A 57,671-nucleotide genomic window follows, 5' to 3' on the forward strand; every position below is an offset into this window, starting at 1 on the left:
GTCATTCTCGCAGCGGACGGGCGCGCGGACGTGATCGTGAAGCGGGAAACGCTCGAAGACATCGTGAAGAACGACGTGATACCGGAGCGACTTGGTTAGCGGGTAGAGATATTGTTCCAGAACATGCCGAATCCGCAGACTATGCTGATGATGGCGATCGCCTTTCTGACGGCGCTGACCGTTCACGAGTACGCTCACGCGCGGGCGGCCCTCGCCGAAGGGGACGACACGGCCAAGGTCGCCGGGCGAATCTCGCTCAATCCCCTTGATCACCTCGACCCGTTCGGCGCGATCATGTTTGCCCTCATGATGATGAACGGCTTTGGGATCGCCTGGGGCAAGCCGGTACCTGTCAACCCGTACCGATTCAGGAGCCCGCGATGGGGCAATCTGCGGGTCTCACTGTGGGGGCCGCTCTCGAACATCCTGTTCGCCTGCGCTCTGGCCCTGCTGTTCAGGTTCATAGTCGCCGGCCGCTTCGGCCTGAACTACGTTCCGCTGATCCTGACCTGCATCTCGATGAACCTCGTGCTGGCGATGTTCAACCTGCTACCCGTTCCGCCACTGGACGGCTCAAAGGTGCTCGCCAGCCTGCTGCCGTACGAGACCGCACGGCGGTATGAGGAGGCAATGGGCAAGTACGGCTTCCTCATACTGATCGGCCTGCTCCTCACGGGTGTCATCAGCATCATACTCGGGCCACCGAGGCGGTTTCTGTTCGGATTGCTCACCGGAATACCTTTCTGAGCGCTGTGCGGGAAGGAAAATCACCCCCGGGGTCGCGAACCTCTCATTTGGTCGGTCGGCCGATTCGAAGCGGTGAGCATACACGCCGATCATCCAATACGATATGTCCATCCAATCCGCGCCGCAACCCGGATACACGATAAAGCTTCCTGCGTTCGAGGGACCCCTCGACCTGCTTCTGCACCTCATCCGCGAGCACAAGGTTGATATCTACGACATCCCGATCGCGGAGGTCACTGAGCAGTACCTGCGTTACCTGCAACTCATGGAGTCGCTCGATTTGAATGTTGCCGGCGAGTTCTTCGTCATGGCGGCGACTCTGCTGGAGATCAAGTCGCGGCTGCTGCTGCCGATCGAGAAGAGCGAAGATGATGGCGAGGACGGCATTGACCCGCGTGCCGAGCTGGTCGAGCGACTGTTGGAGTACGAGCGATTCAAGAACGCCGCCGAGTCGCTCAAGGGATTCGAGGACAACCGCCGTCAGGTCTACTGGCGCATCACTGACGAACTATCCGGCTACGATGCGCCGGTGATCCCTCTGAACGTGGAAGCAATGGACCTCATCTATGCGCTCCAGCAGATGCTGGCGGAGGTCGGAGAAGGCAAGGAAGAGGTCACAAGCCTTCAACGCGAGAAGATAACTCTGAGGATGAAGATGAGCGAGATCTGGCGGCACGTGCGGGCGAACCCGGAGGGCATCAGCTTCCGAGGACTCTTCGTCTCGCCGCCGACCCGCCTGGAGGTCGTCATCACCTTCTTGGCGGTGCTCGAACTCCTGCGGCTGAGAAAGATACGCCTGAAGCAGAAGCACGCCCTGGGCGAGATCAGCATCCAACCGACGCCTGAGGAACATGAGCGAGGAAAGTAGCATACCGATCGAGAAACTGAAGGCCGTGCTGGAGTGCATGCTGTTCGTGTCTCCCCAGCCGCTGACGGTCGAGCACGTCGCCGAGTCGCTTCAGATGGACGAGGGCACCGTGGACCGGGCAATCCATGAACTGCGCCTCGACTACGGCGGGCGCGGACTGCAGATCGCCCGGATCGCAGGCGGCTACCAGATGTGTACACGTCCCGAGTATGCCGAGCACGTGTCCAGGCTGCTGAAGCCGGAGCGAATCAGGCTATCGCGGGCGGCGCTGGAGACGTCGGCAATAATCGCTTACCGGCAGCCGATAACCCAGCCGGAGATCGAGGCGATCCGCGGCGTCAATTCCGACGGGGTCGTGAAGACCCTGATGGAGCGCAATCTCATCCGGCAGATCGGCAGGAAGGAGTCACCCGGACGGCCGATGCTCTACTCGACGACCGAGGAGTTCTTGAACCACTTCGGCCTGAGCGATCTCTCGCAACTGCCCGAACTGGAGGATGTAGTACTGCCTGAACAACCGAGAAGCGAAGACACACCAGCGGAAGCCCCGGAGGCGGAGGAGGCGGCATTATCAGAACAACCAAGTTGCTGACGATCTGCCTGTTCATGGCGATCCTGCCGCCGACTCGCGCGGCCGCCGCCCCGGCACCCCCGACGGTCACCGCCGCCGCCGCGATCCTAGTTGACTCGACCACGGGTACGATCCTGTACGAGAAGGCATGTCACGCGCGGCGCCCGCCGGCAAGCACCACCAAGATCATGACGGCAATACTGGCCCTCGAGCGCGGAAACCTCGACGATGTGGTGACTGCGTCCGAGAGGGCGTCGAAAACTCAGTTCGGCTCACTGCACGTCAAGCCGGGAGAGAAGTTCACGCTCAGAGACCTGCTCTACGCGCTGCTGATGCGCTCGGCGAACGATGCCGCAGTCTGCATCGCGGAACATATCGCCGGGAGCGAGGAAGCATTCGTGGCGATGATGAACGAGAAGGCGGAGGCAATCGGCGCCAAGGATACGCACTTCGTCAACCCGCACGGCCTTCACGCGGAGGGCCACTACTCGACGGCCTACGACCTCGCCCTGATGGCGCGATACGCGGCGGCGATCCCGCAGTTCAACGAGATGGTCTGCACGAAGAATCACAGGATCACGCGGTCGATCAGCACGCTCGACGTTACCCTGCGGAACACCGGCAGACTGCTCTGGAGATTTGACGGCGCCGACGGGATCAAGACCGGATATACCAAACAGGCGGGCCATTGTTTTGTGGGATCGGCAACGAGGGAGGGCTGGCGGCTCATAGCGGTCGTCCTGAAGAGCGGCAGCTGTCTCGATGACACGTGCGCCCTGCTGGACTACGGGTTCAAGCATCACAAACTGGTCTGCTTCGCGCGCGAGGGACTGGTGGCGACGCGGATGCCGGTGCGCGGCGGAGTCGAGACCGCCGTGGATCTGGTGGCCGCCCAAAGCCTTGGAAAGGTCGTCCGGGCAGGCGACAGTGTGAAGATCAAACGCGAACTCGACGGGCAGAGGGCCACGGCCCCTCTCGCGGAAGGCGAGAGGGTCTGCATGCTGACGGGCTACGTCAACGACGTCCGGGTCGGTTCGGTGCCGCTCGTAGCCGCCTGCACCGTGGATCGGACGTTCGCCTACTCCGCATGGATCTGGACGAGAAACCTGGTTGTCGTCTCGGCAATACTTCTCGCGGTGTACTTGAGCTATGGAACAGCGGTTGCAGAAGCTTCTCGCCGCCGCAGGCGTCGCCTCTCGACGGGAGGCTGAGGAGATTATAGGAGCGGGACGCGTCGCGGTGGACGGCCGGGTGATCACCGAACTCGGAGCCAAGGCCGATCCTGAGGAGTCGGTCATCACCGTTGACGGTAGGCCCGTCAACCTGCGCCCGGAGAAGGTCTACATCCTCCTCAACAAGCCGCGCGGCTATACGAGCACGACCCGCGACCCGCACGCCCGACACGTGGTGACTGATCTCGTCAGGAGCATCGAAACCCCGATCTACCCGGTCGGCCGTCTCGACGTGGACACCGAGGGTCTGCTCATCCTCACGAACGACGGGGATTTCACCTATAAGATGACCCATCCGAGCCATCAAGTGCCGAAGACATACCGCGCCGAGGTGCGGGGCCTAGTGGCCGAGCAGACCGCCAACCACCTCGCAACCGGAATCGTGCTCGATGACGGCATCACCGCGCCAGCGGAAGTGCGAATCGTCAGCGCGAACAACGTGAAGGGGACGAGCGTGATCGAGGTGACGATCCACGAGGGCCGGAAGCGTCAGGTGCGCCGGATGCTCGACACAGTCGGCCATCCCGTGATACGATTGACCAGGACGAAGATCGGCGAACTGAAGGCCGGAAGTCTTCTGCCGGGCGAATGGCGTCTGCTGAAGCCCGCCGAGGTCAGGGCGCTGACGGACTCGGCATCGTAGTCTACAACGGACGGTCTCGGAGACCCTGATGAAACGACTGGCTATCACACTGCTGGCCCTGCTCGTGCTCCCCTGCGCCGCCGGGGTGGCGAAGTACCCGACGACTATCAAGGACTGCCGGGGCAAGGCGGTCAATATCGTCCGCGAGCCGAAGCGGATCGTGTCAATCGCACCGAGTTGCACGGAGATTCTCTTCGCACTCGGCCTTGAGAAACGGGTTGTGGGTGTGACTAGGTTCTGCAACTACCCCGAGGCCGCGAGGAAGAAGCCGCGGATCGGCGACATCAGGACGAGCGTCGAGAAGGTAATCTCGCTCAAGCCGGACCTCGTGCTGGCCCACGGATTTCTGAACGAGGAGGCGATCCGCTCGCTCGAGAAGCACGGCATCGTGGTGGCGGCCTTCGATCCCAAGACCCTCGACGAGGCAATGCGCGACATCAGGACCATCGGCCTCATCACCAATCGGGAGAAGCAGGCGTCACGGATCGTCACGAGTATGAAATCCACGATAGCGCTGGTCAAGAAGAAGGCGGCAGTTATCAAGTCCAGGCCTAAGGTACTCGTAGCGGTACAGGGGGAGCCTCTGTGGGCGGCGGGACCGAGAACCTTCGTGGACGAGATGGTCCGTCTGGCGGGCGGGACCAACCTGGCATCGGACGCCAAGCCAGGCTTCAACCAGTTCTCCACCGAGGCCGCGGTCTGGCGCAAGCCGGACATCGTAATCTACACAACGCCGACCGACCGACAGATCTTCTCCAAGGGGCTGTGGGCAAGGACGAACGCGGCCAGGAAGAAGCGGGTTCACGAGGTCAACCCGGACCTTCTGGTCAGACCGGGCCCGCGACTCACTGACGGCCTGAAGGCTGTCGCAAGGCTGATCCATCCCGATGTATTCGCCAAACTCTGAGACGCCGCCCAACCCTCGGGTCAGATCGAACCTGACCGCAAGGCTGATCAGAGCATCGGCGGTTCTGACGGCACTGCTCGTCGCCGCCATGGTGCTGAGCGCCGGTCTGGGCGCGGTGACGGTGACCATCTCGGATGTGGCGCAGGTCACGCTCAAGCACATCCCCGGCCTGGACGGCATGTGCCGGCAGTCGCTCCCCGAGGACGTGGATATGATCGTGTGGCAGCTCCATATCCCGAGGGTGCTGCTGGCGGCGCTCGTTGGGATGTCACTAGCGGTAGCGGGAGCTGCCCTCCAGGGATTGCTGCTGAATCCGCTGGCCGATCCGTACATGATCGGCGTCTCGTCCGGAGCGGCGGTCGGTGCGGGAATCGGCGTGATCCTGGGGGTTCAGGGCTGGATGTTGGGATTCGGCATCCCGGTACTGGCGTTCGCCTTCGCGCTGATCACAGTGAGCGCCGTGTACGGCCTTGCGATGAGGGCGGGGAAGGTATCGGTGCTCTCATTCCTGCTGTCGGGAGTGGTGGTCGGTGCGTTCATGTGGGCGGTACTTACCTTCCTGATGACATTCGCCAGCGAGAACCTCGAGACGATCGTATTCTGGACGATGGGCAGCTTCGCGGGATCGGATCCGTGGGGGCGAGTGCTGGTCGTGCTGCCTTTTGGGCTAGTCGGATCGCTTGTCGTGTACGCCTACGCACGCGACCTGAACCTCTTCGCTCTGGGAGAGGAGTCGGCAAGGCACCTGGGGATCGAGACCGAATCGCTCAAGAGAAGGCTGATCGCGGCGACGGCGCTCCTTACGGCTGCGGCGGTGTCGGTGAGCGGCACTATAGGCTTCGTCGGGCTGATGGTGCCGCACATCACGCGCAGGATAGTGGGACCAGACCACCGAATACTGCTCCCGTGCTCCGGCCTTCTGGGCGCACTGCTCATGATCGCGGCAGACACGGTGGCTCGGACGGCGATGGCTCCGGGGGAGATCCCGGTCGGAATCATCACCGCCCTTCTGGGCGCGCCGTTTTTCCTTTACCTCCTGAGGAAGGCAGGATAGCTTCGGGCCGGTCGGACGATTCGTACCTGTCCGATTCTCGACTTCGGATTGGATATGCGAAAACCGACAAACTGGATAGCCGCCATACTGATCATCGCCGCCGTCGTATACCTGCTGATGCCGAGACCGCCTTCCGTGCAGGTCGCAGAGATCGTGCGCGGAGACCTGGTGGCCGAACTCTCGACTACCGGCGTAGTGGAGTCGGACCTGGTGGATATCGCGCCGAGGATGGTCGGGCGGATAGTTTCTCTCATGGTCAGGGAGGGAGACACCGTTTCGGCCGGTCAGGTGATCGCGCGGCTCGAGAGCGACGACCTCGACGCGCAGGTTGACCAAGCGCGCGCCGCGGTATCGGCAACAGAGGCCGACCTCGAACGCTCAAGGTCCGCTTTATCCGCCCAGCGCAACCAGAGTGCCGCTTCAATTAAGCGGGCAGAGGCCGGAATCAGCACCGCCGAGTCACAGCTTGCCGACCTACTGAAGGGCGCGCGCCCCCAGGAGATCGAGCAGGCGGAGGAGAGTGCCGCTGCGGCGAGAGCACAGATGGCCAAGGCCGGTCTGGACCTGGAACGCGCAGACAGACTGCTGTCTGATGGAGCCATTGCCCCTCAGCAGAGAGACACGGCAAAGACCGCTGCCGATACGGCGAGCGCCGCCTACCGCGCCGCCGAAGCGCAGCTCGCACTGGTGAAAGAAGGACCCCGGCCCGATACCGTCAAGACGGCAGAGGCTCAGGTGGCATCCGCGCGGGCCGCTCTGCGCGAAGCTGAAGCTTCGCGGGACTTAGTGCGGATGGCAGAGCGACAGGTGGAGACCGCCGAAGCGCAGGTCGCCCGAGCAGCGGCCGGACTGAGGGCCGCTCAGTCGCAGACCGAGTACGCCGCCGTCCGCAGCCCGTTCAACGGGGTGATCGCGCGAAAGCACATGGAGGCGGGCGAGGTCGCAGGCCCGCAGGCACCGATCTTCACTATCTCGCCGATCCGAAAGACCTGGGTTACGGCAGAGGTGGACCAGGAGGACGTCGCGGCGTTGTTTGTCGGACAGGCAGTGTCGATCAGCACCGACTCATACCCGGGGCGCGCCGCGAAGGGCCGAGTCGTCCAGATCTCGCCGATCGCGGAACCGAAGGCCGTCGGGCGTATCAGGGCCAAGATCGTGCGGGCACGGATCGAGGTCGAGTCAGGAGAGTTGCCGCTGAGACCCGGAATGGAGGTTGATATCAGCGGCAAGAGGCGCATTGGAGAGGACGTCGTTCTAGTGCCGAACGAGGCGCTCGTGCAGATCGGCGAGCGTCAGCAGGTCTGCCGCATATGCGAGGGGCGCGTCCGATACCGCTTCGTCACGACAGGCCTATCGAACTACGAGCACACGGTTGTGCTGAGCGGCCTCGAGCCGGGAGACATCGTAACCGTCTCGATGCCCGACCGCATGGAGAACGGGCAGAGGGTCAGGATCGAGAGGGCCTCGGTTGAGTCACCCTGAATCCTCTGAGTTGATCCGTCTTGATCAGGCAGAGAAGACCTACCTCATGGGCGCGGTGTCGGTGCCGGCCCTACACCCCGCCGACCTCACCGTACGACGCGGGGAGTTCGTCGTGATGTTGGGCCCGAGCGGCTCGGGCAAGACGACGCTACTGAACCTGATCGGTGGCATTGACCGCCCCACGTCCGGTCGGGTCCTCTTCAAGGGACGCGACATTACCCACATGAGCGAGGACGAGATCACCGAGTACCGCCGCACGAGCGTGGGCTTCGTCTTTCAGTTCTTCAACCTGATTTCGACCCTCACCGCGCGGGAGAACGTCGAGTTCGTCTCGGAGTTGGTCGACAGTCCGGCCAACGTGATGGAGGTGCTGGCGGAAGTCGGCCTCGGAGAGCGAGGTGACCACTTCCCGTCCGAGCTGTCCGGCGGCGAACAGCAGAGGGTCGCGATCGCCCGGGCTCTCGTGAAGAATCCCACCCTGCTTCTTGCCGACGAGCCTACCGGCAACCTCGACTACGAGACCGCCAAGCTGATTCTGAAGCTGATGAGGAATGTGAATCGGGCGAGGGGCATCACGGTCGTGCTGGTGACGCACAACGCGGCGATCGGCGAAGTCGCCGACCGGATTGTAAAGCTTCACAGCGGCGAGATCGTCTCCGTCGAGGAGAACGCCGAGCCGCTCGATCCCGGGGACCTGAGGTGGTAAGCTTCCGATCATGACCCGAAAGATCAACCTCAAACTGGTACGCGATGTCCGTTTCTCGCCGTGGCTTTTCGCGGGCGTGCTTCTGATGGTTGCGTCGGGGGTCGCGCTCTGGGACGCCACCTACCTCTCGTACCTCAACCTCGGCAAGTCGTATGAGCGCTCCTATGAGCGGCTCCACATGGCAGACTTCACTGTTGACATGCAGTCGGCCCCGGAGCAGGTCGTCGGCCGCGTGCTTCGCATCCCCGGCGTAATGCAGACCGAGGGACGGTACATCGAGGACCTGGAGGTCGAGCAGAAGAACATCGATCCGAAGCGCATCACCGGGCGGATCACCTCGATCCCAGACAAGAAGCCGCCCAGTCTGAACCAACTCCTGCTCATCCGCGGCAACATGCCATCGGCCGGGAACAAGCGTGAGCTCCTGCTGGAATCCGGGTTCGCCAAGCGAAACAACTACCGGCCCGGCGACTTCATCTACCCCGTGGTCAACGGCGACCAGGTACGGTTCCGCATCTCGGGGATCATCAAGTCGCCGGAGTACATTTTGGTCCTGCGAAGCCGCGACCAGCCGATGCCGAACCCGAAGCACTTCTGCGTCATGTTCATGCGCAAGGAGATGGCCGACCGGCTGCTCGGCTCGTTCGGGGCGATCAACCAGGTCCAGGTTACCGTCAAGCCCGGCGCGCGCCGGGAGACAGTCATGCGGGCCGTAAGGGAGGCACTTCGCTCATACAACGCGGACGATCCGCTTCCGATGGAGAAGCAGGCCGGCTACGAGCGACTCGCCATAGACCTCAAGGCTATGCGCAACTTGGCGATCTTCTTCCCGGTGCTCTTCCTCGGCATCGCATCCCTGAGCATCTACAACCTGCTCGGGCGCATGGTTCACACCCAGCGGCCGCAGATCGGCTTCATGCGGGCGGTCGGTTACAGCAGCACCGACGTGCTGCATCACTACACGGGGTTTGCCGTCCTGATCGGCGTGCTCGGATCGGCGATAGGCAGCCTGCTCGGCTACCGGATGGGCATCGGACTCACGCTGCTCTTCAGCCGCCTGATCAACGTCCCCTACTACGACATGACCCCGAGGCCCGGCCCGATGGCCCTCGGGGTGGGAGTCGCGGTGGCCGCGACATTCCTTGCGGGAATACTTCCGGCGATGGCGGCGGCACAGCTTACTCCCGCGGAGGCGATCCGCACCGACGTCCCTACCGGCGGACGCGTTCCGGCCGTCAAGCGGGCGGTCCCGGCGCTGGGCCGGATGAGCTACACCTGGCGGCTGCCGTTCAGAAACCTATTCCGCAGCCCCAAGCGCACGTTCTCGACGGTCATCGGGATTGCGTCGGCGATTACCCTGATCCTGGTCTCCTCCGGGCTGATCGATTCGTCTGCATATTCGATCCGTTTCTACTTCGACAAGATTCAGCGATACGATGTGCTGGCGAGCTTCCTGCATCCCGAGACCGAGCACGTCATCGGCCGCGTGCGCACATGGAAGGGCGTCAAGCGAGCCGAGCCATTCCTGGAAGTTCCGGTGAAGATCGTCCACGATGGCCAAGAGCATATCACCGTAATCTACGGAAATGCACTCGACTGCCGATTGCTGAACCTCACAGCCCCCGACGGCACCGTTTTCCCGGTGCCTCGCAAGGGAATAGCAATGGGCTCACCGACCATCGCCGCGCTCGGGCTCTCGCTGGGACAGAGCGTCACGCTCACGCTCCCGGAGAGTATCGTGCCGGAGTTGGCGGATGCCCCGATTGTGGGAGGCGACTCCAGTCGGTACCGTGAGGAGGTCATGTTGCCAAGCCGGAGCCTGCAGCAGGTCGAGATCAACGAGCGGGTGCCGATCGCCTGCGCGCTCTTCGGACCGATCGGGGACTCCACGATCATGAACATCGACGAGGTGCGCCGAATCTACGGACGGGCAATGGAACTCCCGCCAAATGCGATTAACGGCATCATGGTGCGAACCGACGGCGTACACGCCGAGGCCATAAGGGACCGCCTATACGACATTCCCGGGGTCGTAGTGGTGGTCAACATGGCTGACGTCAGGGTGCAGATCGACGAGATGCTCAAGACGTTCACTACCTTCGTGAACGTGATGCTCGGGTTCGCGATGGTGCTGGCGATCATCATCGTCTTCAACGCAACGACGATGAACATCCTCGAGCGGACGAGGGAGATCGCCTCGATGCGCGCGCTCGGCGTGAGCGTCTGGAGAGTAGCGGGGATGGTAACGATCGAGAACCTCTGCACGTGGTTAGCCGGCACGATCATCGGCCTTCCGATCGGGATGTGGCTTGCGGACGAGTTCGTGAAGCTCTACGTCAGCGATTCGTTCCACATGCAGACGCATATACTGCCCAAGACCTACACGTGGACGATCGTCGGCATACTCGCGGCGGTCCTGATCTCCCAGATTCCTGGAATCTACTACCTCAGCCGCCTCGACCTCGCGAAGGCGACGAAGGAAGTCAGCGGATAGGGCCCGAGGTCACTCCCATGACTCCATAACGTGGATGCCGGCCTCGCGCGGAGGAATCCACGTCCGGTAGGGATAGACTCTGACCGTATCGTAACCAGCAATCGGACCGAACGTGATCGCGTATTCCTCCTGGATTGGACGCCACCAGCCGTCTGCGTACCTGGACTCGTAGTCGTAGAGCCCGTTGAACTCGTATCCTCCATCGATATCGGACGGCCGAACTCCCTGAGCCATCAGATCATCGAGCGCGGCCCACCGCGCGCGGTTCCAGGCAAGATAGTCATGAGTCATGCCCACACTGAGAATGCCCCCTATCACCAAAACGGTGACAACAGCCGCCGTCATCGCGCGCTTCGGCCGAATCTCTGCACGGTCCGAGAGTAGGATCATGCCCATGACGAACGGAATCATCGCCAGGAAATAGCGGTCATAGTATACGTAGAAGTAGAGCATCATTATCGGCGCCAGTGATAGCGCCGCCCCGGAGATCATCAATGCGAAAAGCGGCCGATCAACGTCCTGAGACCCGGATTCGCGCCGAAGCGCCAACAAGGACTGGAAGAGAAGCACAAGAAGCAGGGCGGCCCCAAGCGCGCTGCCCATGGTCACGGCGGACCAGAATGCGGAAGGCAGCAGACCGGGGCTGGGAATACGCAAGTAGACAACATCACTCAGAAGGAAAGGCCCTATGCCGAATGGGGTGATGATATCGCCCAGATGCAGGCTCATGGGCATACCCTGCCTCCAACCGATCGGACGGATGAGTATGGATATGACATACGCCAGCCCTGCTGTGCCGGCAATCCACCAGATGTTCTTCCGCGCGGCGACGAACCTGTAGACGAGCAGCGGAAACAGGAAGAGACCCAGATACACGCACGCGGTCAGACCGACTACATAGGCTGCATGCACCGAGTCAAGCCCGTGGGTGAAGAATCTCGTGCTGTTCTTCACCTGTACACCGTAGAACTCCGGCAAGCCCCCGGAGGCACTGAGCCACTGCTGGTAGGCGAGCAGAACTCCACCGACGGCGACCGCAGGGATGCACGCTCTCACTACGCCGCGAACGCGGGCGCCGTGCGCGAAGAGGCATGCGACCCCGAATGCGATCGGGAGCACCAGACCAGACTGCCGGATCAGAGCCGCCAGGCATGCAATCGCTGTTCCTGCGACGTAGCCGTAGGTCGAGCGTCGTCTGAGCGCCCGCGCGAAGGCATACACCGACAGGACCGACAGGGTGTAGAAGGGCACATCCGTCATGAAGGTGTTGGAGAGGCTGAAGTATATCGGATTGACGGCGACTACGAGCGTGCAGATGACGGCGACCCTCCGCCCGGCACCGAGTTCCCTGAGCAGCAGATAGGTGCCGATCAGCCCTCCGAGGCCGGCGACGAGGGTAGAGGCCCTGAGCGCGGTGTACGAGAACCCGAACGGAAGACAGAAGAGCGCGCCCCAGAGCACCTGGGTAAAGAGTGTCATCGTAACCATGGAGACCATGGTGAATGTCCCGTCCTCCACGAGCGATCTGACGGACAGGGCATAGCACCAGTCGTCGTTCAGCGGAAACTCGCCGGACGGATTGGTGATGGCAACCATGAGAATCCACACAGCGGCGATGATGCCGATCGCAAGGAGGTTGCGGTGGCGTTCCACCTTGGTGTCAGGAAGAGGTTCGGCCATTCCTTGTCTCCAGTTTGAGTACGATTACGATTGGCGGTACGAGTAGGGGCGCTCTACCGCTGGACGAGTTCCCTCAGCAGTTCGGTGTAGTAGACGTAGTTCTCGAACGGAACGTCCGGCGGGACGGAGTGGTCAATCGCCGGGATGTAGCCTCCTGATTCGATCATCTGCGGGACCTTGCGCATCAGTTCGTGCTCAATTGCGGCCCTGTCCTTCGAGAGCACGCGTTTGTCAATACCGCCCCACAGGACCAGCTTCCGGCCGTACTTTTCGCGAATCTCGAGCGGCTCCATGTTCGCGGCGATCTCGAGCGGGAAGAAGACGTTGACACCGGCCTCGACGAAATAGTCCAGGATCGGGCGGTTGTCGCCGTCGGAATCCACAATGACGTTCGGGACGCCGTGCGACAGGATGCAGCCGACGACCTCCTTGTAGTACGGGAGCATGAACTCCTCGAAGGTCCTCGGGCCGATCAGCGGGCCGTTCTTAAACGCCATGTCCTCCCAGATGTAGACGTAGTCGAGGTCGACGTGCGGGAGCGCGCGATCGAAGATGCCTTTGCAGAACTCGGCCCAGTGGCGCATGATATCGTGCATCAGGCCCGGATCGTCGTAGTACATGTACGCCAGATTCTCCTCGCCGAAGAGGTTGCGCGGCCAGCCGTACCCGCCGACGATGTTCATACCCCAGGGCTGTTCCCGGCCGCCCATCTGCTTGCGGACGTCGGCCCAGTCGGGATAGCGCTCAGGAGTCGAGGGGTCGAGCCGCCACTTCAGGGTCTCCCAGTCCTTGCGCTCCTTGACCGGGAAGCTGATGAACTGCGACATGGAGGTCTCGGGGCCCTTGCGGTCGCGCTTAGTGATGCCACTGCCGTCCATGAAGGTGACGGTGCGATCGTCCTCTTGGATGACCCTGTGCTCAAACGGCGGACGGTAGGGATTATGGGTGAAACCGGCGTCCACGGGAACGGTGTTCCAACGGTCCATGCCGAAGTACTCCCAGGCGGACGTGTCAGCGGGGAGGCCTTCCTGCTTCCAGCGCTCTTCGGTCTCGCCCCAGAACCCGAGGCAGTCCCAGCGCGGGGGATGGTCAACCGGCTCGAAACGACATACTCTCAGGAAGCTTTCTCGTGCGTTCATAGCGCGAGTGACCTGCGGGGGTGTGGCCCCTTCACTTCATCCACGGCCTGATGCCCTTGGCGTTCGTCCTGATTCGGTAGAGACCGGTGCGAGCGGTCATGTAGAGCGTCTTGCCGTCCTTCTCACCCCACGCGCAGTTTGCAGGAATCTCGGGCGCACGGATGATGCCGAGCAACGTGCCCTTCGGGTCTATCACCCACACGCCGCCCTGGCCGGTCGCCCAGAGGTTGCCCTTCCGGTCTACCTTCATGCCGTCCGGGGCACCGGGCTCGCCGATCTTCATCTCGATAAATACCCGACCGTTCGCGAGGGTGCCGTCGGGCTTCACGTCGAACGCGCGAATATGGGCGCGAGACGATGAGTCAGCAATGTAGAGCGTCTTCTCATCGGGCGAGAACGCCAGTCCGTTCGGGCGATCGAAGTCTTCGGCCAAGAGGGTCAGCTTGCCGTCGGGCGAGATGCGGAAGACTCCCTGGAACTTGATCTCGCGCTGAGGATCGGGGCATCCGTAGGGCGGATCGGTGAAGTAGACGCTGCCGTCGGACTTGACGACGATGTCGTTCGGGCTGTTGAGCCGCTTGCCTTCGAAGTGCGACGCGAGGACGGTGATCGTGCCGTCCTTCTCCTCGCGGGTGACCTGACGGTTTCCGTGCTCGCAGGCGATGAGGCGGCCCTCCTTGTCATAGGTCAGGCCGTTCGAGTTGCCGCTCACTTTTCGGTAGACGCCTTGCTGCAGCTTCCCGGACTTGTCCCACGCGACCTTGACGATGTTGTCGCCGGGGATGTCGCTGAAGACCAGGAACCCGGCCTTGCTCCACAGCGGGCCTTCGGTGAAATGGAATCCGTCCGCGACCTTCTCGACCACGGCGTCCTTGGGGACGAGTTTCCAGAACTCGGGGGATTTCGCGTCGAGCATTGGCTTGGTTTCCTTGTTGTCGTCAGTCGCCGGGGCCGCCGCCATGATCGCGAGCAGTCCGGCCACAATGAGTGCGTTCATGCGTGCCACCGCCTTCCGAGGAAACAGTATAGCGGAACGAAGGCGTAGATGCAACGCCTCAGGGAGGTTGAAACCGCGGCAACAAGTGCGCGAAGTCCACCTCCGTGGACTGAGAAGTCGCGGCCCCTACTCCCAGTGTCCGCAGGGACACTTCGTGCCTTCGTTGCCGTGACTTCAGTCGCCCGGAACCGATGGGCCTCCACCAGTCGTACATAAGGACGTGGCGCACCCGCTCTTCTTTGACAGGGCAGGCGTCGGATGGTAGAATGAACCGGTTAAGAAAGCGGGTATCAGAGTCACATTATGAATGTCATCAACTGGATTTTCAGCAGCAACGAGCGAGAGGTCGCGCGGTTCCGGAAGATCGCCGAGAAGATCACCGCCCTCGAGCCTGCGATGGAGGCGCTATCCGACGAGCAGCTTCGGTCGAAGACGGACGAGTTCAAGCGCCGCCTCGCGGAGGGCGAAACGCTCGACGGCATCCTCCCGGAGGCGTTCGCGACCGTCAGGGAGGCGGGCAAGCGTACCGTCGGGATGAGGCATTTCGACGTGCAGCTCATCGGCGGAATGGTCCTGCACGAGGGTCGGATCGCCGAGATGAAGACCGGTGAGGGCAAGACTCTGGTCGCAACAGCGCCGCTGTACCTCAACGCGCTGGAGGGCAAGGGCGCGCACCTGATCACCGTGAACGACTACCTGGCGAAGTACCACGCGCAGTGGATGGGTCCGATATACCATTTCCTCGGAATGAGCGTCGGGGCGCTCCAGGGATCGAACCCGGAGACCGGCGAGTTGGAGGCATCGTACCTCTACGACCCGGACTACGTGAACGAGGAGGAGCCGGTCTACCGCAACCTGCGCCGCGCCGAGAAGCACGATTCGTACCTGGCGGACATAACATACGGCACCAACCACGTTTTCGGGTTCGACTACCTGCGCGACAACATGGCGTTTTCGCCCGAGGGACTGGTCCAGCGCGAACTCAACTACGCCATCGTGGACGAGGTGGACTCCGTGCTGGTTGACGAGGCGCGCGTTCCGCTAATCCTCTCGGGCCAAGCCGCCGAATCGAACCAGATGTACTACAAGATGGACCGCGTGGTCGCGCGCCTGATGCACGAGCGCGACTACACGATGGACGAGAAGGCCAAGACCGCAATGCTGACCGAGGAGGGCATGCGGCGCGTCGAGGAAGGCATCGGCGTCGAGAACCTATCGGAAGACCCGGACCTGATGCACTACGCGAACGCGGCGTTGAAGGCTCGGACGATGTACAAGAGCGACATAGACTACGTCGTCAAGGGCAACGGAGCCGATCGGCAGGTCATCCTCGTTGACGAGTTCACCGGCCGCCTGATGTTCGGGCGGCGGCTGAGCGACGGGCTTCATCAGGCAATCGAGGCGAAGGAAGGGGTCAAGATCGAGCACGAGAGCCAGACCCTAGCCAAGATCACGCATCAGAACTACTACCGCCTCTACACGAAACTCGGCGGCATGACCGGCACTGCCAAGACCGAGGAGGAGGAGTTCCGAAAGATATACGGCCTCGATGTCGTCGTGATCCCTACGAACCAGCCGATGATTCGCGTGGACCACCCGGACGTGATCTACAAGACCGAGGAGTCGAAGCTCCGCGGCCTGACGCTCGAGATCCTGAAGCTCCACTGCAAGCTCCAGCCGGTGCTCGTCGGCACGCGCTCGATCGAGACCTCCGAGCGGCTGAGCGGGCGGCTCGAAGCGGAGCGGTTGCAGCTCCTGGCGGCGACGTTCGTCCTGCGCGCGATGCTCGAGGAATCGAAGAAGATTGACGGTGACTCGAAGAAGCAAGCGAACCAGTTCCTGAACCAGAAGTTCGGCGAACTTACTCTCGGCAAACTCGCGCCGCTCGCGCGCGAACTCGGCGCGTCGCTCGACATGCTCAAGAGAGAGAACATGGAGCGGCTGGCGGGGATGATGGAGCTTCAGGACGGCGAGGAGATGGAGCGGCTCGGCGAATGCCTGGCGCAGGGGATAGAGCACAACGTCCTGAACGCGAAGTACCACGAGCGTGAGGCGGAGATCATCGCGGACGCCGGGCGACTCGGCGCGGTGACGATCGCGACGAACATGGCCGGGCGCGGAGTGGACATCATACTCGGCGGGAAGCCTGAGGGCTCGACCGCCGATCGGAACGTGGAGGCGGTTGAGGTAGTCAGGCGCGGCGGCCTTGCGATCCTGGGCAGCGAGCGGCACGAGAGCCGGCGCATTGACCACCAGCTCAGGGGCCGCTCGGGGCGTCAAGGCGACCCGGGCCTGTCGCGATTCTTCGTCTCGCTGGAGGACGAGTTGTGGCGCGTCTTCGGCGACCGGATGCAAAGCCCGTGGCTCGGATCGTGGCCGGAAGAGATGGCGATGGACGCGAAGCTGCTCTCGCGGATGATCGAGCGCACGCAGAAGAAGATGGAAGCCTACCACTTCGGCATCCGAAAGCAGGTTCTCCAGTACGACGACGTGATGAACGTCCAGCGCGAGATCATCTACGGCGAGCGGAGGAAGATCCTCCAGGGGGTGGACCTCAAGCCGACGATCACGAGCTATCTGAACCAGACGGTGCTCGACAACATAAACATGCACTGCCCGGAGGGACAGAACCCGGCGGAGTGGGACACAGACACGCTTTTCGAGATGCTGGACGAGATATTCCCCCTCTCGATGTATGTCAACAAGTCGGACCTGAAGGACAAGAAGCGGTTCGAGCTAGATGACATGCTCACCGAGCTTGCCGAGCGGGCATACGAAGACCGGGAGAAGCACTTCGGGCCGGAGTTGATGCGCGACCTCGAGCGTCAGATGGCGCTCCGGGCGATTGACAGCAAGTGGCTCGAGCATCTCGACGCGATGGACTACCTGCTGGAGGGAATCGGGCTGAGGGGCTACGCGCAGATGGACCCGCTGCTGGCCTACAAGAAGGAAGGCTTCGAGATGTTCGACCAGATGCAGCACGGCATTCAGGACGAGATCGTCCGCTGGATGTTCCGCGTGCAGGTGCAGGTGGTCAACGAGCCTTACCGGAACCCGTACCGCAACGTGAGCATGAACGCAAACGAGTTCACCCCGCCGCCGACGGCGGGCCAGGGGCACGATGACCCATACGCCGACTTCGAGGACGGCCTGCCCCGCCCGCAGAGAGCGGTCCCGGTGAGGACGAGGGAGAAGGTCGGCCGGAACGATCCGTGTCCGTGCGGGAGCGGGAAGAAGTACAAGAAGTGCTGCTTGAGGGACGACGATGGGGACTAGGAATGCCCAAGGTGCGTGAGAAGTATCTGGTGGATGAACAAGGCAGGAAGACCGCTATCGTGCTCGACCTACGTGAATACCGCCAGCTTGTGGACCGCTTGAAGGACCTGGAGGATGCACTCGATCTGAACGATGGTGAGCAGACCGAGATTTCTTTCGAACTTCGCTTCGACCCCGACGAAATCTATGGATTGGCTTGCCGTTACTCGGATTGCCTTACTGCAAGGGAAGCCCGTCTGGAGTCAGAGATCGAGAGCCAGATCGCCCCTGCGGCTCGCGCGAGGGGACACCTTCTCATGGAGGAGTTCCTGGCGGTGTGCGAATGGAAGAGCCCCCGGCCCCGGAGGCACTACTGCATGAATCAGGAGCGCTGTGTCAAGGATGCTACCCGCGAAGCTCTAGCTGCCGTTGACGGCTGGCACAGCATTGAGGTTCTGGATGCTCTACGTGGGGTGGGCCCATCCGTGGCCTCGGCCATTCTTCACTGGATGGCAGGACAGCCGTATCCTATATGGGACTTCCGCGCACTGTGGTCACTGGGCTGGGAGAAGCCGCCTGCGTGCAACCGCGACTCGTGGGCAGCCTATGCGCAGTACTGCATCGACCTTGCTCAGAAGCACGAGGTCTCCATGAGACAACTTGACCGAGCCCTATGGCGATACTCGAAAGATAACCAACCCGGGAAACCAGCACTTGTTGCCAATCCGAGGCACTAGAGGGGGTACTCCACTTGCTCACCGATCTGAAAAAGGAACTCGATGCTCTGAAGGAGCAGTTTGATCAGCTAAGGGGGCATCTTTGACCTCGCCCAGAGGCAGGATGAGATAAAGAAGCTCGAGGAACTGACCGCGCAGCCGACGTTCTGGGACCGCCAGGACGAGGCGCAGAAGGTGCTCAAGCAGCTCACTCAACTTCGGCAGTCGGTGGACCCCTGGCTCGACCTCGAGAAGAAGATCGAGGACCTCGGCGCATACATCGAACTCGCCTCCGAGGAAGAGGACGACGGCACCTACGAGGCCGAGATACGCGCCGACCTCGACGCCGCGAAGGCCCGGATGGACGGCCTCGAGTTGTCCACCATGCTGAACGAGGAGCACGACGCCTCCGATGCGATCGTCGAGATCAACTCGGGCGCGGGCGGCACCGAGTCGTGCGACTGGGTCGAGATGCTCCTCCGCATGTACCTGCGATGGGCCGAGCGAAAGGGCTACTCGACGGAGATCATTGACTCCGTCGAGGGCGACGTCGCCGGGCTGAAGAACGTCACGTTCACCGTGCGCGGCTTGAACGCATACGGCTACATCAAGGCGGAGCGGGGAGTCCACCGGCTCGTGCGAATCTCCCCGTTCGACTCGAACAACCGGCGGCACACCTCTTTCGCCTCGGTTGACGCCGTGCCGGAGATCGCCGAGACGGACGAGATCGAGATCAACTCCGACGACCTGAAGGTGGACACCTACCGGGCGAGCAGCGCAGGCGGCCAGCACGTCAACAAGACGGACTCGGCGGTGCGGATCACACACATCCCCAGCGGGATCATTGTGAGCTGCCAGAACGAGCGTTCTCAGCACCAGAACCGCGAAGTGGCAATGAAGGTGCTGAAGGCTAAACTCCTGGAACTGGAGCGCCGCGAGAGCGAGGCGAAGCTCGCGGAACTGAGGGGAGAGAAACGCGCCATCGAGTGGGGCAGCCAGATTCGATCCTATGTCTTCCAGCCGTACCAGTTGGTGAAGGACCTTCGTACCGATGTCGAGACTGGGAACATCATCGCGGTGATGGACGGCGAGATTGACCTGTTCGTGGACGCGTACCTCCGCTGGCGGCTCTCCTGAAACAGAATAGGCCCGCAGGGAGTATAATCCCATGGGGGACTTCATGCGGCCTACAAAGCCTGTGAAGGAAACGACTGATGACAAGACGAGCACTTCTCGCGACGATGATGATTCTTTCGCTGGCGCTGCCTTGCGCGGCCGCGACGGCGCCGGCCGCGTTGACCAGCGTTGACTCCGACGTCAAGGAGACGGAACTCGGCAGTCTGGTGTCGGATGCGCTTCGCGCGCTCGACGAGAAGGCGCAGATCGCCTTCTTCCCGGCCGGCAGCCTCAAGGACGCCACTATTCCGGAGGGCGAGATCAAGACCGACGGCATCAGGGCGTGCCTCAAGTTTCCCGAAGACAAGACAGCGATCCTGGAGCTGTCCGGCGATCAGATACTTCGAGCGCTCGAGCGGAGCGTCGGCACGCTGCCCCAGAAGAACCAGGGCTTCCTGCAGGTCTCGGGCGTGTCATTCGCAGCCAACCTGAAGTCGCCGAAGGGCTCCCGAGTGTCCAACGTCAAGGTCGGGAAGGAAGACCTCGACAAGGAGAAAAAGTACCGCGTGATCACCTCCGCGCCGCTTGCAAAGGGCGGACACGGCTACTTCACGATCTGGGACAAGAAGGCGATCGAGCAGTCGAAGGCGGATGAGATTTCGGTGAGCAGCGCGGTCGAGCAGTTCCTGGGCAAGCAGACCACCCTCGATTACCGAGATAAGAAACGAATCGTCGTGAAGGACAAGTGATCAGTGATCGGTGACCAGTGTCCAGCAACCAGTGACCGGTGGCCGGTGCGTCTTTGCCTCGCGAGGACGCTTGTCGTTCTGTCGCTGGCGTTCACACTGACAGGATGCGCCGCGGAGAACGCGCGCCCGCAGTTCGAGGGCGAGAAGGCGTTTGCGATGCTCAAGAGGCAGTGCGACTTCGGCCCGCGCCCGCCCGGTACGGCGGAGCACGTCAAGACGCGGGACTTCCTCCTCGGCGAGTTGAAGAAGCACTCCGACCGCGTCGCTCTCCAGAGCTTCAACCACGCGCATTCCACGTCGGGCGAGAAGCTCGACATGTGGAACGTCATCGCCTCGTTCGGGCCGACCGAGGGCAGGGAGATACTGCTCTGCGCACATTGGGATACACGTCCGACGGCGGACGAGGAACTCGACGCCGAGAAGCGTAGACAGCCGATCATCGGGGCGAACGACGGCGCGTCGGGGGTGGCCGTCCTGCTCGAACTGGCGCGCATGTTCAAACTTCAGCCGCCGAAGGTCCCCGTGACGATCGTGCTCTTCGACGGCGAGGACTACGGACCGACGGGTGACGACATGTACCTCGGCGCGAAGTACTTCGCCTCGAAGCTCGAAAAGCCCGAGAACGTCCGATACTGCATCCTTCTCGACATGGTCGGGGACAAGGACCTCAACATATACCGCGAACGCCATTCCAACGGGTCTGCGCCCGAAATCGTCGCCAAGGTGTGGAGGGCGGCCAGGAAACTCGGATACGGGAAGTTCTTCATAGACGAGCCGAAGTACGCGATCACCGACGACCATATCCCGTTGATCAAACGCGGCATCCCCTGCATTGATGTTATTGACTTCGATTACGCCTACTGGCACACTCACGAGGACACTGTAAACAGGTGCAGCGCAGAGTCACTTCGGATCGTCGGAGAGACGGTGGCAGAGGTGGTGTACTCAGAGCAAGCATCCCCGCGCGACTAGCGTTCGATGAGGATCGCGCGGGCGGGCGCACCGTCCAGCCCCTTGACCTTGATCGGCAGGCAGACAAGGAAGTACTGCCCTGGGGCTACCTCCCGCAGATCGAGACCTTCGACCGCGATCACCCCGGATCCGAGCAGCCTCAGATGCGTGGGGTGGTTACCCGAGCGGAATCGGTCCACCGATAGATAGTCAACCCCAACGAGCCGGACTCCTCTTTCCACCAGCCACGAAGCCGCGCCGGGATGTAGATACACGAAGTTCTCGTGGAACTCCTTCTGCCCCCACAGAAGGGAGTTAGCTGTCTTGATGAGTACGCGAGTGCACCGATTCGGCAGAGCGCACGACTCCAGGTCCGCGACCGTAATCACCTCCGGCGAATCCACCTCGCATACGACGCAGTCGCCGACGAGCACATCGAGCGGGAGTTCGTCAACCTTCGAACCGCCCTCGACGAAGTGGAACGGCGCGTCAACGTGAGTGCCTGCGTGCGAGCAGAGTCTCAGCAGCGAGACGTTCGCACCGTCGCCGCGGGCGATACGGCTGATCGGCTCGATCTCAACACGCGGATCGTTTCCATAGGTGACCATGTCCTCGGAGATCGTGAGCGATATGTCTCGGACCGTCATCCGGATACCCCCGATCGGCGGCGGTCGCGAATCGCATTGACGAGCGCCGCAATGGAGATGCCGAGCGCTGCATAGGCGAACCAGTCGCCGTGACGCGTATAGAACGTGGTGCCGTCCAGAGCTCTGACTTCGGCAGAGACCGTGCCTTTTTCCCATATCGGCACCTCCCCCACCACTCTGCCCCTCGGATCGAGTATGCAGGAGACACCGGTCGCAGCAGCCCTGAGCAGGTATCGGCGGTTCTCGACCGCGCGGAGCACCGACATCCGGGCGTGCTGCTCGGCGGCGGCCGACCGGAGGAACCATGCGTCGTTTGTGATGACGCAGAGCAATTCCGCTCCTGATAGCGCCAGGGTCCGCGAGATGTACGGGAAGGTTGACTCGAAGCAGATCGCCACGCCTATCCGGCACGGCCCTCCGTAGAGCAGGTTGAACCCGCGGCCGGGAGTCAGGTCAACCGGCGTCACCCGATAGTTGTCCAGCAGGGGCAGTGTATCACGCCACGGAACGAACTCGCCGAACGGCACGAGCCTCACCTTCGCGTATCGCGAGACCATTCCGTCTTCCGGAACCGTCAGGAACGCGGAGTTGAATATCCGACCGCGCAGGTCCTCGTCCCGGCCGCCGACTACCAGCGAAGCGTTCACCTCTGCGGACAGGGACGCCAGCCAGCCCTGCAGATACGGCTCACTGCCAGGGAATCCGGGCACGGCGGTCTCAGGCCAGACGATCAATTCCGCGCTCTTCGAGGCAGCATCGCGTGTCATCCTGCGGTAGGTAGTAAGGCATTTATCGTAGTAGTCGAGGTCCTCATCCGTGTCCTGGTCAATGTTGCCCTGGACGACGGCCGCGCGGATCGGCTCTCCATTCACTGGAGTGTTGAGCGAGAGCAGGCCGTAGCCGATCACGATGGCCGCGATGAGCGCCGTCACGCCCGCCTGGGCATACCACCCCCCGAGACTGCGATTCTCGTCCCACTCGGAAAATGCATTCGCGAGGGCGGAGTTCACGAGGGCCACGATGTATGAGACCCCCCACACCCCGGTGGCCGCCGCAAACTGGATGACCGGAAGCGCGGGCGCCTGGGAGTAGCCGACATCGCCCCATGTGAAGGCGAGCAGACCCTGCGCACGCAGCCACTCAAAGGCGACCCAGAGCGCCGGCAGGACAAGGAACCTAACCCACCCACTCACCCGCCCGGTGAAGATGCTCGCGCACAGAGCAAAACCGGCGATGTACAGGGACTGGAAGATCACGAGCAGCGTCCACGGGAGCCCACCAAATATACGAATCCACCACAGAAGGCTGCCGAAGAACCCCAGCCCGAACAGGAAGCCGCAGAGCGCCGAGAAGGCAGGCTCTCTATTCACTGCGACATAGAAGAGCGGTACGAGGGCCACCCACGCCATCGTGTGTAATCCCGCCCCAGGGAAGGCGAGTGACAGCGCGATACCTGACACTAACGAGAGGAGAAGCGTGACGATCATATTCGGCTCACACGGCACGCGTAATGCGCGAAAGTTCGAACACCTCGTGCATTATAGCCGTCTCGCCGCCCGACACGCAACTTGAACCCAGGCGCGCGTTCTGCTAACATAGCGGCATGAAGTTCGGCGCCGTGAGAGCCCTATGCGTCGGAGCGTTGACTGCCCTCGCGTTCTCGGGATGCGCGCGGACTCCGGAAGGGTCTGTGATCATCCCGGTACGCGCGTTCACGGTCACCCTGACGACGGCGGCGGCTGTGAACGACGACTTCTACTACTACACCGTGATTGACACCGACGGCGGAGGCGCGGGCCCGCTCCCCGTGTTCCCCGGGGTGATCCCCGGTCAGGGATGGGTGACCGGCTCCGCAACCCATTTCGTTGAGTACCACCGGGGCCAATTCACGCTGTGCAAGTTCCTCGATCTCGAACAGTTCCAGTACGTCAGAATCGGGACTCCGATCAACGCGAGCGCCTCGGGCCAGACGATCACTTTCACGATTGACCTCAACGACCTCGAGGCCAACGGTGAGTCCATAGACCTGAACTTCATCACAATGGACTATCCGCTCGCCCAGCGCCGGAGTATTGACGCGCTGATAGCAGGGAGCGCTTCGACGCTCAATCTGCTCATCACCTCGGACAGCGACCCCGACAACGACAGCTTCGGATCGCTCGAGCAGCCCGACGATCTCTTGAACGAGAACGGCTCGCCGGTCGCAACCTCAGAAATCACGAGGCCGCTCGACATGATAGGCTGGCGCATCAGGATAGACATCTAGCAGTTCGCGGATAGATGTCGCAGGCATAGAGGCCGCGGCTAGTAGTAATACTCGCCCATGCCGGTGTCGAAGGTCTGGCCGTATTGGCCGATCCCGAAGCGGTCGTCGGCCTGAAACGCCTTCAGTCGCAGGTCGAGCATGATCCCCCTGTCCTTCCGGAAGCCGGTCTCGTCGGTGAAGACCAGAGAAGCCTCCCAGCAGTGCAGATCCCTCGTTATACGAAAGGCGGTGTAATCGAAGTCGTCGGAGTATCCGTTCCAGCTTACGATGGCGTCGGCGCTCCACTTGCTGCCGATCTTAAGCGCCAGCCTGCCTCTCAGAGCGTCGAAACCTCCTTGAGGAAGGTTGTACCTCGATCCTACATCTACCGAGAACCTGTCCGGATTCGCGTACCTGATCCTGCTGATGAGGGTGCGCCAACCACCGGCATTCAGGTCATATCCGGTCGAGAGGGAACCGCCGAACCTCGCGCTTGGCGTAGCGGTCAGGCGGAGTGTAAGGTCCTGCCACGGCCGCGAGTCGCGTTCCAGATCATACCCCGTGGACACACTCCACCTGAGCCTCTGCTGATCCTGGTAGTCCCACACCCCGCGCAGGTAGTTGTACCTGCCCGAGTAGTCGAAACGGAACGGAGTGTACCCGGACGGGCGCTGATAGCTGTGAGTGATGCGCGAGGTCGTGAACTCGTTGTATCGAGTGGTGAGAAGCGCGCGGGTGCGGATCACATGCTGAGCCATGTCCGACTCGTATACCGTCTGCCTGAACCCCGCAGCCATGCTGAGGTCGGTCTTTTCTCCGATCGGGAAGACCTTGTTCATCAGGTCGGCCTGAAGCATGAAACGGCCGTGATCCTCGCCCGAGGGCCGCTCGTAGTACCTGCCGTACGCGAACTTGAGCCTGAGCGGGAGATCGAGCGGCGGATTGTCCATCAGCCGATAGGTGTCGGTCTCGAGGGTCAGTTCGGGCATGCGGTCGAGGCTGCTGTAGAAGTCGTCGCCGGTGTAGTCGCTTCCGTCGAGATCGTGCCGCTTGGTAATGAGGAGCGTCGAATCGAAACTAGCGCCGCGGTTGCTGAACTCCAGCTCGGTCTCCAGTTCCCTGTCGGTCCCGTCGAAATAGGAGGACCGGTACGACCTCATGTCCATCGAGATGCGCCCGCTGAAATCCGGCGTGAACTCCTGAGTGTGCCTGAGCGACGCGAGGCCCGTGGTGGTGTCCCCCAGCCCGCTCACGACGTTGCTCTGATACGAAAGCGCCGTCGAGCCGGTCCCTACCGTTCTGTTCAGGGCGACCCGATAGTTCCTGTAGGTGCTGGAAGGATAGTAGAGATAGCTGTTGGAGCGGTAGTCGCCGCTCAGGCTGACGTTCACATCGCCGACCTGCTGGCGATGCTGGACGCTGCCGGAGAAGTTGTTCGCTCCGAGTTCCTGATCGCGCAGGAAGTAGACGTTGAACAGGCCCGATGCTCCGCTCCAACTGTAGGTCTGATCCGCGCCGACCCCGATACCCCGCCTCGACATCAGGTCGAGCTTCAGGAACCCCTGTACGCGCTCGGTCGCAGCGTAGGCATAGGAGGTCTTCAGGAACATCCCCTCCTCGGCGCTCGAGCCGAGCTGCGGCAGGATGCTGCTCTTCATCCCCCTGATCGGGATAACGAAGGATCCGATGCTGAAGAGTTCCCGGTCCATGACCATGAAGGAGACCCCGCGAGCGACTATCCGGCTGTCCGGATATATCTCGAGCGTCCTAGCGGCAATACAGTAGTGAGGATGCTCCCGGTCGCAGGTGGTGAAGCTACCCGATCGAATCCTGAGGTTCGTCTCGTCGCCACTCAGTTCCTCACTTCGGATGAAGGCGCGGGCATCCGGGCTACCGGAGAAGGTTTGAGGCCCGAGCTGAGCGGCGGCCGATTCCAGCGACCAGTCCTTCGTCTTCAGATCGAGGACGAGCCTGGCGCCGGAGACCGTATGCGTCTGCATCGCGAGGCTTACGTTTCCCTCGAAGACGGCGATGTTCGTACCGAGGTCGGCGGAGGCGGAGTCTGCAGAGACCTTGTAGCCCTCGTAAATCGCGGTGACATTGCCTCGCGCGACCACCGTATCATCGGTGTGCCAGCGTACGTAGTCGGCGCTCAGGGTGATCGCGCGCTCGGCGGCGGAGAGGGCGGCCGATACGACGAACAGAACCGTTATGCAGGCGAGTTTTCCGAACAGCGAAGATCTCACTCTTCCCGCCAGATGAGGTAGATGCCGATCAGGCCGAAGATGATATTCTGCGACCAGCCGGCGACTAGCGGCGGCACCATTCCGCCCAGCCCGAGCGCCTTGCCGAGCCAAATGTTGTTCTGATAGAGAAACATGACGATGATGCCTAGCAGTATGCCGGAGTAGCTTCCGCTGCGCGCGAACCGCAGGCCGAGCGGAGCGGCGCACAATGCGAAGACAAGGCATGACAGCGGCACCGACACCTTGAAGTGCCAGTTGACTTTCATGTCTCTAACCTCGCGGCCTACGTCGCCGAAGGCGGTGATCTGCTGTTTCAACTCGCCCAGGCTCATTTCCTCGGCCGTTCGCTGAGTCTCCCACAGTTCCTGCGAGACGCGGCGGAGGTTGAGCTTCATCGAAGGGAACGCCATCTCGTACTCCATAAGGCCGTCCTTGCCGAGCTTGTGCATCACGCCCTCGCGCAACGTCCAGAGGTTCTTGTCGTTCGAAGCCTCCTTGGCCGTGATGAGCGCCGGGAAGCCTTCAGCAGTAGAGGGCTGGTAGATCATCACCTCTCGCAGCACGATCTTGTCCGTGGATGCACGCTCGACCCGGCCGACGTAGAACCAGTAGCCCTCGGATTCGAAGAACACCCTCTCCTGGATGGCCGGAATCGCCTGTATGCCGTATATCTGGCGGACGGTCCGCTGTGACTGGCGATTCGCCCACGGGGTCACCGTCTCACCTATCCAGAGGGCGAGCACGCTGCACAGCAGGCCGACGACGAAGATCGGCAGGAATATGCGCCGGAGCGGAGTGCCGGACATCCGGATGGCGGTGAGTTCGCTGTCGCGGGCGAGCCGGTTTACCGAGAGCGAGGTGGCAAAGAGCACGGCGAGAGGGAGTACCATCCCCATAACCCAGGGAATGCGGTAGGCGATCAACTTCGACGCCAGCCCGAAGGGCACCCCGAGCCTGACCAACTGCTCGATGTTGTCGAATATGACCCGCCCGATCAGGAGAACGACGAACGCAAACATGCTGATCAGGAACGGGGCGATCATCTCTCTCAGGACGTAGACGTCCAGCTTCTTCATGGCTGATGGCGCTCCATGGGCACTTCAAGGCCGGGTGCATTGTAGCACAGGCGGCGACTCAAGCCAAGGGTTCAAGCGGGAAGCGAAATACTGTATAATGGCGCTGTCTGTGCGGGGTGATCCGTCATGCACTCCCCCCGCCCGGCTGCATAGGAGGAAGACGTGCGTTACACGAGGTTGTTCGCGCCGACGCTCAGAGAAGTGCCGGCGGATGTCGAGATGACGAGCCATGCCCTGCTGCTGCGAGCGGGATTCATCAGGCAGGTCGCGGCGGGCGTGTATGAGTTCCTGCCGCTGGGGTGGCGGGTGCTCAACAAGGTCTCGGACATCATCCGCGACGAGATGGACAAGGCCGGCGCTCAGGAGCTTCTCCTGCCCGCGCTCCATCCCCAGGAACTCTGGGCGGAGAGTGGCCGGGACGAGGCGATGCACGACGTCCTGCTCGGCTTCGAGGACAGGAGGGGCACGAAGTACTACCTCGGTCCGACACACGAGGAAGTCATCACCGACCTGGTTCGGCGGAGCGTCCAATCTTACCGCGACCTGCCGCTCAACCTCTACCAGATTCAGATGAAGTTCCGCGATGAGCCTAGACCGAGGGGCGGCCTGGTGCGCGCCCGCGAGTTTCTGATGAAGGACGCCTACTCCTTCGACCGCGACGAGGATGGGCTAGACGCCGAGTACAACAAGATGTACGACGCCTACGTCTCCATCTTCGAGCGGTGCGGACTGCCGGTGACTGCCGTGGACGCGAGCGGCGGCGCGATCGGCGGCAAGGAGACGAAGGAGTTCATGCTGCTCACTGAGTCAGGGGAAGACTCGATCCTGATCTGCCCGGGATGCGGGTATGCGGCGAACTCCGAGATCGCGGATTTTCGGCGAGTCGAATCACAGTCCGACGAGGCGCCGAAGGCGCTGGAGAAGGTCAGCACACCCGGCGCGCACACAGTCGATGAGGTCTGTGCGTTTCTGAACACGAAACCCGATCGTCTGGTCAAGACGTTGATCCTGATGGCTGACGGCAAGCCGGTCGCGGCGTTAGTGCGGGGCGATCACGACCTCAACGAGGGACGGTTTCGCGTGACGATCGGCGCGTCGAGACTCGAGATGGCAACGCCGGAGCAGATACTGGAGGCGACCGGCGGTCCCATCGGATTCAGCGGTCCTGTCGGCCTCGGGATTCCGATTTACGGCGACGAAGAACTTCGCGGGATGCGGAACTACGTCACCGGCGCGAACGAGGGCGACGCGCACCTGGCGAACGTAAACTGGTCGGACGTGAAGCGGGAGATCACTTGGGGCCGGATCCGATATGCGATGGCCGGCGACACGTGCGAGGCCTGCGGAGCCGCTTTCGACGAGAAGCGAGGGATGGAGATGGGCCACATCTTCAAGCTCCGGTACGCGATCTCGGAGCCGCTCAACGCAACCTACACCGACGAGGAGGGCAACGACAGGCTCATCATAATGGGCTGTTACGGCATCGGCGTGAGCCGCATCCTCTCGGCGGTAGCTGAGGTCAGCAACGACGAGAACGGCCTGATCTGGCCGGTCAGCATAGCGCCTTACCAGGTGCAGCTGATCTGCACAAACGTGACAAACGAAGAGCAGGCGGCGCTGGCGGAGAGGGTCTACGCCGATCTGACAGATGCTGGCGTCGAGGTGCTCTACGACGACCGCGAGGACCGGGCGGGCGTGAAGTTCAAGGACGCGGACCTCATCGGAACGCCTATCCAGATCGTCGCCGGCAAGGCGGCGGCGGAGGGACGCGTAGAGATTCGCGACCGGGCTACCCACACGGCGGAGATGATTAGCGCACCGGATGTAGTTGCGAACGTCAGGGCAAGGATGAGTCACCGACCGGCGAGCATCGGAGGGCAGACATAGCATGCGACGACGTCTGCAACTCACTCTGATCGCAACGGCTCTCGCCGCTCAGGGCATATCCGCACTCGGAGGAGACATGACCGGCAATACGGTTGACTGTCTGTTGAACGGTTTGAGAATAAGCCTGGACGCGCGCACCGGGAGCATCGTGCGGCTCGCATACCCCGGAGTCGGCGAAATGCTCAAGTCCGCGCCGGAGCATGCCGCAATCATTGACATGGCCTACCCCGTCAAGGCCTTCGCTCCGCTGAGACTCGCGTCACGCTTTTCATCCGACGCGAAGATTGATGTCACCGACAACACGGTCACGATCTCGTGGTCGGCTCTGGGCGCCAGTCGAAAGGCCTTTCCGGTCGAGGGCAGCGTCTCCGCCGTCGTTACGCTGAGAGCCGATCCGGACGGACGCAGTGTGGTGATGTCGTGCCGGGTGTTGAACTCATCGAAGAACGAGATTCGGCAGGTGTTGTTCCCTGACTTCGCGGGGATTCAGCCGTTCGCCGGAGTGCATCAGACCTACTTCCGCACGTGCGGGTTCAACAGCCTGCCGTTCCGCGATCTCGCGCCGAACGAGGGAACGAGGAGCCTGCAGTACATGCTGGACGCGGCCGCAAACCAGGTGGAATACCAGTCGGGCGGGATGTTCAACCCGATGTGGCTCCGGTGGATGGACCTCGGCGGACTCAAGGGCGGGGTCAGTCTCTTCCCCAGGCGCTGGGGATGGGACCCGCACATCCCGGTCCGCCTGCACCTATCCGAGGACGACGGCTCTCTGCGCTTGCTGGCGAGGCACGATGCGACTATCAAAGAGGGTGAGACCTGGGAGAGCGGCGAGTATGTGCTGACCCCGCACCAGGGCGGATGGGCGAAGGGAATCGAGCCGTACCGCGAGTGGGTCAGACAGCACTACTTCAGGGAGTTCCCGGTCCCGAAGCATGTTAGAGAGGGGCTGGGATTCCGCACGGTCTGGATGTGCGAGCTCTACCCGGAGGATCCCGAAGACGTCATCTTCAAGTGGAGCGACATGCCGAAGGTGGCGAAGGACAGCAGAGAGCACGGCATAGACGAGATGGTCGTCTGGGCATGGACGGACGGTTTCGTGCTTCCTATCCGCCCGCCGTTCAAGCACCTGGGCACTCAGGAGGACATGGCGGCAGCGGTGAAGGAGTGCAAGGCCTTGGGCGTGAATGTCGTGCCGTTCATCAGCGTCGTGCAGGCAAACGCGGAGGAAGCTCCCAAGTACGGGCTGAAGGTTACGGACAACAACGGGTGGACGTATCACACCGAGCTCATCCCGCGCTGGAACCCTCCGTATGCCACCGCTTACGCCTGTGTCGGCATCCCCGTGACGAACGAGTTGTGGCGCAGGGATGTGCTCGCATCGCTGAAAAACCTGACGGACCAGGGCATTCCCTCGGTTGGGTGGGACCAGTTCTGGACTGTGAACAAGGACGCGAACACGCACAGCCTGACGAAAGAGATACGAGCTTACGCCAGCGCAAGGGATCCCGAAGCGACGTTCTGCGGCGAGGAGCTGTGGAACATGGAGCCCGACAGCGCCTATCTGGACTACACCTGGAACTGGGGCGGATACCGGGACTGCCGGGGCTTCACAAATGCGTTCCCGGCTCCGCGGATCAACAGCTGTATCACGGATTCCGCGCTCACTGTGAAGCAGTGCTTCGCGGACAACCTATACCTGAACCTTTCGCCGCGCAAGAAGGGGTCCACGAACGCATCGGGATACATCGGGGACAGCGAGGCGATGAGCAAGGCTCTCAAGCAGTGCGCGGCGCTGAGGAAGAAGTTCCTTCCGTACTTCACAGATGGCGTTCTGATCGGAGAGTGCCTGCTCACCGAACCGTGCCCGCAGGCGTTTGTCTGCTCCTACGTGCTGAAGGACAGGGCGCTTATGATCTTGATCAATCAGGGGGGCAAGCAGAGCATCGGGTTCGACTGCGACCTCACACCGTGGATAGCGTCGGAGTCGCGAGCGTACACCGCCAGATCGTACGACGGCGACGGAGCGCGGATCTCGACGACGGACGTCAAGTCCCAGTGGCACGGTGAGACCCGCATCCTCGAGCCGGAGGAGATGGTCATATATGAGTTCAGAGCGCGCTAGTCAGCAGATTCAGAATGCGCTGACGGCGGAGGCCATCCCGGCAGCCGATGTCATGACAGATGTCATAGCTTCCCATCCGGAGGGGGTAACCGAGTGGAGGCACTCGTAATCGGTGGGACCGGCCATATCGGTACATTCCTGACCCAACAGCTTGCCGACGCGGATTGGAAGGTCACCGTCGTGTCTTCCGGCCGCCGAGCGGTGGACAAGAAGTCGTTTCCTGCGGCGTCCGAGTTCGTGACGCTGCACTACGAGCGCATGCTCGCCGATGGAAGTTTCGCGAACCTCCTCGCCAAACACAGGCCGCATGCCGTCGTTGACATCCTGCAAACCGACGCGCCCGGAGTATACTCCGCATGCAGGGAGGCCGGCGTGTGCCACCTCGTCTTCTGCGGCTCCCTGTGGATGTTCGGGCCTCCGAAAGTGGTGCCGACGCCGGAGGTCCGGCAGACCGAGTGTCGGTTCGAGGGCTACAGAAGACGCTTCGAGCAACTGCAGGAGACCGTGGGAAGATCTGACAAGACGCTCGCCGTCAGCGCGGTGATGCCGCCTAACATCTGCGGACCCGGAAAGATCCCGCTTGACGGGAAGGGCGGACGCTCGATCGAGGTGCATCGAGAGCACCGGCGAGGGCTCGAGGTCTGTCTGCCGTTCCCAGGGACCAATCTGATCGGCCCGTGCGATGTCGAGGACGTTGCCCAGGGCTTCGCGCGCGTCCTGAGCGACCGGGATACATCCGCAGGCGAGGTTTTCAACGTGGGGGCCGCCTACGCGTTGACCGCCGAGCAGTTCGTCAATACCTATGCGGATATCTACGGGGTGCGAATACCCATCAGATATGTTGATCCGGGCGACTTCACCCGCGACGTCCTCCCCGACCTGGGGGCAAACTACCACTTTCTGCAGCATATGTGTCCGGACATTCGGAAGATCATCGCTCACCTTGGATACGCCCCCGCGTACACGCCGGAGGAATCGATGGAGCGGGCCGTGAAGTGGATGTCCGACGCACGGCCCGACCTGATATCGTGACGGGTTATTCAACAAAGACAACAAAGGAGTCCATGGCATGAAAATCGGAGTGAGTTCATACAGTTGGTCGAGATACCTCAGAGAGGGTAAGTTCGACATCTTCGGCGCGATCGAGGCGACCGCCGAGTTGGGATTCGACGGCATCGAGTTCTCCGGCCTGAACGCCCCTGAGGGCACGATCGACCTGATCGGGTTCGCGGGCAAGATCAAGGCCGCGTGCGCCAAAGCCGGTCTGCCGATCATCAGCTACACCATCGGCGCGGATTTCATCAACGCCGAGGGCGGCTGTGACGCTCAGATCGAGAAACTGAAGGGAGAGGTGGATATCGCCGTCGCGCTCGGCGCTCCCCGGATGCGCCACGATGCGACCAGCGGCTTCGGGCCGGAGCGCCTGAGCCTGGGCGATTTTCTGTTGGCGCTCCCGATCCTCGAGAAGGGGTGCCGCGCCGTGACCGAGTACGCGGCGGCCAGGGGCGTCAAGACGATGGTCGAGAATCATGGGCGCTTCGTGCAGGACAGCGAACGGTGCGAACTGCTGATGAAGACCGTCAACCACCCGAACTTCGGCGCACTCTTGGACCTCGGCAACTTCATCTGCGCGGACGACGATCCGGTGCGCGCGACCAGGCGGATGGCCCCATATGCCTTCCACGTCCATGCGAAGGATTTCCACCGCAAGCCGGGATGCGCCGACCCGGGCCAGGGATGGGGGCGCTCACGAGGCGGCGATCTCTATCGGGGCTCGATCATCGGGCACGGGAACGTCGACGTCCCGGCGTGCGTGAAGATCATCAAGGATTCGGGCTACGACGGCTTCCTCTCCATCGAGTTCGAGGGCATGGAAGACAACCGCCTCGCCCTCGAGATCGGTCTGGCGAACCTGAGGAGATACGCTGAGAACGCCTGACGAGGCATGGGGATATGGGAGCAGCATCAAGAGATGGATAGAGCCTCTATCTATGTCCATATCCCCTTCTGCGTGCGGAAGTGCTTGTACTGCGACTTTGCTTCCTATGAGGGCAAGAGGCCACTTTTTGAACCTTATGTGCAGGCACTTCTCTGCGAAACCCGTCTGGCCGCCGAGCGGCATCTTGGTATGCGCATACCCACTATCTACTTCGGCGGAGGTACGCCGAACGTGTGCTCCCCGAACCTGCTTGCTTCCATGCTTGACGAGATCCGGCTCGGCTTCATGGTGGATGCGGATGCGGAGATCTCCTGCGAGGCGAATCCCGGAGTCACCCCTCACCCCCGACCCCTCTCCGCCAAGGCGCGAGGGGAGTTCCCGGGGCTCCGAGAAGCCGGTTTCAATCGCGTCAGCATCGGGGTGCAGTCGCTTCATGACAACGAACTGCAGCGACTGGGACGGGTGCATACAGCGGAGCAGGCGGTCGAGGCGTTCCATGAGGTGCGGGCAGCGGGGTTCGAGAACGTCAGCGTTGATCTGATGTACGGCATTCCGGGCCAGACGCGGGAGTCCTGGCGGGAGACCCTCGGTCAGGTGATCGGCCTCGGGCCGGAGCACGTGTCGCTCTACTCGCTCACGGTCGAGGAGGGCACCCCGTTCCACCGGATGCAGTGCGAGGGACGGCTGGAACTGCCGGGGAACGACATCGAGGCCACCATGTATGAGGATGCGATCGAGATTCTCACCGCCGCCGGGTTTGTCCACTACGAGATCTCCAACTTCGCGAGGCCGGGCTTCGAGTGCCGGCACAACATTACCTACTGGCGGAACGAGCCGTACCTCGGCTTCGGAGCGGCGGCGACCTCTTACATCGGGGGCGCACGGGCCACTAGCGTCGCCGACGCTGAGGAGTACGTCCGCCGGGTAGAGGCCGGGGAGAGCGCGACCGAATCCGAGGAGTGTCTCACCGGTCGGAAGAAGATGGGCGAGACGATGTTCCTCGGTTTGAGGATGATCCAAGGCGTGGACCGCCAGAACGCCAGGTACGCCAGGGCGGAGAGGGCCTTTGCACCGGAGATCCAGAGATTGATGGAGCGGGGGCTACTGGAGAGCGCGGACGGGTTCCTGAGGCTCACGCGCAGGGGGCTCTTCCTGGCGAATGACGCCTTCGCGGAGTTCGTCTGATCCGGGGCAAGACTACTTCGCCTTGCTCTCGTCGTCCCTGCGAAGCACCGTGACCCCATACGGCTCGACCCTCACGCCCTTGATCACCGCGCTCCCGTCGGCATTCCGCAGAACGGTTGCCCCCTCGAAGCCGCTCACACTCAGCTTCTTGACGCTGAGGTCAAAATCGGTACGCTTGCCGAACCGCTCCTTCACGAGGATCATCGAAGAGTCGTCGGCGATGTAGACCCCGACGTTGTCCGGCGCGGAGATCGCGGGCTCTATACCGGCGAGCAGCAGCATTCCCTCGAAGAGAGGAGCGATCGCGTTGTACGGCTCCTGCTCCTTCTCCTTGCCCCAGACAGCATCGTAGGCCATCCCGAGGTAGAAACCGCACGAATACACCGGGTTGCCGTTGATGACATTCCGCACGACGACCGGATTGCCGTCGAGTTCGAGGACGGACTCTACCGGCGGCGTCACTGAGTCAAATAGACCGATCTCGCCGTTGTCCGGGAACTGAAGCGGAAGCGCCTGACCCTTGAACGCCTTGCCGAAGTATCTCGCGAACTGCATCTCGACCGCGCCGGAAGTGGGGATCCGGCGGCTGAACCCAGCCACCCCGGTCAGCCGGACGAAGTTCGGGTAGACCGACTCCGGCGAACACGGGTTGAAATAGGCGTCCTGGTCCTGATAGAGCCCTAGGCAGAGCCCTCGACGGCCCGCGGCGCGCGGATCTGACAGCCAGTCGCCGAGCATCTGCCAGGTGTTAGCACTCAGCATCTGGTTCTGCGCAGGTACGAAGATGAAGCTATACTTGCTCAGGTTGATCTTGCCCGTATCGAATCCGCCCGGGCTGACGTCCGAGTCGGGCAGTATGTCGAAGGGGATGTGCAGTTGGCACAGGATACTCGCCAGGTAACGGACGTTTCCGTAGTCAACGCCGGGGCTCATGCCGAATATCGCGTCTCGGTTCCGGAGGATGAGAACCCTGGCGTTGGGGTTGAATGTGAACGGCACGCCCTCGATCTGCCTCAGGAAGAGGCCGAGCGCACCGAGCGTCTCGAGGTCATAGGCTTCCGGTTGGTCGAAGGTTCGACCGGCGATGAGGTTCCAGTCGTAGCTCTGGAAGAACGCGCCCCCTCCGCCCACTATGTCCGTCAGCCACCAGGGATAGTAGGCGCGGACGCCCTCGCGGCTCTTGCCGCCGCCGCCCTCGCCGCACGCGAACCCCTTGGCGGAGCCGACCGGTATGTACGGCCCGTAGGACGCCACGTTCTGCACGTACTCCCTGCACGAGGCCCAGTGGGGCACGCCGGAGGGATCGAACCCGTGATCGTGCTGGCCGACGCCGATCAAATCCCATCTGAGCCGCGCGCGGTCGAATGAGACGATAGAATGCCAAGACGGCATGAAGTCGAACGGATCGCAGTAGTAGAGGAGGTGATTCGGATCGGCCTCGCGCAGGGAGTCGGCCAGCGAGTTGAGCCGACTGATGATCAGACCCTCCCTCATGCGGCCGAAGTCAATCCACATCGGGTCGCGGACGAGGTTCTGCTGAGATGTCGGCATGTCCGCCAGCGGCGCATACGGCGGGTCAGGCGAATGGTAGTAGTCGAACAGCGGCAGCCGAACGTCCTCGAAGGAAGCCCAGGAGTCGAAAGCGCCCTTGACGAACGGGTACTCCGGCCACATGACCTCCCGCCCTTCAACGGTCCGCTTCGCCCACAGGGAGCGGTCGTCGGTCCTGTAGCCGTATCTCCAGGCGCGCTTCAGGCCGGATATCGTCCCGTAGTCGCGGCGCAGGAATCCCTTGTACCGCTCCAGCATCGCAGGCTCGTCGAGACAGGTATCGAAGAGCAGGTCCTCCTCGCCGACCATGACCGCGATGATGACTGTGCGGTTGCGGTAGTAGCGCATGATCTTCGCGTAGGCGTCCCTGGTCGCATCCCACAGTTCATCGTGGAGCAGGATCTTCCCGCGATACTGGGGTGGAACGACCTCAGGGTGCAGCCCCCAGTAGAACGACGGCTCGACGTTCACGTAGAGACCGTGGGCCTGCGCCCGATCGAGGAAGTAGTCGTAGATCTCGTAGACGTACCTGAAGTACGGCAGCCTGTCGCCGTGCGGCTGTTTCTCGACCTCCTTCCACGTGCCGTCGGTGTTCAGCAACTCACTCCAGTTCCAGAACCTCGGTTGGACGTTGATGTTTGCCGCCTTCATGGCGGTGAAGTCCTTCTCAAGGAGATCGTAATCGTACTCGGGTATGTTGATGATCCACCCGCCGTCCTGCTTCGGCTGGCTGTAGATCGTGAAGAACGGGCGGAAGACCTGCCGGTCGCGCTCTAGGAGGCCGGTCTTCGGACTGAGCTTGACGAACCCCCTGAAGAGTTCCGCGTACTCCGGCGAGAGATACTCGGCCTTGAACTCCGAAAACTGAGGGTGTCGCCCGGGGTCCGTCACTGCGGCCATGTTCAACCTCCGCTCGGTCAACCGCGCCTGCAGGCTCTCCCACGGCTCAGGCAGCACGAAGCCCCACGGGCTCGTGGGATAACCGCCGATGACGCGAACCGGCTGCCAGGAGGAATCGTCGAAGCGAAAGCCGTTCCATCCGTCCGGCGCTTCGGGGATCGAGCGCCAGGTCTCATCCGAGGCGAAGTCGGCGGCAGTGCCATCGTCGAATCGGACGACGACGCGGCAGATGAGGCCCGCCGAACCGCCGGTATCGGAAGTCCTGACCGCGATGACCGAGTTCTCGCGCGCGGTGGGCGGGTTGACCTCGTACCGCTGAGGGGATCGCCAGTCGCTGCCGGAGCCGATCATGCGGCTGTTGACCCACAGCTCATAGGAATCGTCGGCGGTGATAAGGATATCGAACGCCGTGACGGGCTTGTCGAACGTGACGGCCTTGCGGAGATACGCGTTCCCGGAGTCCGGATGCCTGATCCACTTGGCGCCGTCGAAGTCCCTGCCGGGCGATTGGCAGTACGCCTGGCCGCAGACAGCGATCAGGATGAGTGATACGAGCAGCAACCGGGCAGCGAACTTAGAGACCAAGACCATCCTCCGGAGATGCGCCGCGTCACCGGGGGGACGGCGCGTCGTATATACAGTTATACGTCGGGAATCGGACTCCTGCACGTATGGTAGATACCCGGTTTCCGGCAAAGGAGTATGCATGGCAGCCGCCGAAAGTAAGATCGGTATTTGATTGTAGGTTTGCAGAGGTTGTAAGCTCTGAGCCATCGGAGGTTTGCGTGAGAAGGCTTCCCCTGTTCCTGTTCGCGGTCGGTGCCGTGCTGCTGCCCGGCTCGGCGTGGTGCAATCCGGTGCCGGCAGGACCGCTTGATCTGCTGCCAGCAATCACCGTTTTCAATTACACAATCGATCTGTTCTTCATTATCCTGGCTCTACTCATTATCCGCCCGGCGGACAAGGTGCCGCTCTGGAAGGTGCTCAAGATCGCGTTCCTCGCCATGATCGCCGGACTCTGCGCGGATGCCATCGGAGCACTCGCCGCGGGATGGGTTGCTTATTCGGGAACCATCAGAGCTGCGGTCGGCGGCTTGACCGCATACGAGACCGATCTCATCGGGTTCGTGGGCATGGTCGCTTTTCCTGTTCCACTGATACTGGTGGCTAACTACGTCCTGGGACGGATCGGCTTCCGGATGACCCGACGCGAGGCGCTCTGGTACGGGCTGATCATCGGGCTGGCCACCGCACCCATCACGTCCGCCGAACTGACATGGGCCGTGTACAGCGATGCGGGGGCAAGACTCATGGCGACCGCTCTGCTGGTCTTCGGGCTGGGTGACCTGATCCTGCTGCTGGTGCTCAGAAAGGGTAGGCGCGCGGGGCTCCCCGTGAAGCTCACTACCTTTGCATGCGCGCTCGTCCTGGTTGGGATTTCGATACCGATACGCGTGCATCAGGTCCGCACCGAGATCGAGTATCTACCCGAGCAAGCATGCCACTCGCAACTCATGGCAATCCGTAGGGCGCTAGACAACTATGGCCGCGACAATCCGGACGAGTTGCCTGCGAGACTAGGGCTCCTCGTGCCGAAGTACGTGCCGAAGCCGGACCTCCTTCGCTGCCCCGTGCACAAGAGAGGCGAGGATGGGTCGGCGTACATCTACAGCCCACCCGAGGGAGAATCGCTGCTCAGTGAGATAATGAGCGTACACTGTCCGGCCCACGGCCATGAATTCCACGTGTCGGGTGCCGTGAAGCAGAACGGTCGCTAGTTGCTCCGGTACTCGGACTTCCGGTCGGTCCTGCGGGCGAGTTCGCTCGTGTAGTGCAATCCGAGCGTCGCTGAGCGTTCTTTCGCCCATTCCGTGAGTTTTGTCGCGCCGACCGGCGGTGAGTCAACGTACAGCAGATCATCCATCAGCCCCCGGATCTCGTCGCGGGTGATCATCACGTCGCGCACCATCTTGCCGATGAGCCATCCCACGAGATACCCCAGGCTCGGCGGCATGGATGCGATCGTCCGTCTCTTCCCGATGATCTCACCTACTGCCTCGACCAGCCCGCGATACGTGAAGGTCTCGGGGCCGATAGCGTTGATGATGACGTTCTCCGTCCGCCTCCCCTGCTCCACCGCAAGCTGGGCGAGGTCATCGACGTAGATCGGCTGGAGCTTGTACTGCCCGTCGCCGAAGACTCCGAACACCGGCAGCCGGCGCAGGCCCCACGCGATGTTGTTGACGAGTATGTCCTCTTTGCCGAAGAGCACAGTCGGGCGGAGGATGGCGTACGACAGCCCGGTCTCGGCCAGGTCCCGCTCGAGCCGAGCCTTCCCGCTGAAGTACCCGAGTGGCGAGTCCTCCGAAGGGTTGGTGATGCTGATGTGCACGATGCGCTTCACACCGGCGGCCTTCGCGGCGTGGAAGAGCGTCTGCGTGTTGCGAACGGCGTCCGCGTATGTGAAGCCCTGGTGGTTGAACCGCACCCAGTAGGTGTTGTAGAGGACGCTGACCCCACTGAGGGTCTCCGCTAGCTTGTCCGGCTCATCGAAGTGGAAGGGATATGCACTGACGCGGTCGCCGAACGGGTTCTTCCGGTGGATGGAGTTGGTCAACGTGATGACGTTCTCGCCCGCATCGAGTAGCCGGTGAGTGATATACTTCCCGGAGTAACCAAATGCACCGGTGACAGCGTGTACTCTCTTCTGTTTCATCTCTGTGGGGTTCGAGCCATTTACAGCGTCCGTCCTCTCCGGCACAACCAGCGAACCAGAGCTGTTCCGCCCCACAAGGGGACGTTGATGAGCCAGGCCAACTGCACCGCAAGGGCAGCCTTGAAGACCCGGATGATGTATCGGTAGTACAATGGTTTGAGTTCGCGGCCTCTCGCCTCGGATACACTCACGATCTTGACGGTGCTGTCACCCCAGACAGTGACCTGCAATCGCTGCCACCCGCCCTCCAGTTCCCGCATCTTGACCTGCGCCCTGTGAAGCCTGAAACGGTTGCGAACACTATCTTGCGGCTTCTGATCCGGTTGCACGATCTCGATCCGCGACGTGTCCAAGCCATCCGGGATGGCGAATGAGTAATCCGTCACGCCCTTCGTGAAGGCCTGAACTTGAGAATATGACATGGCGGTCGCAACCCATCTTCCTGAGGGTGCGTTCCTGTGCGCCACGAGGATCGGGAAACGATCCTCACTGTCAGCCAGATCGAAGGCGGGGCACAGCAGGGGAGTACCTGCGTAGTAGGTCAGAATAGGTAATCCGACGAAGCTCATCAGGATCGCGACGAGCGGCCATCGGCTGGATGTCAGTATCGTTCTCGTCATCGGTCTATCTCCGTCGAGTCATCGTGCTGAGCCGCGTCATTCACGGTAGTTCTTCCAGTTGATCATCACAGGGATGCCGCCGCGCTCGACCGATTCGAGGGCCCGGAGGATGACGGCGGTCGGGACGGCGGCGATCCGGGCGCTGCAGGCCGGTTCGTCGCCGGTCTCAATGCTTCGGACGAAGTCGTCGAGCAGGGCGAAGTGCCCCTTGTCGGGGATCGGCGGGATGATCGAGTTGTCGCCCTTTGCCAGTGCCTCGCGCTGGGCGGCCTCGGTACGACGATAGAACCCCTCGATGCCGTCCGCCTCGATCTCCGGGTACGGGTCGTTCGGGATCGGGAAGGTCGTCCGGAAGGGCTCGTCCACTACCCCAGCGACTCTCAGTTCCGCGAGGTGGTCTATGATGATCGCCGCGCCGTTGTGATAGACCTCGACCAGTTCCTTCGGGTAGCCGAAGCTTCCATATGCGGTGGCGAAGATGGAGGCGAGCGAGCCGTCCGCGAACTCGATGGCGATGACGTGGGTCTCCACTACGTGCCGACCCTGCCGTCCTTCGATACACTCTCCGCTGCGCTCCGAGCACTCAGGACCGGCGGGTTCGGGACCTGGGATCGAATCCGACAGCCCTGAGTGTGCCGGTGAATGACGGCATGTATCGAAGGGCGTTCTTGTCGCAGGAAGCCGTCCTTCGATACACTCTCCGCTGCGCTCCGAGCACTCAGGACTGGACGGTTGTGGCCCTCGCAGTCCTTCGATGCACGTCCCGGAGGACTCACTCAGGACGGACGGGGTTGGGACACGTCCACCGGTGACGGTGACGCGGATGGGGGCGCTCTCGATGAAGCAGCAGGCGAGATCGGCGAAGTGGGTCATCTCGTTGATCAGCGCGCCGTGAGCGAAGGCCCACTTCTTCCACGACCAGTAGTCGTCGTTGACGCGGATCAGGACCTGGGTCGTCCGCTCGCCGTCCAAGTGCGGGCGGTCGGATCCCTCGCGGTCCCAGCGCCAGGGCGGGGATACCGGGTTCTCGCGGTGCTTGCCAAGGACGCGGACCGCCTCCCGGACGGCGGGCGCCATGCGGCGGTTGTGCCCGACGGTGAACCGGATGCCGGTCTCCTCCACGACGGCGAGGATGCGCTTCATCTCATCGAACGAGTCGGCGAGCGGCTTCTCGACGTAGATGTGCTTCCCGGCGCGGGCGAAGAGCTGGATCAGCGGCAGGCGGACGGTCTGCGTGGTCGAGAGGATCACCGCCTGGACCTGGGGATCGGCGGCGACCTCTGCGGCATCGGCGGTCATCCGCCTGGGATGGAACCGCTCACCAACCACACGCAGGACGCCCTCATCTATATCGCAGCACCACAGGAAATCAAGCTCCGGATGGCGCTCGACATTCGGCAGATGTATCATCTGTGCCATCGCCCCACATCCGACGACGGCGATCCCGATCTTACGCATGGTTCTTCTTCCCAGCGGCCTGACAGGTCGGACTTGTCGGACCGGTCAGACCGAGTGTTCCCGCATGAGGCCTTCTACCAGTTCCTGGCGGCGGCCGTCGGCGAGCCGGGCCTTGACTTCCTTCCAGACCTCGGGGCAGTTGCAGTCCGGCTTTCCGACGGCCCGGCGGATTGCGTGATCTACGGCCTTACGGTTCTCCCTCGTCAGTTCGATGCCCGCGTCGGCGATGATATCCCCCACATGTCGAAGGTAACAGGACACGTCTTCCTCCTATTCAACAACGAGGGCCGTGATCTCCCTCCATAGGGTGCGGACCGCCTCGCGGAGATCGGGCCGGCAGATCACCTGCAGGCGGCGGCTGTAGCGCTCGAACTCCTGTGCGAAGTCCGCCGTGAGGAGGGTGAAACCGAAGGAGTTGAACGGCACGAACCTTCCCCCACTACCGGCCCGGGGGCTGACAAGCACACGCAGATCCCGGAAATCGGCGAGATCGAAGACGCTGGAGAGCCGGGGTATGTCGAGGAGCACCTCAAACCCCGACAGCTCAAACCCTTGAAGATCGTTCAGCAGACGGCAGACCGCTATCTCCTTCTCACGGCGTAGTTCCGGACGGCGGTAGAGATCCTTGACGCGTTCCATCTCGTGCCCGGAGAGTGTGAACTCCTCCTCTCCCGCGGGATGCTCCGGGAACAGAGTGAACCCGCGCTTGTAGAGCTCGCGGGTCCTCAGCCTGGCCATCAGATCGGCCGAGGAGACGGAGCGCGGGTCGGATGGAAGCGACTCAATGAGTACGTCGTCGGAAAGGCGGTAGAACTCCTCCGGATTGACGACGCCTGCGTCAACGGCGTCCTGCACGTATCGCGTCAACATGGCCGAGGCGATCCTGGCGGCGTGGTGCCAGTAGATATGGCGAAACATCATGTACTTCGCGAAAACCAGGCTCTCCAGGGGCGCGATCCCCTTCTCCGTGATGCCGAGGCGGCGCCTCTCGCCGTCGTCGTCGAGGACGAGCGACTCGATCAGGCGGTCGGCGTCTATGCTTCCGTAAGGGACACCGCAGGCCGACGCGTCGCGCATCAGGTAGTCCATCTTGTCAGGGTCCAGGATGCCGCTCAGCATCCGTCCGGGCAACCCGGTACTCGCGGGATCGGAGATTATCCGGGCGACTTGCTCGGGATCGGCGATCTTCCAGTCGTCCTTCAGAATGCCGTAGATGCTGCCGTGAGACCGATCCCCTGCGATGTACTCGACCGCGCGGTCTTCGTGCGAGCGGAACGCGCGACAGACCCCGCCCGACTGATCAACCGCCGGCAGCATATCCACGAGGTGGGCAAACGGGTAGTGTCCGACATCGTGCAGCAGCGCCGAAGCAAGGAAGAGCCGCGCCTCCTCGGGAGCAATCCCCGCCCGATCGGCCGAGCCACAGAGGACAAGGTTGCGAAGCATCAGGCAGGAGAGATGGTACGCGCCTATCGAGTGCTCGAACCTGGTGTGAGAGGCTCCCGGGAACACGTAGGAGACGAACCCGAGCTGCCTTATTCGCTGAAGACGAACGAAGTCGGGGTGTCCGATGATCCGGCGAGCGGGACGGCTCAGCGGAATGTGCCCCCAGATCGGGATTCGCAGATAACCCCCGTCCTGTGAGAATAGAAAGGCAAAACGCTCCAGCGCCCCGGCCGTTTGACACATAGCAATGCTCCGAGGCTGCAGACTGCAGCCCGTACTGCTACATCTTCCACGGATCGAGAAGCTTTTCCTTGTGGGGAGCGGCAGACGGAACCAGGGTCAAAGAACCACGAGATCTCCCGAACTCCGAAGTCTGATCTTCGGGTGCAACTCGTCACCCACGAAGTAGCACGAGCTTACCCCGACAACGCTCACGTCGGCACCGAGTGTCGGAGGCAGCGCACCCGCCGGGAGGTCTACCCTGATCCGATCAAAGCCGTGCGCCAGGATGAAGAACCCGGGCGTCGGAGATGGATCCACAGTATCCACCCTGCCCCACGTCTTCACGAGAAGGCCGATGTTATTGAGACCATCTTTGCCCGCGATCCCCCTCTGTCCTACCGGAGGAGGGCCGACGTTGTAGCCAAGACCGCCACCGCCGAGCTGCCTCTCAAAGACGCCTATCGGGATCGGGACTAGCGAGTCCGGGTCGTTCGGGATCACGGCGGACGCCTCCACGATCCGCTCGCCGTCTACGGTGACCATGACGCCTCGGACCGCGGCAAGATCGCCAATGGAAGGCATCGGCCCCGACCACAGCACGCCGATGCCGCACGAGCGATCCTCTTCCTGGACATAGAATATGCCCGCGAAGACGGCGCTTACGCGCCTGGCATCGAGGCTCACGGGCACGCCGTCGGACTGGAGCTTGCACGCACGAGTACTCCCCGATACCGCAATAGTGAAGACGCCGTCGGACTCGTCACCCGCCGGAACAGCGCCGTTCCGAGAGATTCTGATCCGGTATTCGGCAGAGGCGGGCAGGCCCGCGGTATTCCAGTTGAATGAACCCGAGTTGTATGGCAGTGCGGAAGCGCCGAGGACATCTGCCCAGGCCGAGCCGCCGTTGGGCGAACACTCGATCCGGACGGTATCTCCCTGCGTCCAGTCCGGTCCGAGAGCGGTCCAGAGAATCGGAACGGGATCTCCCATACGGTAGATCTCATCGCCGTTCGGGGCGTCAAGCCTCAGCGCCGCGCCGCTCGCGATGAAGTTGGCAACCTGCGACCGCTCCCCGAGCGTCATGCCTGCCAGGCAGTTCTGAGCCGCGTTGAGCAAGGACAACTGCTCCGCCCTGGCAAGGGAGGCGCTCCTGCTGTGGCCCTGCGCGCCGAAGTGCATTATGATCCTGGTCTGATAGGGCGCGAGCGGAAGTTCGTACCCGTAGCCGACGAAACCCATGGTGTAGGAAACGACGTTCGGCGACACGGCTGCTCCCGGCCCGGCGATCACATGGGTAACGGACGGGTCGTTCACACCATCCGCATCGTCAGTGACTATCCAACGGTCGGAGACGTCGAAAATGCTGTCCCCACTCGACGTCCCCGCAATCACGGTCAGGTTGTCGGAGCCGAGGTTCGTGTCGATCCTCACGGTATGGTTGATTGGCGAATCACCCAGGTTGGTTACTATCTCCAGATATCGGCAGTAGGCCCGGTCGGAGGGCACGTAGATCTTGCGGGTAACCTTCACGCCGGTTGTGGCTCCGCTGTCGACCACTACTTCCCTGACGTCGTTCTCGATTCCGGCTACTGAGACGTTCGGGAATCCGCTCAGGACGTATCCCCCGTCGAAGGCGTCGCTGGTCCCATCGGATATGCTTCCGTTCTGTTGGATATCCCATCGGAAGCCGTCGCCGTCAGTTAGCACGAATGGCAGAGTGACCAGACTGCGAACCGTAAAGCATCTGAGTTGGGTGGGCGCTCCCCCCGGCTCGACAGATGTGTTCGCCGCCGCGGATGCGTCCGCGGCACGTATGTAGTAGCAGTACCTGTCGCCGTCCTGGCTGGGACCGGGAATCTGCCCGGAATACTGGTCCGGCAGATCCGTCGAACTCATTGCGACAGCGGTGAAGCGCCCATCGTTCTTCTTCCAGTAGAGCGTCACACTGCCGACGGCGTAGTTGTCGGTGACCCCGGCGTAGACCGTGTAAGGTCCCGTCAGGTCCTCGCTGTCCACCAAGGGAGAATGGCTGATCACCGGCGGCACGGTGTCGGGTGCGACGGTGAAGGTGGCATTGGAAACATCGGATATGCCCTCATTTGGCGGGAACACTACACGGACCAGGTAGCCGGCCGAAGACGGCAACCCGGATGTGTTCCACTGGAACGAGCCGGACACTCCGTTCAGATTCTGAGCTCCCGGAATCACAACCCAATCCGACCCGGCGTTTGACGAATACTCGAGCCTGACCTGATCACTCTCCTGCCAGTCCGTGCCAAGGGGAGTCCAGTTGACCGTGACGAGAGTTCCGGCTTCGTACCACTCGCCGCCATTCGGCGAGTCCATGCGTAGGAATCGGCCGGATTCAACCACACTCAGCGTGACCGGCATCACGAAGACGGGAACGGCATAGTCGTTGCTGATCAAGGCGATCTTGCCGGTCTCACTGAATCGGTCCGACAGCCCGGCGGCGTCAACGCTGACGGTGATCTGTTCCGACCCGCCCGGCTGAACCGTTCCGCTCTTCGGCGAGACATCGAGCCACGAGACCCCGGCCAGCAGAAGAGACCGGTGCAGATTCAGCCGACCGCCGGTGAGCATCTTGCCCGCAAGAGCGGGCTTCTCGTCAACGCCATCGAGTATCCACTGCTTGATCTGGCCGCATGTGGCATCGGGGTTGGCCGACTTCAGCAAGGCGCATGCGCCGGCCACGAAAGGGGCCGCCATGGACGTGCCGTCCTTGTTGCCGTAGCCGTCGTTCAGCACGGTGCTGAGCACCGCCAGGCCCGGCGCGGCAAGATCAACAGTATTGAGCCCCCAGTTCGATCCTCCACCCGACGGCCACTGAGCCAGATCGTCGTTGTGGTCGCTGGCGGCGACGGATATGATATTGGAGAGACTATAGCTGGCCGGATAGTAGGGCGCCGTATCGGTGTCCACGCCCACGTTCCCAGCGCAGGCGACGAAGAGCTGTCCGAGGTTGCCTGCGGCCGCGATTGCATCTACCAGGGCCTGGGAGTACGCGCCGCCTCCCCAGGAGTTGCACGACAGGCGGGCACCCATCCGCGAGGCATATTCGATGCACTCTATGGCATCGCTCGTCTGCCCCGAGCCGCTCGATCCCGCGAACTTGAGGGCCATGATACGGGTGCTCCAGTTCACGCCTGCGACCCCAGTGGAATTGCCCCCGACTGCGCCGAGGATTCCGGCGACATGGGTACCGTGCGAGTTGTCGTCCGCGGGGTTGGAATCGTTATTGCGGAAGTCGTATCCGTGCACGTCATCCGCGAAACCGTTCCCATCGTCGTCTATCCCGTTTCCCGGGATTTCGCCCATGTTGACCCACATGTTGGCAGCCAGATCGGGATGGGTGTACGAAACGCCCGTATCAATGACCGCAACGACTACGTCACGCCCGCCGGTGTAGATTCCCCAGGCCTCCGGCGCGTCCACGTCCGAGTCCTCAATGCCACCGCTCTGACCTGTGTTGTTCATCCCCCATTGGCTACCGAACATCGGATCGTCGGGGATGCTCTCGACGGAGACGATGTAGTCCGGTTCCACGAACGCGACGCCCGGCATGGCCGCGTATTTCGCCGCAACCTGCCTGAGGTCAACGCCTGCATCCACCTCTACGAGATCGGCCGAGACCAGCTTGAAGCTGTGGACGACCTTGGCCCCCGCCCGAGCATGCAGGTCCGCCCTCTGCGCCGACTGAACCTCCGGGCGGACACCGACGATCAGCCTGCCCGATGCATGAGGCACCGACCAGTCAACCTCGGGTCTGTCTTCCGCAGTGTAGAAAGCCTCCGACGGCTCGGCGACTATGCTGGTGGCGCCTCTTTCGACGATGCTCCAGTGCAGCGGCATGCATCCGTTGTTGGATATGATGACCGATGCGCTGTCCGTGCCACCCGGCGGCAACTCAAACAGCAGGCTGCCCTGCGAAAGTCCGATGGTCGCGCCGACGATCTCGAAGCAGTAGTCACCCGTCACCGGACTCCTCGTCACGTTCGGCGTCGAGGCAGCGTCGGCGGCTTCAATATAGTAGCAGTACCCACCGGCGCAGTTGAGGCTCGGGCCGGGAACGGCCCCGGCGTACTCGCTCGGCACGCCCGTGGGAGTCATAGCCACCTGAGTGTAAGACCCGCCGTTACCTTTCCAGTAGAGAGTGACCGTCCCGATCCCGAGGTTGTCGGTAACCACGGCGGTTACGATGTACGGGCCGTCGGTATTGTTAGTATCTTCAAGCGGCGTATGAACGATCACGGGCGCAACGGTATCGAGGGCGACGGCGAAGTCACCGTCTGATGCATCGCTCACCGCCGGATCAACGTTCGAGACGACCCTGACCCGGTAATGGCTGGACATCGGCCACCCGGAGGTGTTCCACGCGAACGACCCGGCCTTGTGAGAGAGGCTCTCCGCGCCGGGTATCTGCGTCCAGTTGGCACCGGCATCCGGGGACGCTTGGAGCCTCACCGTGTCGCCGGTCAGCCAGCCTTCGCCGACGGCAGTCCACTGTATCGTCACAGTGTTTCCCGGTTCGTACAGCTCTCCGCCGTCGGGCCGCACTATCGTGAGCCTCGGACCGCACGGATAGGAGGACAGGTCGCTGGCGACGTAGTCGGCCGGAACGCCGTTGCCGGCCGAGAGCCCGACGACGCATCTGTCGGCTTCGAGGGTCAGGTAGGAAAGAGTGATCTTCCCGTTGTAGAACAGCTCGACCTGGAAGGTGTTCGAGTTAGTGGTGCCGTATTCCCGGACACCGAGAAAAGTGACCACGACGCGATCCGTCAACTGCCGCCAGGAGACGTCCTCGCTTGCATAGAGATCGGCGAACAGGGCCGATATGCGCCTGAGCGCAAAGTGATTCTGCAGCAGGACTTCGCGGCTCGAGTCGCCCGAATCGAACGTTATATAGCCGTTGCTACCGACGTAGAACGATCCGTACGTCTGGCCGTAGAAGGAAATGAGCTCCCCGGCCTGCAGATCAACCCTAGTGTAGTTGTCGTCACCCAGCGGAAGCACCGCGCCACCGGTCGGGTCGGTCGGCAGTTCGTCGATCGGGTGACTGCAGGCTGCATAGAAACTGCGCGAACCGTCCGGCGTGAACTCGATGCTCATGTTCTCTATGTCGAGTTCGCCCGTGCTGAACGTCTGGGTGAAATAGTCGGATTGATCTATCACATCGAAGCAGAACGACTGCCCCACCTGCGAGGGGAGCCGACCGACGTTGTGTGACGAGGAGGAGTCAGTAGCCTCCACGTAGTAGCAGTAGCCGTCGCCCACCACGCTCGGGCCGGGAATCCCTGCGTAGTACGCGCCCGGTCCGGCAGATGTCATTGACACGGACGAATACGGTCCGCCGTTCTTGCTCCAGTGGAGTTCCGCCGAGGCGATACCCACGTTGTCGCTGACCTCGACGAACACATAGTATGGACCTGTAGCGTTTGCCGTGTTGCCGAGCGGTGTGTGGATGATCACCGGAGGAGCCGTATCCGGGCCGACCGTGAAGTCGCCGTTAGATTCGTCGGTGACCGATACATCGCCGACAAACGTGATCCGAACCCTGTATTGCTGAGTCTGCGGGAGGCCGCTGATTACCCAGTTGAAGAAGCCTGCGTTGTAAGGGACACTCTGGGCTCCGGGAATAGGGGACCATGTCCCGCCGGCATCGGGCGAGTATTCGAGCTTCACCCTATCCGAGGGCTGCCAGTTGTTCCCTGAGTAGCTCCAGATAATCCTGGCCGTGGTGCCGGGCTCGTAGCACTCGCCGCCGTTCGGTTTTACTATCGTTAGAGCACGCCCGACGAGGAGGCACTTCGGATAGCCGGAGAGATCGCTCTCCACGAAATCCGCCGGAACGCCCGAACCGGCCGAGAGGCCGACGAGACCGTCGGATGCGGCGATGTTCAGGTAAGAAACCGTGATGCGGCCGTCGAAGAACAACTCGATCTGGAAGGTATTCTGCGTCGTGGCTCCGTACTCTCGAACGTTCAGATAGGTGACGGCCACGCGATCGGTGAGCTGCTTCCAACTAACGCCCGTACCGGGGATCAGGTCGTCGAAGAGCGCAGCCACACGCTTGCGGCTGAAGTGGCTGAAGTAGGATTCCGCATAGCTGCTGTCGCCCACGTCGAGAGTGACATAGCCGTTGCCGCCCACATAGAACTGCGTTCGCATATTGCCATAGAGCGATATCTGCGCCCCGCTCGTCAAAGTCACCAGGGCGGAATCGTCGTCCGCCAGGGTGATCTGCGTTCCGCCCGCCGGGTCGGTCGGCAGTTGGAGTATCTGGCGCGTGCAGAGCGAGTAGTACTCGTCCGAGCCGTCCGGCACGAACTGGAGCGACGTGTAAGCAAGATCAAACGGCGCGGTGTCGTAGAGTTCCGTGAAGTGCCCAGACCCTTCCGTGGACTTCGGGGTGACTCCGATGCGAAACTCCGCCGTTTCAGTCCCCTGGCCCACGACCCTGAGCCGCAGGGTATAGAGCTGATTTGATACGCCGGTCACATCCCAGTCCGCCAACTTGCCGCGCACCACCGCAGAGAAGCCGGTCGCGATAGTAGACCAGGAACTCGGCTGATGGCCCGCGCCGTAGTCGAGAGTCCACGATGCGAGGCCGGGGCCTCGCGCGGTCCCCCATATCGCCACCGTTCCCGAAACCTCTGAGCTGCTGTTTGGCGAACTGACAAACGCTGTCATCGGCTCGGCCGAGGTGATCGTGCTGTAGGCATTCACTCGGCCGAAACCGCTGTACTTATCGAATCCCGGGGTGCGAACGTCGTCTGCCCGCATCTGAATTGCCTGACGGACCTGCTCATTTGACCATGTCGGGTGCGCCGCGAGAACCAGACCGGCGAGGCCGGAGACGTGCGGGCAAGCCATTGACGTGCCCGCCATCCGATAGTACTCGCCGCCGACAACCGCCGTGCCCGGTCCGCATTCGCCGGACAGCGGATCGGTAGTCCCAGCGCGAAGTGAGAGGCAGTTGTGAACCGCGCACGCAGGGGTCGAGAGGTAGCCGTTTCCACCCGGCGCCGCTACCGACGCCTTGATGCCCCAGTTGGTGAACGGACACGCCTCGTCGCTGGGATCGGTGGCCGTAACTGTTATGACGTAGTTGTCGCAGGCCGGATGCTCGGCCGCGAGATCTGTAGCGAAGTTCCCGGCGGCAGCGCAGAGGACGACTCCCTGCGCGTGGGCGTATTCAATCGCCTCGTGGATGGTCTGGGAAAACCCCTCCCCACCCCAACTCATGTTTATCACATTGGCGCCGGCGTTAGCCGCGTAGATGATCGCCTCGGCGAGGTCGGAGTCGAAGCCGTTTCCGGAGTTGTCGAGGCCCTTGACGGCCATCAGCTTGCACTGCCAGTTGACGCCCGCAATCCCTATGCCATTGTTCCCAACCGCGCCTATCGCGCCGGAAACGTGGGTGCCGTGGCCGTTGCCGTCCATGGGATCATTGTCTTTGTAGGCAAAATCGTACCCGTACACGTCGTCTATACGGCCGTTGCCTTCGTCGTCGAGACCGTTCGCCGGAACTTCGCCCGGATTGGTCCAGATATTCGCGGCGAGGTCCGAATGCAGGTAGTCTATGCCCGTGTCAACAACGGCGATCACTACCGTGGCATCCCCGGTCTCGATGTCCCATGCATCCGGACACTTCATGATCTCCATGTCCCACTGGTCGCGGTAGTTCTGTCCCCAGGAGTTGTTTGAGAGCCAGTAGGGATCGTTCGGGTCCACCCGCGATGCGCGGCGGATTCGGTCGGGCTCCGCATACTCGACCTCGGCAAGCTTCGAATACTCGAGGGCGACCTCGACGGGGTCTCTTGCCTCGGACAACTCCAGCAGGTAGGTGCGATCGAGCTTCCGGGCGAGGCCGTTCGGCAGCGGTTTGCCCTCGAAGGCCCGGCGGAACACGGGACGCATCTGGCTTACGCCGTGCCTCACATTGAGCGCATCCACGGCCGGCATCCTGGTTGAGGCGAAACCCTTCGGACCGCGGGAAACCGAAGGTGGGGATGAGAACTTGACGATGATCCGGCTGGGAGAGTACTCGGGCTTGGCGATGCCATGACCGGACGCGCCGCCTTTAACCCCGGCAGTGGCGGGAAGCGCCGCTACCGCCGCAAGCAGCACGAGTGTGAAGAAACACCGAGCCAGTCTGAGTCTTCCCAGCAAGGACACACCTCATCTCGGAACGGAACGTACCCGCGCGTGAACCGCCAGATCACGCGTTCTCGAACCTGCAGGTCGGTGCCCGTGCCGCAGAGAGGGTCAACATCGTGAGCCGAATATGATTGCAGGCTGCCGCATAAGGACTATGATAGCTACGAGCGCAACGAGGTATCCCTCACGCGCGGAACGGACACACCCTGCTTTTATGACGGGCTGAGAGTCGCAAAGGTTCTACAAATCGCCATATTTGTGGCTGTTTTCTTCCCAGTATTTAGTATCGGCAGACGCGAGGCGGCACTGCAGAGGACGCCCGGTCACCGGCGAAGTTCATCTCGATACGGAGAGGAGCAAGGCGAGGTCTATGAACTGGCCGCCGGTATCCTGGTGGGTATGGGCCGCAATGGTGTTCGTCCCCTGCCTGAGGACATCTTTGATCGTCTTCATCACGTTGAAGCCGGAGTAGCGGTCGTTCCAGCCCGTGCCGTGCCAGACACGCTTCCCGTTGATGTAGACCTCGGTCTTGTTGTCGTAGTGGGCGACGAGCATCGCGCTGTCGAACGGCTTGCCGTCGTACTCGAACGTCTGACGAAGCCAGATGTCCGGCGCCGCCCAGGCAGTGCGGATCGCCCACTCCCATCCGCCCTTGGAGCCGAACCCGCCGAGGCCGGACTTCCAGGCGGAGTCGTCGAATCCGGGCTCGTCCCAGTCGTCGGCCGGCTCATCGAACGTGTATCGCCACGCCTTAGCCACGCCCTTGTCTACGCACGCGCCGACGACCACGCGCCAGTCGGATGCCGGCTGGGCCCCGAGCGTCTTGGCCGTCTCCCAATGGGAGTGCGTCTCGATGTACGCCGGGCGGGCGGTGATGTCGTGGATGCGCTTCACGTCGAACTTCGGCACGCGCTCGTAGGTGTAGAGGCCGTTCTGCTCCTGCTCGACGTCGGTGAGCTGCGTGTAGCAGAAACCGAACTGCGACGGGCTGTCGAGCAGCGCATCGCAGAGCCCCTTGTAGCGGGCATAGAACTCCTCCTTGTCCTTAGGAGCCGCTCCATAGCCCCATCCGCCCGTGACGCTCCAGCCGATGCCCCCGAACTCGCTGACCATGAACGGGACGTTCGCCCTGATCTCCGGGCCGCCGTATCTCGCCGGGAGCACCATGTTCGGCGCGAAGTTGTCGTTGTACCGGGCCTTCATCGCCTCGGGGTTCTGCTCGTAGTCGTGCGTGTCGAGAACATCCGGCTCGGCGAGGCTGTGGACGTAGCCGCTGGTGTCAAGCACCGGGCGCCCGGGGTCGGCCAGGCGGGTGGCGGCGATCACGGCGTTCTGCAGGTCACCCGCCGCTCCGGTAGTCTCGTTGAGCGGGCACCAGCCGACGACGCTGGGATGATTCCTGTCGCGCCGCACGATCTCGGTCCACTCCTCGAGGAACGGCAGGTTGACGCTCGGGTTCGTGTAGTCTATGCCCCAACTCGGGAACTCGCCCCAGAGCAGGTAGCCCATTTTGTCGGCCCAGTAGAGATATCGCGGCTCGAAGACCTTCTGGTGGAGGCGCGCACCGTTGAAGCCGGCCGCCTGCGACAGCTCGATGTCGTGCTTGAGCGCCTCGTCGGTCGGGGCGGTCCAGATTCCATCGGGGTAGAAGCCCTGGTCGAGGATCAGCCGCTGAAAGACGGGCTTGCGGTTGATATTGATGACCGTCCCCAGGATAGAGACGTCGCGGAGGCCGAAGTACGACTTGACCTCGTCTACGACCTTCCCGTTGAGGGTGATGACGAGCCTCAGGTCATAGAGGAACGGGTCCTCCGGAGACCAGGGGCGCGGGTTGGGGATGCTCAGCACGAGATGGGCGCTTCGCCACTCGGCTTTGACTTGATCGACCCCGACGACCTTCCCGTCCGCCGATGCGACCGCCTTGATCGCCATGTCGGCCCACCAGCCGTCGATCTCCGGCCGGATGATGACCCTGCCGCGGCCCGGATCGGTCTCGATCGTGAAATCCTTGATATATGTGGAGCCGACCCCCTCGAGCCAGACCGTCTGCCAGATGCCGGTCGTGCGCGTGTAGACGCATCCCGCGCTCTGCTCGGAGTGGGCCTGCTTGCCTGTGGGCTGGAGGCCGCTCCGGGTGTCGTCGAAGGCATGGACGGTGACGGTGTTCTGTCCCCGCTGAAGCTGCTTCGTGATCTCGAAGGTGATCGGCGCGCTTCCGCCCCGGTGCTTGCCCAAGAGTTCGCCGTTCATCCAGACGGTTGTCTCGTAGTCGCACGCACCGATGTGGAGGAGCGTCCGCTTCGACTTCCAGGTCGTGGGCAGATCGAAGGTCCGGCGGTACCAGACGTTCTTGACGAATCCCGTGCGCCCGAGGCCCGAGAGCTTGCTCTCCCGGCAGAACGGGACGATGATCTTGTCGGGATACGGCTTGTCGGTGAGGAATCCCTGGTCGGCGACCTCTCCGTTGCGGGGAGGGCTGGGGAGCAGTCTTCCGTCGGACTCGGCGAACTCCCACGTGCCGTTGAGGTTCATCCACTCGCCCCGCACGGCCATCGGGTTCGGATGCTCCGGGCGCGGGATGTCGGCGCAGGCGGCGCTCGCAAGGATTGCACAGACGATGATTGCCGGGAACAGACGGTTCATGTTGGACCTCACCGGAGATAGTCGCGTATCTGTTCACGAAAGCGGCGTGCGTATCCTCCGCCGGGTGACCGACAAGGAACTGAGGAAACGAACAAACGAATCATCTATCGCCCACCACCAGTTCGATAATCCGTTGTCGTTACTTACCATCCGAACACGACAAACCTTCCACTCCTCGGCGGGAGGGTGAGGTGGAGGGTGGTCGTGCCGTTCTTCTTCGCGGCTTCGGCGTGGGAGGTCTCGCCGGTGAGGGGATTCCAAACCTCCGCTTTGCCTGATGCGCGGAAGGCGAAGTCGCCGGTGACGGGGTCGGCCGAGTTGTTGACCAGGAAGAAGATGTCGCCATCGGGCAGGATTCGATGCTGGTAGTAGACGTCCGGCGTGGATGCTGAATCGAGTTCAGCATGACGGTCCACCGACGGCGTGACCACCAGGTCGGGAGTGCCGCTCGACCGGAGGGCCTCGCGGAATGAGCGCATCGTCTCGGTGTGGATGACTCCCTTGCGCTCCCAGAGGTCATCTACCAGCGCGCGATGCTCATCCGATGGGCCGGCGTCGGCGCGGGTGTACGGGAGCGTCTCGTAGGAGATCACAGTACCGCCAGCGGCGACGAACCGCTCGATCTGCTTGAGGGTTGCGAACTCGAGCGTCGTGACGTGGGGGAGCATGAGGACCGAGTAGCTATTCTTCCCGATCACCAGCTTGCCACCCAAGACCTTCGCGCGCCGGACCGCATCCTCATCGAGGTAGTCAAAATCCCGCTGGCAGGCAAGCACCTCCGAGGAGATCGCGCGCCAGGCGTCGTCCACATCCTTCGCCCTGGGGTTGTCGTCGAGGAAGTGGACGTGGCGGTTCGTCGGCTTGAAGTCGGCCCACACGGAGGCGATCGGGTAGAGGACCGCCACATCCGCCGTGAACCGTCCCTGCGTGAGCATGTAGCTCAGGCGGCCGGTGTAGTCGTTCAGCAGGCGGAATGACTTCGGGGGATATTGGTCGTTGATGCTCAAAGTCGTGAAGCTGTTGATCCCGAGCACCTCCTGCCAGGCTATGTGCGCGAGGAGGTCCTCGATCGGCGTCTTGCCGGTCACGAAGCAGAACGACTCGGACATCGTGCGCTTCTTGTCATAGATATGCGCGGCCGAGCCGATCAGCTTCGGGGTGACCGGCCCGCCTTCGACGTGCGAGCCGGATGTGTGCCCGTAGTCCGCGCCGAGCACGTCGATCCCCGGCCATTCAAGTTCCCGCAACGAGGGGAAGACGCTGCCGTAGAAGTTGGCATGGAAGATCAGCGACCCCTCCCACAGCAGATGGCCGGTGGACGCGACCTTGTGCGCCTCGCACCATTCGCGGACCTGCTCGAAGAACGACGCCGCGACCTGCTCTGAGATCATCGAGTACCAGTCGCACCGCTTACGGGCGGTATCCGCGCCGACGTTGTTGAAGAGCGCGGGGAGGCACTCCCGGATGTCGTAGCCGGTCCGCTTGAGGAAGATCTCCGGCAGGCCGTGATACCATGCCAGCGCGGGATGCGGCTGCGTATCGTCGGTGAGGAAGCCGCTCATGAGCGAGACCTCGTCGTTGAAGACGGCCTTGATGGTCTTTCCGAAATCCGGGCCGCAGTGGGCATAAAAAGCATCGTGGGTGATCTCCATGAACCGCTTGACCGCATCGGGATCGAGGATGTTGACGTAAGGCCCGAATGCGATCGAGGCGTGCGTGCCCTCCCGCAGGCGGTTCTGGACGAACGCGATCAGCCGCCACGTGCCGGGCTGGAGTTCGATCTTGAGGATACCGTCCTGGACTTTGTCGGTCAGGTCGGTCGGCTGCCCGACGATTCGCCCGTTCCAGTCGAGATCGCAGAGCGCGATGTAGAACGGCGTGCCTTCGGGGACGCGCCACTCGAACGGCTGCGCCTTCTTGATCGGAACGTCGGTGGAGTCGTAGAAGAGCCCCTGGGCCTCGTACTCGGGATGGCCCTCCAGGACGTGTCCGCCCGCTCGTCCGCTGGGATAGCCCCATTCGTCGTAGATCCAGACGTTCAGCCCGCGCTCTTTGCACGCCTTGACCGCCGCCGTGTACTGATCCCAGCCCGCCTCGTCGCGGAGGTATCCCGGGCCGCCGTTTGGATAGCCGAAATGCGCGCCGCCCCATCCGCCCTCGACGAGCTTGTCGGCGAACTCCGTCGGTTTGGCGTAGTCGAACTCCATCGGGAGTGCGCGGTAGTCGTTCCCCGGGTTGGCGAACCCGGTCCTCAGGGTGTCCATGGTCCCTCCGTGCGCGGCTGATATGGCGAGTAGTGCGATGATCAGGGTGATGCGCATGTGTTCCTCTCAGCGGATCGGGCGTCGGACGCGTCAGACCTGTCAGACCGGTCGGACCTCCGGCGGGCGTAGAAGCCCGCCCCTACCGATGCACGTCCGGGTCGGACTGGCGGACACGGAGCTTCACGGTGAAGACACCGTCGCCGGTGAGGACGGCGGCGCGGGCGAGGAGCCGGCCGTTCTGCCAGTTCGAGAGCCCGAGTTCCGGGCGCTCGAGCGCGTACTGCCCGTCCACCCAGCGCGTGAACCCATTACCGATGAACGGGGCATTCAACTCGCGGAGGAACTTCTCGTGCGAGGCCTCGTCGTCGCTGACGAGCGACGCCGCCAGCAGGGGCGACTGCTCGTTGAAGAGCCGGATGCCCTCGTCCAGGTCGTGTATCGCGACCACCGTCACCTCGGGTGTCTGCTCCCACTCCCACTCGTGGCCGAGTTGGTCGTCCGGCCAGATGGTTGCGGTCAACTCGTGCTGGACGCCGGCCGCGCGCATGACGTCCGTCTCCCTGGTGAACAGCTCCTCGGGGATGATGTCTTCACTGCCGTGAGCGACATGGAGCCGGTAGCCGTATCCGAGCTTCTCGCCGCGCTTCTGCAGGGCGCTGAGCAGCTTGGGCACGAGGTCGCCCGCGCGGGAGCGGGGGATGCAGACCGTGTTGAGCGTGTTGCACACCTTGCGGTCAATCGAATGGAACACCGCCGACTCAAACGTATCGGGATGGGCCGACTCGTCGGCGATGATCCAGGTCCCGCCGGTGCCGTGGAGGCTGACAGCGTTCCCGGCCTCGCGGGCTATCGAGCCGAGCAGGTCAACAGACCGGCCGGAGCCGCGAGCGACCGCCAACGCAAGTCTGGGATCGGCGAAGAGAGCCCATCCGGCGGAGTGTTCCGTACTCTCGAGGAGCGTGACGGAATACTCCGGCAGCCCCGACTCCCTGAGCGCAGGCCGGAGGGCGAAGTCCATG

Annotated in this window: 40 protein-coding genes (2 of these 40 cut by a window edge); 23 read left to right on the top strand and 17 right to left on the bottom strand. The window is 62.4% G+C overall.

Translation table 11 applies throughout. From position 1 onward, the window contains the following. The 11 genes from lysA to KBC96_04565 all read left to right on the top strand — a co-directional run. Positions 1–99, top strand: the 3' end of a protein-coding gene (lysA, locus tag KBC96_04515) for a diaminopimelate decarboxylase (GenBank protein MBP6963653.1). 1,227 nt of this gene lie to the left of the window's left edge; only the last 99 of its 1,326 coding nucleotides appear in the window; the start codon falls outside the window, past its left edge; the stop codon is at positions 97–99. 24 nt (positions 100–123) lie between these two features. Further along, positions 124–747: a site-2 protease family protein gene (locus KBC96_04520; GenBank protein MBP6963654.1), complete on the top strand. Its 624-nt coding sequence runs from the start codon at positions 124–126 to the stop codon at positions 745–747. A gap of 103 nt (positions 748–850) precedes the next feature. Next, positions 851–1,615: a segregation/condensation protein A gene (locus tag KBC96_04525; GenBank protein MBP6963655.1), complete on the top strand. Its 765-nt coding sequence runs from the start codon at positions 851–853 to the stop codon at positions 1,613–1,615. Further along, a complete protein-coding gene (gene scpB, locus KBC96_04530; protein ID MBP6963656.1) occupies positions 1,599–2,207 on the top strand; it encodes an SMC-Scp complex subunit ScpB in 609 nt (202 codons plus the stop codon). The genes KBC96_04525 and scpB overlap by 17 nt, the downstream gene beginning before the upstream one ends. Then, entirely contained in the window at positions 2,201–3,397 is a 1,197-nt protein-coding gene (locus tag KBC96_04535; GenBank protein MBP6963657.1) for a D-alanyl-D-alanine carboxypeptidase, read from the top strand. Before scpB ends, KBC96_04535 begins: the two co-directional genes overlap by 7 nt. Further along, entirely contained in the window at positions 3,336–4,061 is a 726-nt protein-coding gene (locus KBC96_04540; protein ID MBP6963658.1) for an rRNA pseudouridine synthase, read from the top strand. Before KBC96_04535 ends, KBC96_04540 begins: the two co-directional genes overlap by 62 nt. 28 nt (positions 4,062–4,089) lie before the next feature. Further along, positions 4,090–4,968, top strand: coding sequence for an ABC transporter substrate-binding protein (locus tag KBC96_04545; protein ID MBP6963659.1), 879 nt, complete (start codon positions 4,090–4,092; stop codon positions 4,966–4,968). Beyond that, complete coding sequence (locus KBC96_04550) at positions 4,949–6,022, top strand: iron chelate uptake ABC transporter family permease subunit (GenBank protein MBP6963660.1); 1,074 nt, start codon at positions 4,949–4,951, stop codon at positions 6,020–6,022. The genes KBC96_04545 and KBC96_04550 overlap by 20 nt, the downstream gene beginning before the upstream one ends. A gap of 54 nt (positions 6,023–6,076) precedes the next feature. After that, on the top strand, positions 6,077–7,504 hold the full coding sequence (locus KBC96_04555; protein MBP6963661.1) for an efflux RND transporter periplasmic adaptor subunit: 1,428 nt from the start codon (positions 6,077–6,079) through the stop codon (positions 7,502–7,504). A gap of 46 nt (positions 7,505–7,550) precedes the next feature. Further along, positions 7,551–8,210: an ABC transporter ATP-binding protein gene (locus tag KBC96_04560; protein ID MBP6963662.1), complete on the top strand. Its 660-nt coding sequence runs from the start codon at positions 7,551–7,553 to the stop codon at positions 8,208–8,210. 10 nt (positions 8,211–8,220) lie between these two features. Next, on the top strand, positions 8,221–10,704 hold the full coding sequence (locus KBC96_04565) for an ABC transporter permease (GenBank protein MBP6963663.1): 2,484 nt from the start codon (positions 8,221–8,223) through the stop codon (positions 10,702–10,704). Positions 10,705–10,713: 9 nt separating this feature from the next. Here the strand turns inward: KBC96_04565 and KBC96_04570 are convergent, their stop codons facing one another. From KBC96_04570 to KBC96_04580, 3 genes are read right to left on the bottom strand one after another with little or no spacing between them, the layout of a single operon-like run. Further along, entirely contained in the window at positions 10,714–12,384 is a 1,671-nt protein-coding gene (locus KBC96_04570; GenBank protein MBP6963664.1) for a glycosyltransferase family 39 protein, read from the bottom strand. A gap of 53 nt (positions 12,385–12,437) precedes the next feature. After that, positions 12,438–13,523: a hypothetical protein gene (locus KBC96_04575; protein ID MBP6963665.1), complete on the bottom strand. Its 1,086-nt coding sequence runs from the start codon at positions 13,521–13,523 to the stop codon at positions 12,438–12,440. Between the two features lie 31 nt (positions 13,524–13,554). Continuing rightward, positions 13,555–14,484 carry an SMP-30/gluconolactonase/LRE family protein gene (locus tag KBC96_04580; GenBank protein ID MBP6963666.1) on the bottom strand — a complete coding sequence of 310 codons (930 nt, stop codon included), beginning with the start codon at positions 14,482–14,484 and terminating at the stop codon, positions 13,555–13,557. 339 nt (positions 14,485–14,823) lie between these two features. Between KBC96_04580 and KBC96_04585 the strand changes: the two genes are divergently transcribed. The 5 genes from KBC96_04585 to KBC96_04605 all read left to right on the top strand — a co-directional run bounded on the left by KBC96_04585 (position 14,824) and on the right by KBC96_04605 (position 21,328). Beyond that, positions 14,824–17,796, top strand: coding sequence for a preprotein translocase subunit SecA (locus KBC96_04585; protein MBP6963667.1), 2,973 nt, complete (start codon positions 14,824–14,826; stop codon positions 17,794–17,796). 2 nt (positions 17,797–17,798) lie between these two features. Next, positions 17,799–18,512 carry a hypothetical protein gene (locus KBC96_04590; protein MBP6963668.1) on the top strand — a complete coding sequence of 238 codons (714 nt, stop codon included), beginning with the start codon at positions 17,799–17,801 and terminating at the stop codon, positions 18,510–18,512. Positions 18,513–18,526: 14 nt separating this feature from the next. Further along, positions 18,527–19,628, top strand: a protein-coding gene (prfB, locus tag KBC96_04595) for a peptide chain release factor 2 (protein MBP6963669.1) whose coding sequence is annotated in 2 segments (ribosomal slippage) — positions 18,527–18,595 and positions 18,597–19,628 — 1,101 coding nt in all. Because the reading frame shifts where the segments join, the coding sequence is not laid out codon by codon here. A 77-nt stretch (positions 19,629–19,705) separates the two neighbouring features. Next, entirely contained in the window at positions 19,706–20,356 is a 651-nt protein-coding gene (locus KBC96_04600) for a 5'-nucleotidase C-terminal domain-containing protein (protein MBP6963670.1), read from the top strand. Positions 20,357–20,401: 45 nt separating this feature from the next. Continuing rightward, a complete protein-coding gene (locus tag KBC96_04605) occupies positions 20,402–21,328 on the top strand; it encodes a M28 family peptidase (GenBank protein MBP6963671.1) in 927 nt (308 codons plus the stop codon). On the opposite strand, the gene KBC96_04610 is transcribed toward KBC96_04605, so the two are convergent. Both KBC96_04610 and lnt read right to left on the bottom strand, forming a co-directional pair. Then, complete coding sequence (locus KBC96_04610) at positions 21,325–21,954, bottom strand: cyclase family protein (protein ID MBP6963672.1); 630 nt, start codon at positions 21,952–21,954, stop codon at positions 21,325–21,327. The genes KBC96_04605 and KBC96_04610 overlap by 4 nt on opposite strands. Further along, positions 21,951–23,441 (bottom strand): apolipoprotein N-acyltransferase, encoded by a 1,491-nt coding sequence (gene lnt / locus KBC96_04615; protein MBP6963673.1) that lies wholly within the window; start codon positions 23,439–23,441, stop codon positions 21,951–21,953. The genes KBC96_04610 and lnt overlap by 4 nt, the downstream gene beginning before the upstream one ends. 203 nt (positions 23,442–23,644) lie before the next feature. Here lnt and KBC96_04620 point away from each other — a divergent pair, with 203 nt between their 5' ends. Next, positions 23,645–24,220 carry a hypothetical protein gene (locus KBC96_04620; protein MBP6963674.1) on the top strand — a complete coding sequence of 192 codons (576 nt, stop codon included), beginning with the start codon at positions 23,645–23,647 and terminating at the stop codon, positions 24,218–24,220. Positions 24,221–24,258: 38 nt separating this feature from the next. Here the strand turns inward: KBC96_04620 and KBC96_04625 are convergent, their stop codons facing one another. Both KBC96_04625 and KBC96_04630 read right to left on the bottom strand, forming a co-directional pair. Further along, positions 24,259–26,445, bottom strand: coding sequence for an LPS-assembly protein LptD (locus KBC96_04625; GenBank protein MBP6963675.1), 2,187 nt, complete (start codon positions 26,443–26,445; stop codon positions 24,259–24,261). Then, positions 26,442–27,521 carry an LptF/LptG family permease gene (locus KBC96_04630; protein MBP6963676.1) on the bottom strand — a complete coding sequence of 360 codons (1,080 nt, stop codon included), beginning with the start codon at positions 27,519–27,521 and terminating at the stop codon, positions 26,442–26,444. The genes KBC96_04625 and KBC96_04630 overlap by 4 nt, the downstream gene beginning before the upstream one ends. A gap of 162 nt (positions 27,522–27,683) precedes the next feature. Here KBC96_04630 and KBC96_04635 point away from each other — a divergent pair, with 162 nt between their 5' ends. The 5 genes from KBC96_04635 to hemW all read left to right on the top strand — a co-directional run bounded on the left by KBC96_04635 (position 27,684) and on the right by hemW (position 34,654). After that, positions 27,684–29,408 (top strand): proline--tRNA ligase, encoded by a 1,725-nt coding sequence (locus KBC96_04635; GenBank protein MBP6963677.1) that lies wholly within the window; start codon positions 27,684–27,686, stop codon positions 29,406–29,408. A gap of 1 nt (position 29,409) precedes the next feature. Next, entirely contained in the window at positions 29,410–31,530 is a 2,121-nt protein-coding gene (locus KBC96_04640; GenBank protein MBP6963678.1) for a hypothetical protein, read from the top strand. 93 nt (positions 31,531–31,623) lie between these two features. Continuing rightward, positions 31,624–32,562 carry an NAD(P)-dependent oxidoreductase gene (locus KBC96_04645; protein ID MBP6963679.1) on the top strand — a complete coding sequence of 313 codons (939 nt, stop codon included), beginning with the start codon at positions 31,624–31,626 and terminating at the stop codon, positions 32,560–32,562. Positions 32,563–32,599: 37 nt separating this feature from the next. After that, a complete protein-coding gene (locus KBC96_04650; protein MBP6963680.1) occupies positions 32,600–33,469 on the top strand; it encodes a sugar phosphate isomerase/epimerase in 870 nt (289 codons plus the stop codon). Positions 33,470–33,502: 33 nt separating this feature from the next. Further along, positions 33,503–34,654 (top strand): radical SAM family heme chaperone HemW, encoded by a 1,152-nt coding sequence (gene hemW / locus KBC96_04655; GenBank protein ID MBP6963681.1) that lies wholly within the window; start codon positions 33,503–33,505, stop codon positions 34,652–34,654. A gap of 12 nt (positions 34,655–34,666) precedes the next feature. Here hemW and KBC96_04660 read toward each other — a convergent pair whose 3' ends face one another. Next, complete coding sequence (locus tag KBC96_04660) at positions 34,667–37,690, bottom strand: hypothetical protein (protein ID MBP6963682.1); 3,024 nt, start codon at positions 37,688–37,690, stop codon at positions 34,667–34,669. Positions 37,691–37,890: 200 nt separating this feature from the next. Between KBC96_04660 and KBC96_04665 the strand changes: the two genes are divergently transcribed. Then, positions 37,891–38,883 carry a hypothetical protein gene (locus KBC96_04665; protein ID MBP6963683.1) on the top strand — a complete coding sequence of 331 codons (993 nt, stop codon included), beginning with the start codon at positions 37,891–37,893 and terminating at the stop codon, positions 38,881–38,883. On the opposite strand, the gene KBC96_04670 is transcribed toward KBC96_04665, so the two are convergent. The 9 genes from KBC96_04670 to KBC96_04710 all read right to left on the bottom strand — a co-directional run. Beyond that, entirely contained in the window at positions 38,880–39,821 is a 942-nt protein-coding gene (locus tag KBC96_04670) for an NAD(P)H-binding protein (GenBank protein ID MBP6963684.1), read from the bottom strand. The two genes, KBC96_04665 and KBC96_04670, sit on opposite strands and share 4 nt — an antisense overlap. 20 nt (positions 39,822–39,841) lie before the next feature. Beyond that, complete coding sequence (locus KBC96_04675; GenBank protein ID MBP6963685.1) at positions 39,842–40,441, bottom strand: hypothetical protein; 600 nt, start codon at positions 40,439–40,441, stop codon at positions 39,842–39,844. A 36-nt stretch (positions 40,442–40,477) separates the two neighbouring features. After that, positions 40,478–41,899 carry a Gfo/Idh/MocA family oxidoreductase gene (locus KBC96_04680; GenBank protein ID MBP6963686.1) on the bottom strand — a complete coding sequence of 474 codons (1,422 nt, stop codon included), beginning with the start codon at positions 41,897–41,899 and terminating at the stop codon, positions 40,478–40,480. Between the two features lie 45 nt (positions 41,900–41,944). Next, positions 41,945–42,160 carry a hypothetical protein gene (locus KBC96_04685; protein MBP6963687.1) on the bottom strand — a complete coding sequence of 72 codons (216 nt, stop codon included), beginning with the start codon at positions 42,158–42,160 and terminating at the stop codon, positions 41,945–41,947. A gap of 9 nt (positions 42,161–42,169) precedes the next feature. After that, complete coding sequence (locus tag KBC96_04690; GenBank protein ID MBP6963688.1) at positions 42,170–43,588, bottom strand: HD domain-containing protein; 1,419 nt, start codon at positions 43,586–43,588, stop codon at positions 42,170–42,172. A 96-nt stretch (positions 43,589–43,684) separates the two neighbouring features. Continuing rightward, positions 43,685–51,757 (bottom strand): S8 family serine peptidase, encoded by an 8,073-nt coding sequence (locus tag KBC96_04695; GenBank protein MBP6963689.1) that lies wholly within the window; start codon positions 51,755–51,757, stop codon positions 43,685–43,687. A 324-nt stretch (positions 51,758–52,081) separates the two neighbouring features. Further along, positions 52,082–54,388: a beta galactosidase jelly roll domain-containing protein gene (locus tag KBC96_04700; GenBank protein MBP6963690.1), complete on the bottom strand. Its 2,307-nt coding sequence runs from the start codon at positions 54,386–54,388 to the stop codon at positions 52,082–52,084. Positions 54,389–54,531: 143 nt separating this feature from the next. Then, positions 54,532–56,709, bottom strand: coding sequence for a hypothetical protein (locus tag KBC96_04705; protein ID MBP6963691.1), 2,178 nt, complete (start codon positions 56,707–56,709; stop codon positions 54,532–54,534). An 82-nt stretch (positions 56,710–56,791) separates the two neighbouring features. Continuing rightward, a protein-coding gene (locus tag KBC96_04710) for a glutamate-5-semialdehyde dehydrogenase (GenBank protein ID MBP6963692.1) crosses the window boundary here: on the bottom strand, positions 56,792–57,671 show its 3' portion. 629 nt of this gene lie beyond the right edge of the window; only the last 880 of its 1,509 coding nucleotides appear in the window; its start codon lies off the right edge, out of view; the stop codon is at positions 56,792–56,794.

The sequence above is a fragment of the Armatimonadota bacterium genome, from assembly GCA_017993055.1.
GTDB lineage: Bacteria > Armatimonadota > UBA5829 > DTJY01 > DTJY01 > JAGONM01.

Excerpts from the sequence above, each read along its gene's own strand:
- KBC96_04520 (MBP6963654.1), top strand. The coding sequence starts at position 124 with ATGCCGAATCCGCAGACTATGCTGATGATGGCGATCGCCTTTCTGACG.
- KBC96_04580 (MBP6963666.1), bottom strand. The coding sequence starts at position 14,484 with ATGGCGGCGGCCCCGGCGACTGACGACAACAAGGAAACCAAGCCAATG.
- KBC96_04610 (MBP6963672.1), bottom strand. The coding sequence starts at position 21,954 with ATGACGGTCCGAGACATATCGCTCACGATCTCCGAGGACATGGTCACC.
- KBC96_04585 (MBP6963667.1), top strand. The coding sequence starts at position 14,824 with ATGAATGTCATCAACTGGATTTTCAGCAGCAACGAGCGAGAGGTCGCG.
- KBC96_04550 (MBP6963660.1), top strand. The coding sequence starts at position 4,949 with ATGTATTCGCCAAACTCTGAGACGCCGCCCAACCCTCGGGTCAGATCG.
- KBC96_04590 (MBP6963668.1), top strand. The coding sequence starts at position 17,799 with ATGCCCAAGGTGCGTGAGAAGTATCTGGTGGATGAACAAGGCAGGAAG.
- KBC96_04680 (MBP6963686.1), bottom strand. The coding sequence starts at position 41,899 with ATGCGTAAGATCGGGATCGCCGTCGTCGGATGTGGGGCGATGGCACAG.
- KBC96_04565 (MBP6963663.1), top strand. The coding sequence starts at position 8,221 with ATGACCCGAAAGATCAACCTCAAACTGGTACGCGATGTCCGTTTCTCG.
- scpB (MBP6963656.1), top strand. The coding sequence starts at position 1,599 with ATGAGCGAGGAAAGTAGCATACCGATCGAGAAACTGAAGGCCGTGCTG.
- KBC96_04525 (MBP6963655.1), top strand. The coding sequence starts at position 851 with ATGTCCATCCAATCCGCGCCGCAACCCGGATACACGATAAAGCTTCCT.
- KBC96_04630 (MBP6963676.1), bottom strand. The coding sequence starts at position 27,521 with ATGAAGAAGCTGGACGTCTACGTCCTGAGAGAGATGATCGCCCCGTTC.
- KBC96_04700 (MBP6963690.1), bottom strand. The coding sequence starts at position 54,388 with ATGAACCGTCTGTTCCCGGCAATCATCGTCTGTGCAATCCTTGCGAGC.
- lnt (MBP6963673.1), bottom strand. The coding sequence starts at position 23,441 with ATGATCGTCACGCTTCTCCTCTCGTTAGTGTCAGGTATCGCGCTGTCA.
- KBC96_04640 (MBP6963678.1), top strand. The coding sequence starts at position 29,410 with ATGCGACGACGTCTGCAACTCACTCTGATCGCAACGGCTCTCGCCGCT.
- hemW (MBP6963681.1), top strand. The coding sequence starts at position 33,503 with ATGGATAGAGCCTCTATCTATGTCCATATCCCCTTCTGCGTGCGGAAG.
- KBC96_04540 (MBP6963658.1), top strand. The coding sequence starts at position 3,336 with ATGGAACAGCGGTTGCAGAAGCTTCTCGCCGCCGCAGGCGTCGCCTCT.
- KBC96_04670 (MBP6963684.1), bottom strand. The coding sequence starts at position 39,821 with ATGAAACAGAAGAGAGTACACGCTGTCACCGGTGCATTTGGTTACTCC.
- KBC96_04555 (MBP6963661.1), top strand. The coding sequence starts at position 6,077 with ATGCGAAAACCGACAAACTGGATAGCCGCCATACTGATCATCGCCGCC.
- KBC96_04545 (MBP6963659.1), top strand. The coding sequence starts at position 4,090 with ATGAAACGACTGGCTATCACACTGCTGGCCCTGCTCGTGCTCCCCTGC.
- KBC96_04600 (MBP6963670.1), top strand. The coding sequence starts at position 19,706 with ATGACAAGACGAGCACTTCTCGCGACGATGATGATTCTTTCGCTGGCG.
- KBC96_04690 (MBP6963688.1), bottom strand. The coding sequence starts at position 43,588 with ATGTGTCAAACGGCCGGGGCGCTGGAGCGTTTTGCCTTTCTATTCTCA.
- KBC96_04560 (MBP6963662.1), top strand. The coding sequence starts at position 7,551 with ATGGGCGCGGTGTCGGTGCCGGCCCTACACCCCGCCGACCTCACCGTA.
- KBC96_04650 (MBP6963680.1), top strand. The coding sequence starts at position 32,600 with ATGAAAATCGGAGTGAGTTCATACAGTTGGTCGAGATACCTCAGAGAG.
- KBC96_04705 (MBP6963691.1), bottom strand. The coding sequence starts at position 56,709 with ATGCGCATCACCCTGATCATCGCACTACTCGCCATATCAGCCGCGCAC.
- KBC96_04575 (MBP6963665.1), bottom strand. The coding sequence starts at position 13,523 with ATGAACGCACGAGAAAGCTTCCTGAGAGTATGTCGTTTCGAGCCGGTT.
- KBC96_04570 (MBP6963664.1), bottom strand. The coding sequence starts at position 12,384 with ATGGCCGAACCTCTTCCTGACACCAAGGTGGAACGCCACCGCAACCTC.
- KBC96_04675 (MBP6963685.1), bottom strand. The coding sequence starts at position 40,441 with ATGACGAGAACGATACTGACATCCAGCCGATGGCCGCTCGTCGCGATC.